This window comes from Pseudomonas sp. LBUM1645 (assembly GCF_059716185.1).
On record NZ_CP166811.1, the window covers coordinates 5,860,657 to 5,918,327 of the forward strand.

53 protein-coding genes (2 of these 53 only partly in view) are annotated in these 57,671 nt (G+C 59.3%); 27 read left to right on the plus strand and 26 right to left on the minus strand.

The genetic code is table 11. The annotated features are described in order from the left end of the window. Window positions 1-1,292, plus strand: the 3' portion of a protein-coding gene (gene mltF / locus ACA079_RS26615) for a membrane-bound lytic murein transglycosylase MltF (RefSeq protein ID WP_415771234.1). It extends 169 nt beyond the left edge of the window; only the last 1,292 of its 1,461 coding nucleotides appear in the window; the start codon falls outside the window, past its left edge; it ends in the stop codon at window positions 1,290-1,292. A gap of 99 nt (window positions 1,293-1,391) precedes the next feature. Here mltF and pdxJ read toward each other — a convergent pair whose 3' ends face one another. The 8 genes from pdxJ to lptF form a co-directional block, all read right to left on the minus strand. Beyond that, complete coding sequence (pdxJ, locus tag ACA079_RS26620) at window positions 1,392-2,138, minus strand: pyridoxine 5'-phosphate synthase (protein ID WP_497701510.1); 747 nt, start codon at window positions 2,136-2,138, stop codon at window positions 1,392-1,394. 49 nt (window positions 2,139-2,187) lie between these two features. After that, on the minus strand, window positions 2,188-2,871 hold the full coding sequence (recO, locus tag ACA079_RS26625) for a DNA repair protein RecO (protein WP_497701511.1): 684 nt from the start codon (window positions 2,869-2,871) through the stop codon (window positions 2,188-2,190). 166 nt (window positions 2,872-3,037) lie between these two features. After that, complete coding sequence (gene era, locus ACA079_RS26630; RefSeq protein ID WP_008151577.1) at window positions 3,038-3,940, minus strand: GTPase Era; 903 nt, start codon at window positions 3,938-3,940, stop codon at window positions 3,038-3,040. Next, window positions 3,933-4,622 carry a ribonuclease III gene (gene rnc, locus ACA079_RS26635; protein ID WP_033053426.1) on the minus strand — a complete coding sequence of 230 codons (690 nt, stop codon included), beginning with the start codon at window positions 4,620-4,622 and terminating at the stop codon, window positions 3,933-3,935. Before rnc ends, era begins: the two co-directional genes overlap by 8 nt. Window positions 4,623-4,806: 184 nt before the next feature. Beyond that, window positions 4,807-5,661, minus strand: coding sequence for a signal peptidase I (gene lepB / locus ACA079_RS26640; protein WP_415771237.1), 855 nt, complete (start codon window positions 5,659-5,661; stop codon window positions 4,807-4,809). A gap of 5 nt (window positions 5,662-5,666) precedes the next feature. Next, the gene (gene lepA, locus ACA079_RS26645) at window positions 5,667-7,466 is read right to left on the minus strand and encodes a translation elongation factor 4 (RefSeq protein ID WP_008151572.1); all 1,800 of its coding nucleotides are present in this window, start codon (window positions 7,464-7,466) and stop codon (window positions 5,667-5,669) included. Window positions 7,467-7,637: 171 nt separating this feature from the next. Beyond that, window positions 7,638-8,699, minus strand: coding sequence for an LPS export ABC transporter permease LptG (lptG, locus tag ACA079_RS26650; protein WP_497701512.1), 1,062 nt, complete (start codon window positions 8,697-8,699; stop codon window positions 7,638-7,640). Beyond that, the gene (gene lptF / locus ACA079_RS26655) at window positions 8,692-9,810 is read right to left on the minus strand and encodes an LPS export ABC transporter permease LptF (RefSeq protein ID WP_497701513.1); all 1,119 of its coding nucleotides are present in this window, start codon (window positions 9,808-9,810) and stop codon (window positions 8,692-8,694) included. The genes lptG and lptF overlap by 8 nt, the downstream gene beginning before the upstream one ends. Before the next feature lie 305 nt (window positions 9,811-10,115). Here lptF and ACA079_RS26660 point away from each other — a divergent pair, with 305 nt between their 5' ends. The 5 genes from ACA079_RS26660 (at window position 10,116) to rlmF (ending at window position 16,867) form a co-directional block, all read left to right on the plus strand. Further along, window positions 10,116-11,606: a leucyl aminopeptidase gene (locus tag ACA079_RS26660; protein ID WP_497701514.1), complete on the plus strand. Its 1,491-nt coding sequence runs from the start codon at window positions 10,116-10,118 to the stop codon at window positions 11,604-11,606. A 60-nt stretch (window positions 11,607-11,666) separates the two neighbouring features. After that, on the plus strand, window positions 11,667-12,095 hold the full coding sequence (locus ACA079_RS26665; RefSeq protein ID WP_046048214.1) for a DNA polymerase III subunit chi: 429 nt from the start codon (window positions 11,667-11,669) through the stop codon (window positions 12,093-12,095). 8 nt (window positions 12,096-12,103) lie between these two features. Beyond that, window positions 12,104-12,499, plus strand: coding sequence for a DNA polymerase III subunit chi (locus ACA079_RS26670; protein ID WP_497701515.1), 396 nt, complete (start codon window positions 12,104-12,106; stop codon window positions 12,497-12,499). 219 nt (window positions 12,500-12,718) lie between these two features. Then, the gene (locus ACA079_RS26675; protein ID WP_497701516.1) at window positions 12,719-15,565 is read left to right on the plus strand and encodes a valine--tRNA ligase; all 2,847 of its coding nucleotides are present in this window, start codon (window positions 12,719-12,721) and stop codon (window positions 15,563-15,565) included. 279 nt (window positions 15,566-15,844) lie between these two features. Continuing rightward, window positions 15,845-16,867 carry a 23S rRNA (adenine(1618)-N(6))-methyltransferase RlmF gene (gene rlmF, locus ACA079_RS26680; RefSeq protein WP_056743581.1) on the plus strand — a complete coding sequence of 341 codons (1,023 nt, stop codon included), beginning with the start codon at window positions 15,845-15,847 and terminating at the stop codon, window positions 16,865-16,867. 187 nt (window positions 16,868-17,054) lie between these two features. Here the strand turns inward: rlmF and ACA079_RS26685 are convergent, their stop codons facing one another. Continuing rightward, window positions 17,055-17,336 (minus strand): HU family DNA-binding protein, encoded by a 282-nt coding sequence (locus ACA079_RS26685; RefSeq protein ID WP_007905514.1) that lies wholly within the window; start codon window positions 17,334-17,336, stop codon window positions 17,055-17,057. 395 nt (window positions 17,337-17,731) lie between these two features. Here ACA079_RS26685 and yejK point away from each other — a divergent pair, with 395 nt between their 5' ends. Both yejK and ACA079_RS26695 read left to right on the plus strand, forming a co-directional pair. Continuing rightward, window positions 17,732-18,736, plus strand: coding sequence for a nucleoid-associated protein YejK (gene yejK, locus ACA079_RS26690; RefSeq protein ID WP_008147593.1), 1,005 nt, complete (start codon window positions 17,732-17,734; stop codon window positions 18,734-18,736). Then, window positions 18,736-19,086 carry a glutaredoxin family protein gene (locus ACA079_RS26695; protein ID WP_497701517.1) on the plus strand — a complete coding sequence of 117 codons (351 nt, stop codon included), beginning with the start codon at window positions 18,736-18,738 and terminating at the stop codon, window positions 19,084-19,086. Before yejK ends, ACA079_RS26695 begins: the two co-directional genes overlap by 1 nt. 113 nt (window positions 19,087-19,199) lie before the next feature. Here the strand turns inward: ACA079_RS26695 and ACA079_RS26700 are convergent, their stop codons facing one another. The 5 genes from ACA079_RS26700 to ACA079_RS26720 all read right to left on the minus strand — a co-directional run bounded on the left by ACA079_RS26700 (window position 19,200) and on the right by ACA079_RS26720 (window position 23,132). Beyond that, a complete protein-coding gene (locus ACA079_RS26700; RefSeq protein WP_497701518.1) occupies window positions 19,200-20,135 on the minus strand; it encodes a glutathione S-transferase family protein in 936 nt (311 codons plus the stop codon). Window positions 20,136-20,223: 88 nt separating this feature from the next. Then, window positions 20,224-20,544, minus strand: a complete 321-nt coding sequence (locus ACA079_RS26705; protein ID WP_429511940.1) for a GIY-YIG nuclease family protein — start codon at window positions 20,542-20,544, stop codon at window positions 20,224-20,226. Window positions 20,545-20,583: 39 nt separating this feature from the next. After that, a complete protein-coding gene (locus tag ACA079_RS26710; RefSeq protein WP_497701519.1) occupies window positions 20,584-21,054 on the minus strand; it encodes a nuclear transport factor 2 family protein in 471 nt (156 codons plus the stop codon). Window positions 21,055-21,166: 112 nt separating this feature from the next. Continuing rightward, on the minus strand, window positions 21,167-22,483 hold the full coding sequence (locus ACA079_RS26715) for a CynX/NimT family MFS transporter (RefSeq protein ID WP_497701520.1): 1,317 nt from the start codon (window positions 22,481-22,483) through the stop codon (window positions 21,167-21,169). After that, window positions 22,473-23,132, minus strand: coding sequence for a FadR/GntR family transcriptional regulator (locus tag ACA079_RS26720; protein WP_129441424.1), 660 nt, complete (start codon window positions 23,130-23,132; stop codon window positions 22,473-22,475). The genes ACA079_RS26715 and ACA079_RS26720 overlap by 11 nt, the downstream gene beginning before the upstream one ends. A 167-nt stretch (window positions 23,133-23,299) precedes the next feature. Here ACA079_RS26720 and ACA079_RS26725 point away from each other — a divergent pair, with 167 nt between their 5' ends. Beyond that, window positions 23,300-23,611, plus strand: coding sequence for a type II toxin-antitoxin system MqsR family toxin (locus ACA079_RS26725; protein ID WP_497701521.1), 312 nt, complete (start codon window positions 23,300-23,302; stop codon window positions 23,609-23,611). Further along, window positions 23,608-24,090, plus strand: coding sequence for a type II toxin-antitoxin system MqsA family antitoxin (locus tag ACA079_RS26730; protein WP_497701522.1), 483 nt, complete (start codon window positions 23,608-23,610; stop codon window positions 24,088-24,090). Before ACA079_RS26725 ends, ACA079_RS26730 begins: the two co-directional genes overlap by 4 nt. Window positions 24,091-24,145: 55 nt before the next feature. Here ACA079_RS26730 and ACA079_RS26735 read toward each other — a convergent pair whose 3' ends face one another. The 4 genes from ACA079_RS26735 to ACA079_RS26750 all read right to left on the minus strand — a co-directional run bounded on the left by ACA079_RS26735 (window position 24,146) and on the right by ACA079_RS26750 (window position 28,304). Continuing rightward, entirely contained in the window at window positions 24,146-24,910 is a 765-nt protein-coding gene (locus tag ACA079_RS26735) for an amino acid ABC transporter ATP-binding protein (RefSeq protein WP_046048226.1), read from the minus strand. A gap of 10 nt (window positions 24,911-24,920) precedes the next feature. Further along, window positions 24,921-26,018: an amino acid ABC transporter permease gene (locus tag ACA079_RS26740; RefSeq protein ID WP_497701523.1), complete on the minus strand. Its 1,098-nt coding sequence runs from the start codon at window positions 26,016-26,018 to the stop codon at window positions 24,921-24,923. Window positions 26,019-26,028: 10 nt separating this feature from the next. Then, complete coding sequence (locus tag ACA079_RS26745) at window positions 26,029-27,210, minus strand: amino acid ABC transporter permease (protein WP_415771261.1); 1,182 nt, start codon at window positions 27,208-27,210, stop codon at window positions 26,029-26,031. 65 nt (window positions 27,211-27,275) lie between these two features. Then, window positions 27,276-28,304, minus strand: a complete 1,029-nt coding sequence (locus ACA079_RS26750; protein ID WP_123365710.1) for an amino acid ABC transporter substrate-binding protein — start codon at window positions 28,302-28,304, stop codon at window positions 27,276-27,278. 467 nt (window positions 28,305-28,771) lie between these two features. Here ACA079_RS26750 and ACA079_RS26755 point away from each other — a divergent pair, with 467 nt between their 5' ends. The 5 genes from ACA079_RS26755 (at window position 28,772) to ACA079_RS26775 (ending at window position 34,133) form a co-directional block, all read left to right on the plus strand. Then, entirely contained in the window at window positions 28,772-29,428 is a 657-nt protein-coding gene (locus ACA079_RS26755; protein WP_461999769.1) for an alpha/beta hydrolase, read from the plus strand. 98 nt (window positions 29,429-29,526) lie between these two features. Then, entirely contained in the window at window positions 29,527-31,014 is a 1,488-nt protein-coding gene (gene rhlB / locus ACA079_RS26760) for an ATP-dependent RNA helicase RhlB (RefSeq protein WP_497701524.1), read from the plus strand. 126 nt (window positions 31,015-31,140) lie between these two features. After that, window positions 31,141-32,088, plus strand: coding sequence for an ornithine cyclodeaminase family protein (locus ACA079_RS26765; protein ID WP_497701525.1), 948 nt, complete (start codon window positions 31,141-31,143; stop codon window positions 32,086-32,088). Between the two features lie 168 nt (window positions 32,089-32,256). After that, window positions 32,257-33,384 (plus strand): NAD(P)/FAD-dependent oxidoreductase, encoded by a 1,128-nt coding sequence (locus ACA079_RS26770; protein WP_497701526.1) that lies wholly within the window; start codon window positions 32,257-32,259, stop codon window positions 33,382-33,384. 92 nt (window positions 33,385-33,476) lie between these two features. Further along, the gene (locus ACA079_RS26775; RefSeq protein WP_497701527.1) at window positions 33,477-34,133 is read left to right on the plus strand and encodes a helix-turn-helix transcriptional regulator; all 657 of its coding nucleotides are present in this window, start codon (window positions 33,477-33,479) and stop codon (window positions 34,131-34,133) included. 94 nt (window positions 34,134-34,227) lie between these two features. On the opposite strand, the gene hmpA is transcribed toward ACA079_RS26775, so the two are convergent. Then, window positions 34,228-35,409, minus strand: a complete 1,182-nt coding sequence (gene hmpA / locus ACA079_RS26780) for an NO-inducible flavohemoprotein (protein ID WP_497701528.1) — start codon at window positions 35,407-35,409, stop codon at window positions 34,228-34,230. A gap of 156 nt (window positions 35,410-35,565) precedes the next feature. Between hmpA and norR the strand changes: the two genes are divergently transcribed. The 5 genes from norR (at window position 35,566) to ACA079_RS26805 (ending at window position 39,896) form a co-directional block, all read left to right on the plus strand. Continuing rightward, window positions 35,566-37,116: a nitric oxide reductase transcriptional regulator NorR gene (norR, locus tag ACA079_RS26785; protein ID WP_497701529.1), complete on the plus strand. Its 1,551-nt coding sequence runs from the start codon at window positions 35,566-35,568 to the stop codon at window positions 37,114-37,116. Window positions 37,117-37,305: 189 nt separating this feature from the next. Next, window positions 37,306-38,208: a chemotaxis protein CheV gene (locus tag ACA079_RS26790; protein ID WP_008147551.1), complete on the plus strand. Its 903-nt coding sequence runs from the start codon at window positions 37,306-37,308 to the stop codon at window positions 38,206-38,208. Between the two features lie 27 nt (window positions 38,209-38,235). Continuing rightward, entirely contained in the window at window positions 38,236-38,694 is a 459-nt protein-coding gene (locus ACA079_RS26795; RefSeq protein WP_497701530.1) for a GNAT family N-acetyltransferase, read from the plus strand. A gap of 42 nt (window positions 38,695-38,736) precedes the next feature. Continuing rightward, a complete protein-coding gene (locus tag ACA079_RS26800) occupies window positions 38,737-39,063 on the plus strand; it encodes a hypothetical protein (RefSeq protein ID WP_497701531.1) in 327 nt (108 codons plus the stop codon). An 83-nt stretch (window positions 39,064-39,146) separates the two neighbouring features. Continuing rightward, window positions 39,147-39,896, plus strand: a complete 750-nt coding sequence (locus ACA079_RS26805) for a YkgJ family cysteine cluster protein (RefSeq protein WP_497701532.1) — start codon at window positions 39,147-39,149, stop codon at window positions 39,894-39,896. 146 nt (window positions 39,897-40,042) lie between these two features. Here the strand turns inward: ACA079_RS26805 and ACA079_RS26810 are convergent, their stop codons facing one another. Continuing rightward, window positions 40,043-40,300, minus strand: coding sequence for a hypothetical protein (locus tag ACA079_RS26810; RefSeq protein WP_008147542.1), 258 nt, complete (start codon window positions 40,298-40,300; stop codon window positions 40,043-40,045). 701 nt (window positions 40,301-41,001) lie between these two features. Between ACA079_RS26810 and ACA079_RS26815 the strand changes: the two genes are divergently transcribed. The 7 genes from ACA079_RS26815 (at window position 41,002) to ACA079_RS26845 (ending at window position 50,983) form a co-directional block, all read left to right on the plus strand. Continuing rightward, entirely contained in the window at window positions 41,002-42,162 is a 1,161-nt protein-coding gene (locus tag ACA079_RS26815; protein ID WP_497701533.1) for an efflux RND transporter periplasmic adaptor subunit, read from the plus strand. Further along, window positions 42,159-45,260 carry a multidrug efflux RND transporter permease subunit gene (locus ACA079_RS26820; protein ID WP_497701534.1) on the plus strand — a complete coding sequence of 1,034 codons (3,102 nt, stop codon included), beginning with the start codon at window positions 42,159-42,161 and terminating at the stop codon, window positions 45,258-45,260. The genes ACA079_RS26815 and ACA079_RS26820 overlap by 4 nt, the downstream gene beginning before the upstream one ends. A gap of 9 nt (window positions 45,261-45,269) precedes the next feature. Beyond that, entirely contained in the window at window positions 45,270-45,947 is a 678-nt protein-coding gene (locus ACA079_RS26825) for a heavy metal response regulator transcription factor (RefSeq protein ID WP_007916978.1), read from the plus strand. Then, window positions 45,937-47,301 carry a heavy metal sensor histidine kinase gene (locus ACA079_RS26830; RefSeq protein WP_497701535.1) on the plus strand — a complete coding sequence of 455 codons (1,365 nt, stop codon included), beginning with the start codon at window positions 45,937-45,939 and terminating at the stop codon, window positions 47,299-47,301. The genes ACA079_RS26825 and ACA079_RS26830 overlap by 11 nt, the downstream gene beginning before the upstream one ends. 298 nt (window positions 47,302-47,599) lie before the next feature. After that, window positions 47,600-47,824 carry a hypothetical protein gene (locus ACA079_RS26835; RefSeq protein ID WP_497701536.1) on the plus strand — a complete coding sequence of 75 codons (225 nt, stop codon included), beginning with the start codon at window positions 47,600-47,602 and terminating at the stop codon, window positions 47,822-47,824. A gap of 195 nt (window positions 47,825-48,019) precedes the next feature. Then, on the plus strand, window positions 48,020-49,339 hold the full coding sequence (locus ACA079_RS26840; protein WP_497701537.1) for an OprD family porin: 1,320 nt from the start codon (window positions 48,020-48,022) through the stop codon (window positions 49,337-49,339). Window positions 49,340-49,486: 147 nt separating this feature from the next. Beyond that, window positions 49,487-50,983, plus strand: a complete 1,497-nt coding sequence (locus tag ACA079_RS26845) for a sensor domain-containing diguanylate cyclase (protein ID WP_497701538.1) — start codon at window positions 49,487-49,489, stop codon at window positions 50,981-50,983. A 159-nt stretch (window positions 50,984-51,142) separates the two neighbouring features. Here ACA079_RS26845 and lpxC read toward each other — a convergent pair whose 3' ends face one another. The 6 genes from lpxC to murC all read right to left on the minus strand — a co-directional run. Further along, a complete protein-coding gene (gene lpxC, locus ACA079_RS26850; protein ID WP_008147525.1) occupies window positions 51,143-52,054 on the minus strand; it encodes a UDP-3-O-acyl-N-acetylglucosamine deacetylase in 912 nt (303 codons plus the stop codon). A gap of 112 nt (window positions 52,055-52,166) precedes the next feature. Next, on the minus strand, window positions 52,167-53,360 hold the full coding sequence (gene ftsZ / locus ACA079_RS26855; RefSeq protein ID WP_134418962.1) for a cell division protein FtsZ: 1,194 nt from the start codon (window positions 53,358-53,360) through the stop codon (window positions 52,167-52,169). Window positions 53,361-53,435: 75 nt separating this feature from the next. Further along, window positions 53,436-54,695: a cell division protein FtsA gene (ftsA, locus tag ACA079_RS26860; RefSeq protein WP_033061341.1), complete on the minus strand. Its 1,260-nt coding sequence runs from the start codon at window positions 54,693-54,695 to the stop codon at window positions 53,436-53,438. Between the two features lie 14 nt (window positions 54,696-54,709). Beyond that, window positions 54,710-55,579 carry a cell division protein FtsQ/DivIB gene (locus tag ACA079_RS26865; RefSeq protein ID WP_123365692.1) on the minus strand — a complete coding sequence of 290 codons (870 nt, stop codon included), beginning with the start codon at window positions 55,577-55,579 and terminating at the stop codon, window positions 54,710-54,712. Window positions 55,580-55,583: 4 nt separating this feature from the next. Then, window positions 55,584-56,540 carry a D-alanine--D-alanine ligase gene (locus tag ACA079_RS26870; RefSeq protein WP_095130490.1) on the minus strand — a complete coding sequence of 319 codons (957 nt, stop codon included), beginning with the start codon at window positions 56,538-56,540 and terminating at the stop codon, window positions 55,584-55,586. Next, on the minus strand, window positions 56,537-57,671 hold the 3' portion of the coding sequence (gene murC, locus ACA079_RS26875; RefSeq protein WP_497701539.1) for a UDP-N-acetylmuramate--L-alanine ligase. It continues 326 nt past the right edge of the window; 1,135 of the gene's 1,461 nt are visible here — the last part of the coding sequence; its start codon lies beyond the right edge, outside the window; the stop codon is at window positions 56,537-56,539. The genes ACA079_RS26870 and murC overlap by 4 nt, the downstream gene beginning before the upstream one ends.

Genomic DNA, 57,671 nt, shown 5'->3' on the forward strand with positions numbered 1-57,671 from the left:
ATCGCAACGGTGAAACCGGCTTCGAATACGAGCTGGTGAAGCGCTTCGCCGACGATCTGGGGGTGGAGCTCAAAATCGAAACCGCCGACAACCTCGACGACCTGTTTAATCAGGTGGGCAAACCCAACGGCCCGGTGATCGCTGCTGCCGGCCTGGTCAGCAGCGAAGCACGCAAAAAGCAGGTGCGGTTTTCCCACTCCTATCTCGAAGTCACCCCGCAGATCATCTATCGCAACGGCCAATCGCGGCCCACCGAAGCGAAGGATCTGGTGGGCAAGAAGATCATGGTGCTCAAGGGCAGCACCCACGCCGAGCAATTGGCGGAGCTGAAAAAGAAATATCCCGGCATTGAATACGAAGAGTCCGACGCGGTTGAAGTCGTCGACTTGCTGCGGATGGTCGATGAAGATCAGATAGACCTGACCCTGGTCGACTCAAACGAAGTCGCGATGAACCAGGTCTACTTCCCCAACGTGCGGGTAGCCTTCGACCTCGGGGACGGCAGCAACCAGAGCTGGGCAGTGGCCGCTGGCGACGACAACAGCTTGCTCAACGAGATCAACGACTACCTCGACAAGGTGAAGAAAAACGGCACCCTGCAACGCCTGAAAGACCGCTATTACGGGCATGTCGATGTACTGGGTTACATGGGCGCCACCACCTTCGCCCAACACTTGCAGCAACGTCTGCCCAAATACGAACAGCACTTCAAGGCATACGCCAAGAAAGAGAAAGTTGATTGGCGCCTGCTCGCCGCGGTCGGCTATCAGGAATCGCTATGGCAAGCGGCCGTCACGTCGAAAACCGGCGTGCGCGGCCTGATGATGCTGACCCAGAACACCGCGCAGGCCATGGGCGTGTCCAATCGACTGGACCCCAAACAAAGCATCATGGGTGGCGCCAAGTACCTGGCCTACATGAAGGACCAGCTGGATGAGTCGATCCAGGAGCCGGATCGCACATGGTTTGCACTGGCGGCCTACAACGTTGGCAGCGGTCACCTGGATGACGCGCGCAAACTGGCGGCCAAGGAAGGACTGAACCCGGACAAGTGGCTGGACGTGAAAAAGATCCTGCCGCGCCTGTCCGAGAAGAAGTGGTTCAGCAAAACCCGTTACGGCTATGCCCGTGGCGGCGAACCCGTTCACTTCGTGGCGAACATCCGCCGCTACTACGACATCCTGACGTGGGTGACGCAGCCGCAGCTGGAAGGCAATCAGGTCGCCGAGGGCAACCTGCATGTGCCGGGGGTCGACAAGACCAAACCGAATCAGGAAACCCCTCAGCTCTGATACCGCGGGGCCGGTGCAAAAAAGATCGCAGCCTTCGGCAGCTCCTACAAGGTTATGTGTACACCTGTAGGAGCTGGCGAAGCCTGCGTTCTTTTGATCTTAGCCTTTCAACGCAGCAGCCAGGATCAGCGCCTTCATCTCCGAAACAGCCGACTTGAACCCGACGAACAACGCATGAGCCACCAGCGCGTGGCCGATGTTCAGTTCGTTGATACCTTTGATCGCCGCGACCGCTTCGACGTTGTGGTAATGCAGACCGTGGCCAGCGTTGACGATCAAACCTTGAGCCAGACCAAACGCCACGCCATCCGCCACACGCTGGAGCTCTTCAGCCACATCGGTCGGCGTCTCGGCATCGGCATAACGACCGGTATGCAGCTCAATAGCCGGCGCACCAACACGACGGGATGCTTCGATCTGCCGCTCGTCAGCGTCGATGAACAGTGACACTTCACAGCCGATTTTCGCCAGACGATCCACTGCCGCCTTGATCCGTGCTTCCTGCCCCGCCACGTCCAGACCACCTTCGGTCGTCAGCTCCTGACGGGTTTCCGGCACCAGGCAAATGTGCGCCGGACGAATGCGTTCGGCGAACACCATCATCTCTTCAGTGACGCCCATTTCGAAGTTCATGCGGGTTTGCAGCACATCCTTGAGCAGCAACACATCGCGCTCTTGAATGTGCCGACGGTCTTCGCGCAGGTGCACGGTAATGCCGTCAGCACCCGCCTCTTCCGCGTCCAGTGCTGCCTTGACCGGATCCGGATAGCGCGTGCCCCGGGCCTGACGCAGGGTGGCAACGTGGTCGATGTTCACGCCAAGAAGAATGCGATTGCTGGTGGTCACGGAAGCGCTCCTGAAAATGGAAAAGTTCGGCGCACAGCATACGGGGTGATCAGGGCTTGCGAAACAACTCGCGACTCACCAAGGGACGACCGCCCAGATGAACGGCCAGTGCCTGACGCATCAAGCGCTTTGCCGCGGACAGTGCGCCGGGCGCAGTCCAGTCTGCATCGGCCATCGCCAGCAGTTCGGTGCCGTTGAACAGACCGGGTTGCAGCAGGTAGACCCGTTCGAGCCCCGCATCCACTTGCAAACGGTAGAGACCGTCCGGCGCGATGGGATCGCCATGGATGTCGGTAGTCAGAGCGAAGCCGTAACCCAAATCGTCAAGCAGTCGCCATTCAAAGGAACGCAACAACGGTTCCAGCGGACGACCTTCGGCAAGTGCGAGCAGGGTCGCAGCGTAGTGATCGAAAACGGCGGGATGGGGATCTTCGGAGGGCAGCAGACGGATCAATAACTCGTTGAGGTAGAGACCGCTGAACAGCGCCTCACCATTGAGCCAGGTGGAGACGCCAGCGCTTTCCATGCGACCGACGTTCTTCAATTCACCACGCCCACGGAACTCGACTTCCAGCGGCACGAATGGCCGCGCCAACGTCCCAGCCTTGCCCCGAGCACTGCGCAACACCGCCCGCAGCCGACCTTGCGGCGTGAGGAAATCCACCAGCGCGCTGTTTTCGCGGTAGGCGCGACTGTGGAGCACGAAGGCGGGTTGGCCGAGGGGTTGGGACATGGAGTTCTCAATGACGGAACGCAGTTTTACAAACAACCCAAACCCAATGTGGGAGCGAGCTTGCTCGCGATGAGGGCATGACATTCAACATCGATGTTGACTGGCAGACCGCTATCGCGAGCAAGCTCGCTCCCACAGGGGTTCTTCGGTGTATCAGGAACCGGTGTTACAGGTCGCCGTAACCCAGCGAACGCAAGGCGCGTTCGTCGTCGGACCAGCCGCCTTTCACCTTGACCCAGAGGTTGAGCATGATCTTGGAGTCGAACAGCAACTCCATGTCCTTGCGCGCCTCGGTGCCGATGCGCTTGATCCGCTCGCCCTTGTCGCCAATGATGATTTTCTTCTGGCCATCGCGCTCGACGAGGATCAAGGCATGGATGTGCAGGGTTTTGCCCTGCTGCTTGAACTCTTCGATTTCGACGGTGATCTGGTACGGCAGCTCGGCGCCCATCTGGCGCATGATTTTCTCGCGTACCAGTTCAGCGGCGAGGAAGCGGCTGCTGCGGTCGGTGATCTGGTCTTCCGGGAAGAAGTGATCGTTTTCCGGCAGGTAACCGGCAATCACGCGCTCCAGCGTTTCGAGGTTATGCCCGTGCTGGGCCGAGATCGGCATGATCTGCGCGTTCGGCAACTGTTCCTGCAACCAGGTCAGGTGCGGCATCAGCTCGGCTTTGTCTTCGATGCGGTCAGTCTTGTTCAGCGCCACGATCAGCGGGCCGGTCACGTATTGAACGCGCTCGAGGACCATCTGGTCTTCGTCGGTCCATTTGGTGCGGTCAACCACGAAGATCACCACGTCGACGTCTTTCAACGCCGCCGAAGCGGTCTTGTTCATGTAGCGGTTCAGGGCTTTCTCGCCACCTTTGTGCATGCCCGGGGTGTCGACGTAGATCGCCTGCACGGCGCCTTCAGTCTTGATGCCGAGCATGTTGTGGCGAGTGGTCTGAGGCTTGCGCGAGGTGATCGCCAGCTTCTGACCGAGGATGTGGTTCAGCAGCGTGGACTTGCCCACGTTGGGACGGCCGACGATGGCGACATAGCCACAGCGAGTTGCAGTTGAATCAGTCATGGCCATTCTCCACGCCCAGGGCAATCAGTGCTGCAGCGGCCGCTACCTGTTCGGCAATACGACGGCTCACACCCTGACCTCGGCTTTTTTCATTCAGTAAGGTGATTTCACATTCGACGAAGAACGTCCGGCAATGCGGCTCACCCTGGATATCCACCACTTCGTAACGTGGCAGTTCACAGCCCCGCGACTGCAGGAACTCTTGCAGGCGGGTTTTTGGATCTTTGTTGGTGTCGACCAGCGTCAGGCCTTCGAACTCCCCGGCCAGCCAGGCCAGCACGCGTTCGCGCGCCATGTCCATGCCGGCATCCAGGTAGATCGCACCAATCAGCGCTTCCAGGGCATCGGCCAGAATCGACTCGCGACGGAACCCGCCGCTTTTCAATTCACCGGAACCCAGGCGCAGGTATTCGCCCAGATCGAAACCGCGAGCCAGTACGGCCAGGGTCTCGCCTTTCACCAGGCGTGCGCGCAAGCGCGACAACTGGCCTTCGCGAGCCAGCGGGAAGCGATCGAACAGCGCCTCGCCAGCAACGAAGTTGAGGATGGCATCACCGAGGAATTCCAGGCGTTCGTTGTTACGCCCGGCAAAGCTGCGGTGAGTCAGGGCCAGGACCATCAGTTCCTGATCCTTGAAGGTGTAGCCGAGCTGACGCTCGAGACGGCTTAAGGAGACGCTCACGGTTTACCCACGCTGAGTTCGTGGTTGGATTCCACCGCCATCGCCGTGATACGGCGCAGGCTTGGGACAATTAACGCTGTGTTCAAAAATAACGTCCTGAATATCATTGTTTTCATGCTTCTGGTGCCGATTATGCCGACTCCAGAAATGCATTCGGCGCTGTGTTCAACAGCGCCGTGTGTGATTACTTGATCAGGCCAACCCGCGAGAAATTCGGCAGGTGACTGAGTTTAGGTTCCGGCCAGCTCATCCAGACTGCGAAGGCCTTGCCGACGATATTCTTGTCGGGAACCATGCCCAGCAGATCCTTGGGAATGCTCGGATCATCCCAAAAGCGACTGTCGTTCGAGTTGTCGCGGTTGTCGCCCATCATGAAGTAGTGCCCGGCAGGCACGGTCCACGAATGGTCCGGCATTGCGCGGTAACGGCTCATTTCCTTGCGGATCAGGTGCTCGGCGACGCCGAGTTTTTCCTTGTAGAGCTCGGCGCTGCCCAACGTGCCCGGCTCGGAGCCGACCAGTTGTTCGGCAATCGACTCGCCGTTGACGAACAGACGCTTGTCGGCGGTGTAACGAATCTGGTCACCCGGCAGGCCCACCACACGTTTAATGTAGTTGACGTTCGGATCGCTCGGGTAGCGGAACACCATCACATCGCCACGCTGTGGATCACCGACTTCGATGACTTTCTTGTCGATCACCGGCAAGCGGATCCCGTAAGAAAACTTGTTCACCAGAATGAAGTCGCCAACGTCCAGGGTCGGTTTCATCGAGCCGGACGGAATCTGGAACGGTTCAACCAGGAACGAACGCAGTACCAGCACGATGAACAACACCGGGAAGAACGACTTGCCGTATTCGACCAGCAGCGGCTCTTTGTTCAGTTTCTCGACCACTACCCCATCAGGCTGGCTGACGCTGCCCTGATAGGAGGCAATGGCGGCACGCCGACGCGGCGCCAGGAAAACCAGATCGAGCAACGCCAACAGGCCGCAGACGAACACGGCGATGACCAGCAACAGCGGGAAATTTAGTGACATAGGACCTAACTATCCAACCTGAGCACTGCAAGGAAGGCTTCTTGTGGAATTTCCACGTTACCGACTTGCTTCATGCGTTTCTTACCGGCCTTTTGCTTTTCAAGCAGTTTCTTCTTACGGCTAACGTCACCGCCGTAGCATTTGGCCAATACGTTCTTTCTGAGTGCCTTGACGGAGGTTCGCGCAATGATCTGCCCGCCAATGGCGGCCTGGATCGCGACGTCGAACATCTGACGTGGAATCAGTTCTTTCATCTTCTCGGTCAACTGGCGACCTTTGTAGTGCGCGTTATCCTTGTGCACGATCAGCGCCAGGGCGTCGACCTTGTCACCGTTGATCAGCACATCCAGTTTCACCAGATTAGCCGATTGATAACGATCGAAATGGTAATCCAGCGAAGCATAGCCACGGCTGGTGGATTTCAGACGATCGAAGAAGTCCAGGACCACTTCGTTCATCGGCAAATCGTAGGTCACTTGAACCTGGGTACCGAGGAACAGCATGTCGTGCTGTACGCCACGCTTCTCGATGCACAGGGTAATGACGTTGCCCAGGTGCTCTTGCGGCACAAGAATATTGGCCCGCACGATCGGTTCACGCATGTCTTCGATCGAGGACAGGTCTGGCAGCTTCGACGGGTTGTCGACGTAAATCGTCTCACCGGTTTTCAGCAGCAGCTCGAAAATTACCGTCGGCGCCGTGGTGATCAGGTCCAGGTCGTACTCGCGCTCCAGGCGCTCCTGGATGATTTCCATGTGCAGCATGCCGAGGAACCCGCAACGGAAGCCGAAGCCCAGGGCGTCGGAGCTTTCCGGGGTGTATTGCAGGGACGAGTCGTTGAGCGTGAGCTTTTGCAGGGCTTCACGGAAATCTTCGAAGTCGTCGGAGCTGACCGGGAACAGGCCTGCGTAGACCTGCGGCTGAATGCGTTTGAAGCCTGGCAGCACGTCGACGTCCGGCGTGGAGCTCAAGGTCAGGGTGTCACCGACCGGTGCACCGTGAATGTCCTTGATGCCGGCGATGATGAAGCCCACTTCGCCGGCCTTCAGGTCAACGGTGGCGGTGTGTTTCGGGTTGAAGACACCGACGCTGTCCACCAGGTGGATCTTGCCGGTGGACTTGACCAGGATCTTGTCGCCCTTCTTCACACGACCATGGCGCACGCGAACCAGGGAAACAACGCCCAGGTAGTTGTCGAACCAGGAGTCGATGATCAACGCTTGCAGCGGATCTTCGTAGTTGCCGGTCGGCGCAGGAATGGTCTTGACCAGACGCTCCAGCACTTCGTCGACGCCCAGACCGGTCTTGGCACTGCACTCGACCGCGTCGGTGGCATCGATGCCGATGATTTTTTCGATTTCTTCTTTCACGCGGTCCGGATCGGCCTGAGGCAGGTCGATCTTGTTCAGGACCGGCATCACTTCCAGGCCCTGCTCAATCGCGGTGTAGCAGTTGGCTACCGACTGCGCTTCAACGCCCTGACCGGCGTCGACCACCAGCAAAGCACCTTCACAGGCCGCCAGCGACCGGCTGACTTCGTAGGTGAAGTCAACGTGGCCCGGGGTATCAATGAAGTTCAGCTGGTACTTGATGCCATCGCGAGCGGTGTAATACAGGGTGACGCTGTGGGCCTTGATGGTGATCCCGCGTTCACGTTCCAGGTCCATGGAGTCCAGAACCTGGGCTTCCATTTCGCGCTCGGCAAGGCCGCCACACATCTGGATGAAGCGATCGGCCAGCGTCGACTTGCCATGGTCAATGTGGGCGATGATGGAGAAATTGCGGATATGACTCAAATCACTCACGGATCAACACTCAAAAAGGCTGCAGGCATAGCCCGCCGAAAAATAGCCGGGAATTGTACCTGATCCACGGCGCAAGCGTCACGTTCGCAGGTCAGACGGCGCCTACAAAAAAGCCCCGGTCTTGCGACAGGGGCGTTTTGAGTGACCTTCAAGGACAGGAGAAACCCTTGATCAACCGGCCCGGCGCAACAACCAGACCCCGGCCAAGGCACAAACACCCGCCGGAACAAGCACCGCAAACAGCGGCGAGAAACCGAAGACCAGGCTTGAAGGACCGAGCAAATCCTGAACGATACGGAAGGTGAAGCCCACCAGCACGCCGGTGAACACTCGCTGACCGAGGGTCACCGAGCGCAATGGACCGAAGATGAAGGAAATCGCCATCAGTACCAGAGCGGCGGTGACCAGCGGTTGCAACACCTTGACCCAAAATGCCAGCCAGTAACGACCATTGTTCAGGCCCTGGTCAGCCAGGTAGTGGATGTAACCCCACAGACCGCTGATCGACAACGTGTCAGGCGACATGACCACCGTACTCAACAGCTGCGGGCTCAAGGCGACATCCCAGCGCTCGACCGGGGCAGTGACCACTTCGGTGCTCTTTTCATGGAACAGCGTGGTGGTGACGTCGCTCAACTGCCAGTGATCCTGATCGAACTTCGCACGTTTGGCGAAGCTGGAAGACAGCATGTGACGCTCATTGTCGAAACGATAACGGGTGACGCCATACAGCAGACCGTTGGGTTGCACAGAGTTGACGTGAATAAACTCATCACCCTGGCGATGCCACAAACCATGCTTGGCGCTTTGCGCATCGCCGCCGCCCTGAGCCAGGGAGCGATTGGCCTGAGCGGTGACTTCGGTGGCCGGCGCGACGTATTCGCCGATCAGCACACCCACCACCATCAGGACCAGCATTGGCTTCATGACCGCCCAGACGATCCGCCCGATCGACACGCCAGCAGCACGCATGATGGTCAGCTCGCTGTGACTGGCCAGACTGCCGAGACCGATCAGGCAACCGATCAGCGCTGCCATCGGCAACATGTCGTAAAGACGGCGCGGCGCGGTCAGCAGGACATAACTCAACACATCGACCAGGGTGTAGGTATCGCTGGCATCCCCCATCTCGTCGATGAACGCAAACAGCGTCGCCAGACCGAGAATGATCCCCAGCACCGCCAGAATTGCCACGAACACGCTGCTACCAATGTAGCGATCGAGCTTATCCACGAGCCACCTCCAGCGCGCTACGGCGACTCGCCAGCTTCAACTGCAAGGTTTCCCAATAGAGCAAGCCCAGGCCAATCGCCAGGAAGATCGCGTGAACCCACCACAACCCCAGAACAGCCGGAATCTTGCCTTTTTCAAGGGCGCCACGAGCGGCAATCAGAATACTCAGGTAAGCCATATAAAGAAGAATCGCCGGCAGCAGCTTGAGGAAACGGCCCTGACGCGGATTGACCCGCGACAGCGGCACCGCCATCAGGGTCACGATAAAGACCAGCAACGGCAGGGATAGACGCCATTGCAGTTCGGTGCGGGAGCGAATGTCATCGCTGCCGATCAGGGAACTGGTGGTCATCGCGTCACGGTCGGTCACTTCGTCGCTGACGTCCGGCTTGGGCAGCAATACGCCGTACTCCTCGTACTTGATCGCCCGGTAGTCGGCCTGACCTGGATTGCCGTCATAGCGATAGCCGTTGTCGAGAATCAGGTAACGGTTACCGTCTGGGCGAATTTCCTGACGGCCCTTCTCGGCCACCAGCACGGAAATCCCGCGATCCTTCTTGTCGGACGAGACGTTCTTTTGCGAAATGAACACACCACCCAGGTTGATGCGGTCATCCGACAGCGTTTCGGTGTAGGTCACCCGCGTCCCGTCGCGCAGCGCCTGGAAACGACCCGGCTCGAGGGTGTCGAACTCGGTCAGGGCATCCTGCTTGTTCAACAGCAACTGGAATTGATTGGCGCCTTGTGGCGCCAGGCTCAGGCTCAGCCATGCCACCACCAGTGCGACCAGGGTGGCTGGAAAAAGGGTCATGGCAAACAGGCGCTGCTGGCTCATGCCGGTGGCAGACAGCACCGTCATTTCGCTTTCAAGGTACAGGCGACCGTAGGCCAGCAGGATTCCGAGAAACAGGCCCAAAGGCAAAATCAACTGCAGGAAACCCGGCAGACGAAAGCCCATGATCAGGAACAGCGAGCCCGGATCCAGGAGGCCAGAGGCCGCCTGGGCGAGGTACTTGATGAAGCGACCGCTCATGATGATGACCAGCAGCACAGCGCTGACGGCGCTCAAGGTCAACAGGACTTCGCGGGATAGATAACGGAAGACGATCAAACCAGACACTCCAGGGTTGTCAGGCTAAGGCGGCCAAACAAGCAAACGCATCAGCCGGCTCGCAGGGCAGAGCCGCCGAAAAAGATGCGCATTATCCTGTGATTGGGTGCGCCTGTCACTGCGCACGCTCAAGCAGGCGGTTAAAGCGTTGAAGATCGTACAACCGAGGGTTGTCAGGCTCGGGGCACGAGGTTCAAACTGCGGCCTTTGTCGCGGGCCGTGACCTGCGTCTTTCTATTTATAAGCAAGCTCGAATGCACGCCGTCGAGCTCTTGCGTGTTGACCATTAATTCAGGGACCCGGACATGGAACTGGTTGTAAAAAGCGTTAGCCCAGAAACGTTGAAAACCGCCACTCTGGTGGTCGCCGTCGGCGAAGGCCGCAAGCTCGGCGCCGTTGCCAAACAACTCGACGAACTGAGCGGTGGCGCCATCAGCGCTGTGCTCAAGCGCGGCGACCTGGCTGGCAAAGTCGGTCAGAGTCTGTTGCTGCACAGCCTGCCGAACCTCAAGGCCGAGCGCGTGCTGCTGGTCGGCGTTGGCAAGGACGAAGAGCTGGGCGACCGCCCGTTCCGCAAAATCATCGCCGGCATCCTCAACACTCTTAAAGGCCTGGGCGGCAGCGATGCGGTGCTGGCCCTGGACGAAGTCGTGGTCAAAGGCCGTGACAGCTACGGCAAAACCCGCCTGTTGGCCGAGACCCTGGTGGACGGCGAATACACCTTCGACCAGTTCAAAAGCCAGAAAGCCGAACCTCGCAGCCTGAAGAAAGTCACTTTGGTGACCATCAAGGCTGCCCAGGCTGAAGTCGAGCGCGCCGTGGCCCACGCCACCGCCATCGCCAACGGCATGGCGTTTACCCGCGACCTGGGTAACCTGCCACCGAACATCTGCCACCCGACGTTCCTCGGTGAGCAAGCGAAGAACCTGGGCAAAGAATTCAAAAGCCTGAAAGTCGAAGTCCTTGATGAGAAGAAGATCAAGGACCTGGGCATGGGCTCGTTCTACGCCGTGGGGCAGGGCAGCGCCCAGCCACCGCGCCTGATCGTCATGCAATACAACGGCGGCAAGAAATCCGAGAAGCCGTTTGCACTGGTGGGCAAAGGCATCACCTTTGACACGGGTGGCATCAGCCTGAAACCGGGCGCCGGCATGGACGAAATGAAGTACGACATGGGCGGCGCTGCCAGCGTATTCGGCACCCTGCGTGCCGTGCTCGAGCTGAAACTGCCGATCAACCTGGTGTGCATCCTGGCCTGCGCCGAGAACATGCCGAGCGGCAATGCTTCGCGTCCTGGCGACATTGTCACCACCATGAGCGGCCAGACCGTGGAAATCCTCAACACCGACGCCGAAGGCCGTCTGGTGCTGTGCGACGCCCTGACCTACTCCGAGCGCTTCAAGCCGCAGGCAGTGATCGACATCGCCACCCTGACCGGTGCTTGCGTCGTTGCTCTGGGTTCCCACACGTCGGGCCTGCTGGGCAACAACGACGAGTTGATCGGCCAACTGCTGAGCGCCGGCCAATCGGCTGACGATCGCGCCTGGCAACTGCCGCTGTTCGATGAGTACCAGGAACAGCTGGACAGCCCGTTCGCCGACATCGCCAACATTGGCGGCCCGAAAGCCGGCACCATCACCGCTGCCTGCTTCCTGTCGCGCTTCACCAAGAACCTCAACTGGGCGCACCTGGACATCGCCGGCACGGCCTGGACCAGCGGCGGCAAGGACAAGGGCGCCACTGGCCGTCCGGTTCCATTGCTGACCCAATACCTGCTGGACCGCGCCAAAGCCTGAAACCGATGACCTTGGGCGGCGTCACTTTCGGGTGACGCCGCCCTTGGCTCAGGAACCGCAATGACCAAAGTCGACTTCTATATCCTGCCCAGCGCCGATCCTTCGGCGCGGCTGGACTTTGCCTGCAAGCTCACCGAAAAAGCCTGGCGCATGGGCCACCGCATCTATCTGCATTGCAGCGATGCCGCCCAACGCGACGATCTCGATGCGCGCCTGTGGGCCTTCAAGGGCGAAAGCTTTGTGCCTCACGGCCCCGCTGAAAATGAGCCGGACGGCTTGATTGTGTTGGGCCTTGGCGATGACTGCGGTCCGCATCAGGACCTGTTGGTCAATCTCGCCCTGAAAGTCCCGGCATTCGCCAACAAGTTCGCCCGCGTGGCGGAAGTGGTGGTGGAAGATCCGACGATTCGTACGGCTGCGCGGGAGAGTTTCCGTTTCTACCGCGAACAGGGCTATCCTCTGCAAGATCACCGTTTACAGCGACTCTGAGCATTCCGATGGACACTCCAAAACCGCTGCAAAAGTCCGCGCACCTGCTGGACGACCTTGAGTCGATCCGCCAATTGCTCGGCGATGACAACCTGCAACCGCCCTTGCTCACCGACACGGTCGAGGAAGGTGATCAGGAACAGATTCCGATGCTGTTCGATACGGTCGGCGCCAACCCGCCAACCCTCGAACCGGCACCACCCGCCCCTGCAGCCCCTGCCGCCCAACCCGCGCCCGCCGCCAGCAAGGGCCCCGACGACCTGCTGCACCTGGATGGCGAACTGCGCGCCGCCGCGCAATTGATCATGCAAGACGTGATCGACGACTTCGCCCCGCACATCGAAACCGAAATCAAACGCCGCCTCAGCGCGCGGATGGAACGGTTGCTCAGCCAATACGAATAACCCCCAATCCCCTCTGTGGTGAGGGGATTTATCCCCGTTCGGCTGCGCAGCAGTCGTCAACCCTGTAAACGCGTATTCCGAATGAAATGCTGGGGGCTGCTTCGCAGCCCAACGGGGATAAATCCCCTCGCCACAGTCTGCCCCTGCTCGCCCTCTGCCCCATGCCCCGCTATACTTGCCGGCTTTTCCTGAATAAATGCCAATAGGGTCCCGCCGCGCATGGATAAGACCTACCAGCCGCACGCCATTGAAACTTCCTGGTACAACACCTGGGAGTCAGAGAATTACTTCGCCCCGCAAGGCGCGGGCGAGTCCTACACCATCATGATCCCGCCGCCGAACGTCACCGGCAGCCTGCACATGGGTCACGGCTTCAACAACGCGATCATGGACGCCCTGATCCGTTTCCGCCGCATGCAGGGTCGTAACACCCTGTGGCAGCCGGGTACCGACCACGCCGGTATCGCCACGCAAATGCTGGTGGAGCGTCAACTCGAAGCCCAGGGCCAGAGTCGTCACGACCTGGGCCGCGAAAAATTCCTTGAGAAAGTCTGGGAATGGAAGGATCAATCCGGCGGCAACATCAGCCGTCAGATCCGCCGTCTCGGCTCGTCCGTGGACTGGGGCCGCGAGCGCTTCACCATGGACGACGGCCTCTCGGAAGCCGTTAAAGAAGCCTTTGTGCGCCTGCACGAAGACGGCCTGATCTACCGCGGCAAGCGCCTGGTCAACTGGGACACCAAGTTGCACACGGCGATTTCCGACCTCGAAGTGGAAAACCACGACGAGAAAGGTTTCCTGTGGAACCTGAAATACCCGCTGGCCGACGGCGCCAAGACCGCTGAAGGCAACGATTACCTGATCGTCGCGACCACTCGCCCGGAAACCATGCTCGGCGACGCCGCCGTAGCGGTTAACCCGAACGATGAACGCTACCAAGCCCTGATCGGCAAATTTGTCGAGCTGCCGCTGGTCGGCCGCCGCATCCCGATCATCGCCGATGATTACTGCGATCCTGAATTCGGCACCGGCTGCGTGAAAATCACCCCGGCCCACGATTTCAACGACTACGAAGTCGGCAAGCGCCACAACCTGCCGCTGCTGAACATCTTCGACAAGAACGCCGCTGTATTGCCGGCCTGTCAGGTGTTCAACCTCGACGGCACCCTGAACGAAAGCATCGACGGCAAGATCCCGGCCGAATACGCCGGTCTGGACCGCTTCGAAGCGCGCAAGCAGATCGTTGCTGCGTTCGACGCTGCCGGCCTCCTGGTCAGCGTCAACGACCACGCCCTGAAAGTACCGAAAGGCGACCGTTCCGGCACCATCATCGAGCCGTGGCTGACCGACCAGTGGTACGTGTCGACCAAGCCATTGGCTGAGCCAGCCATCGCTGCTGTTGAAGACGGCCGCATCGCCTTCGTGCCGAAACAGTACGAAAACATGTACTTCTCGTGGATGCGCGACATCCAGGACTGGTGCATCAGCCGTCAGCTGTGGTGGGGCCACCGGATTCCGGCCTGGTACGACGAGTCGGGCAAGGTCTATGTCGGTCGCGACGAAGCCGAAGTACGTGCCAAGCACAACCTCGGCCCGGACGTGGCGCTGCAACAGGACAACGACGTTCTCGACACCTGGTTCAGTTCGGGTCTGTGGACCTTCTCCACGCTCGGCTGGCCTGAGCAGACCGAATTCCTGAAGAAATTCCACTCCACCGACGTGCTGGTGACCGGTTTCGACATCATTTTCTTCTGGGTTGCCCGGATGATCATGCTCACCATGCACTTGGTGAAGAACGAAGACGGCACGCCGCAGGTTCCGTTCAAGACCGTTTATGTTCACGGTCTGGTGCGTGATGGCCAGGGCCAGAAGATGTCCAAGTCCAAGGGCAACGTCCTGGACCCGCTGGACATCATCGACGGCATCGAGCTCGAAGACCTGGTGCAGAAACGCACCTCGGGCATGATGCAGCCGAAACTGGCGAAGAAGATCGAGAAGCAGACCCGCGACGAGTTCGCCGACGGCATCGCCAGCTACGGCACCGACGCCCTGCGTTTCACCTTCTGCTCGCTGGCGTCCACCGGTCGCGACATCAAGTTCGACATGGGCCGCGTCGAGGGCTATCGCAATTTCTGCAACAAGATCTGGAACGCCGCGCGCTACGTGTTGGACAAAGGCGAAGACTGCGGCCAGAACGGCGAGGCTTACGAGCTGTCGCTGGCGGATCGCTGGATCATTTCGCAGCTGCAACGCACCGAAGCCGAAGTGACCCGTCAACTCGATCAGTTCCGTTTCGACCTGGCCGCACAAGCCTTGTACGAGTTCATCTGGAACCAGTATTGCGACTGGTACCTGGAACTGTCCAAGCCTGTGCTGTGGGACGAAAACGCGCCGGTCGAACGTCAGCGCGGCACCCGCCGCACGCTGGTTCGGGTATTGGAAGTCGCGCTGCGCCTGGCACACCCGTTCATGCCGTTCATCACCGAAGAAATCTGGCAGCGTATCGCGCCGCTGGCCGGTATCGAAGGCAAGACGATCATGTTGCAGCCTTGGCCAGTGGCCAACGAAGAGCGCATCGATCCGGCTGCCGAGAACGATATCGAATGGCTCAAGGGCCTGATGCTCGGCACGCGTAACATCCGTGGCGAAATGAACATCGGTCCAGGCAAGCCGTTGAACCTGTTCCTGAAAAACGTCAGCGCCGAAGATCAGCGTCGTCTCACCGAGAACGAAGCCCTGCTGAAGAAGCTGGCTCGCCTCGAATCGATCACCGTGTTGGCTGCTGGCGAAGAAGCACCGCTGTCCGCCACCGCACTGGTTGGCGAGATGGAAGTGCTGGTGCCGATGGCCGGCCTGATCGACAAAGACGCCGAATTGGCCCGTCTGGACAAGGAAATCCTGCGTCTGCAGGGCGAAGTTCAGCGGGTTGGCGGCAAGCTGTCCAACGCCGGTTTCGTCGACAAGGCCCCGGCCGAAGTCATCGAGAAGGAACGCGCCAAACTGGCTGAAGCTGAACAGGCTTTGGGCAAGTTGGCCGAGCAGCATGCGCGGATTGCCAGCCTGTAACGGCAAATCGCAATGAAAACGGGAGGCCTGCAACGGCCTCCCTTTTTTGTGCCTGCCCCTTTACCCCAAACACTGCAATCCCCTGTGGGAGCGAGCTTGCTCGCGATGAGGCCATAACATTCAACATCAATGTTGGCTGACAGTCCGCCATCGTCGGAATGCCGCCCAGACCAAGCTCGCTCCCACAGGGAATGGTGCTGATCTTCACAATTGGGTTCACAACGGCTGAATGTGGGACAATACCCGCCACTTTTAGCCATACCCGAATCGACCACGCCCATGAACGCCCCCCGCACACCAAGACCTGCGCGCAAAAAGCCTGATTCCGCGACCCCGGCCAAAGCCGTGGAGCCCCGCGAGAAGGCCAGCCTGCATCCGCGCAACCGCCATCAGGGTCGTTACGACTTCCCGGCGCTGATCAAAACCACGCCGGAACTGGCGAAGTTCGTGATCATCAATCCGTACGGCAAGGAAAGTATCGACTTCGCCAGCCCGGACGCAGTGCGGGTGTTCAACCGTGCGTTGCTCAAGTCGTTCTACGGCGTCGCCCATTGGGACATCCCGGCTGACTACCTCTGCCCACCGGTCCCGGGCCGTGCCGATTACGTGCACTTCCTGGCCGACCTGCTGGCCAGCGTCAACGACGGCGAGATCCCTCGCGGCGCGCCGGTCAAGGTGCTCGATATCGGCATGGGCGCCAACTGCGTCTATCCGTTGATCGGCTACAGCGACTACCGTTGGCACTTCCTCGGCTCGGAAATCGACCCGACGGCCGTGGCCGCCGCCAAAGCCATCGTCCAGTCCAACGGGCTGAACAAAGCCATCCAGTTGCGCCAGCAAAGCAATCCCAAGCACATTCTGCTGGGCCTGCTCGAACCCGGCGAACGCTTTGACCTGACCATGTGCAACCCGCCGTTCCATGCCTCGATGGACGAAGCGACCAAGGGCAGCGAGCGTAAATGGCGCGCCCTGGGCCGTGCCGATCCAAAACGCAAACTGCCGGTGCTGAACTTTGGCGGCCAGTCAGCAGAATTGTGGTGTGAAGGTGGCGAAGCACGGTTTGTGACGCAATTGATCGCCGAGAGCGCGCACTTTCAACACAAAGTGCTTTGGTTCAGCACCCTGGTCTCGAAAGCCTCCAACCTGCCGGCGATCCAGACGGCGCTGAAAAAGGCTGGCGTACTGGAAAGCCAGGTCGTGGAAATGTCCCAGGGGCAGAAGCAAAGCCGCTTCGTCGCCTGGACCTTCCAGACCAAATCCGAGCAACAGGTCTGGCGCGAACGCTGGGCTCGCAAGAGCTAACGCAAGTCAACTGTGGGAGCGAGCTTGCTCGCGATGGCGGACTATCAGTCAACATTTCTGCTGAATGTTATGGCCTCATCGCGAGCAAGCTCGCTCCCACATTGGTTTAGCGGTGTTGGTGGCAAATCGCAGACACAAAAAAGCCGTGCCCGGATCACTCCGGAGCACGGCTTTTTTTTACTGCGTCTTACTTGTTAACAGCGTCGGTCAGGCCTTTGGCCACAACCAGCTTGATAACTTTCTTGGCAGCGATTTCGATGGCAGCGCCAGTCGAAGGGTTGCGGCCGGTACGGGCAGGACGCTCAGTCACTTTCAGTTTGCCGATACCTGGCAGAGTGATTTCGCCGCCGTTTTCCAGCTGATCGGCAACGATTTGGCCCAGTTGGTCCAGAGCGTTACGCGCGGTGGTTTTTGGCGCGTCGATAGCTTCAGCGATGTCGGCGATCAGTTGGTCTTTAGTAAGAGCCATGTAGTGTTCCTTCCCTATCAAATTCATATGGATTGCAGAGTGCAGTGTCAGCCATCGAGCCCGATCTTCTGGATCTGGCACCCTCGGCCATAACCGCGACGAGTCGGGGTTATAGATACCGAAATCAGGGTTTGGTTCGACCTGACAAATGCTGAATGCACGCTTAACGCAGTGACTTCGCGTAAGACCGGGCAAAACTAGCACAGAGACGGGGAAATATCCGCCTCTAGCTACCCATTTGGTCAGCTTTATTGCTCTAAAACTGTAAAAAACAGCATAAGCGCCATCGGACACCTGCGAATTGACCTTCGTGCCGCGCCAAAACCAGTGGTTGCGGTACACTTGGCACTTTTTGGGGGAGCACGCCCTCCTCTCTTCAATCAGCCGAGAAGCCCATGCCGATCCGCCATTGCATCGTCCACCTGATCGACAAAAAACCCGACGGCACGCCCGCAGTTCTCCACGCTCGCGACTCCGAACTGGCTGAGTCGAGCGCCATCGAGTACATGCTTGCCGACCTCAATGAGAGCTACAACGCCAAACAAGGCAAGGCCTGGGGTTTCTTCCATGCCGAGTCCGGGGCGCATCCGTTCAGCGGCTGGCTGAAGGAATACCTCGATGGCGGCAAGGATTTCACCGCGTTCAGCCGGGTGGCAGTGGAACATCTGCAAAAACTGATGGAAGAGTCGAACCTCTCTGTGGGCGGCCACGTGCTGTTTGCGCATTATCAGCAAGGCATGACCGACTACCTGGCGATCGCGCTGCTACACCACAGTGAAGGCGTTGCAGTGACCGATCAGCTGGACGTGACCCCGTCCCGGCACCTGGATCTGGGCCAACTGCACCTGGCGGCGCGGATCAACGTGTCCGAGTGGCAGAACAACAAGCAGTCCAAGCAGTACATTTCGTTCATCAAGGGCAAAAACGGCAAAAAGGTTTCGGAGTATTTCCGCGACTTCATCGGTTGCCAGGAAGGCGTCGACGGCCCCGGCGAAACCCGCACCCTGCTCAAGGCCTTCAGTGACTTCGTCGAAAGCGAAGACCTGCCGGAAGAATCCGCCCGCGAGAAAACCAAGACCTTGGTGGATTACGCCAGCAGCCAGGCAAAACTGGGCGAACCCATGGGCCTGGAAGAACTCTCGGAGTTGATCGACGAAGAGCGCCCGAAAGCTTTCTACGACCACATTCGCAACAAGGACTACGGCCTGTCGCCGGAGATTCCGGCAGATAAACGTACCCTCAACCAGTTCCGCCGCTTCACCGGTCGCGCCGAAGGCCTGTCCATCAGCTTCGAAGCGCACCTGCTGGGCTCGAAGATCGAATATGACGAAGAAGCCGGCACGTTGATCATCAAAGGTCTGCCGACCCAACTCACCGATCAGCTCAAGCGACGTAACTGATGCTCGGCGGCGTACTGAAGAAATGCCTGCTGATCCTGCTGGTGGTCGTGGTCTATCAGAACTGGGGCAAGATCGAGCGGGTGTTCCATCCGGCGCAGGTGGTGTCCGAGCAGACTCAGGCCAAGGCCAACGTTGTGCTCTACGCCACTGAATGGTGTGGCTACTGCAAACTGACCCGGCGCTTTCTCGATCAGAAGGGAATTCCGTACAAGGAGTTCGATATCGAGAAGGATACCGAGGCACGCAAGGCCTACGAGGCGTTGGGTGGCGGCGGGATTCCGATCATCGATGTGAACGGGACGTTGATTCGCGGGTATGACCCGGATGCGATTCTCGCTGCCCTGAAATAAACACAAATCCCTGTAGGAGCATGGCTTGCCCGCGATGGCCCCGACTCGGTGCAACCGTCGCACCGTGCAATCGTTCATCGCGGGCAAGCCATGCTCCTACAAAGGAGTGGGGCTCAGCGTTTTTCGATGCGGAAGCCAAAGCGCGGAAAGTGCACATGCACCACACCGCCCCGCTCGTCTTCACGACGCAGAATCAATTCTTCACTGCCCGCAAACAGCAACTCACCCGCCACCGGGTCAACGCCGTAATCGATGGCGGCAATGACCACCTGCTGGCCAGCTTCAAAACCATTCGGCTCGTCGAATTGCTCATCCGGCAATGCGGCCGGTGTGGCATTGCGCGCAACCTCCAGCGCCTCCTCCGAGCTCATCTCGCTGAACGCGCCATGACCGAAGCCCAACACACGCCCCAGCCACGCCGAAACCGCCGGATAAGCATCGACCAACGGTGACGTGACGGGGGTGGCCTTGAGGAACCACAACGGATGGGCCAGGGCAAAGTCGGCAATTGACGGCTCGCCGAACAGGAAGTCGCCCTGCTCGCGCTGAAGTTGTTGCTCCAGACGCGTCATGATGGTCGGCCACTGATGCCGGGCTTGTTCAGCCGACAACCGTGTGGCGCTGCCACCGCTGAACAACTCCGCGCGATCGGCAATGAATGCCTTAATCGCTTCCGGCGGTAAATTGGCGAAGCGCACGGCGATCGATTCCGGTTGAAACACCAAGCTAACCGCGTGCTGGAACACCACCGAATCTGCCCACGCGGCGAAGGTCGCGGCGATCATTTCCTGACCTTCCGGGAAGAACGCCGGCAAGGCTTTTTCCTGTTCCAGACGACGGGCGATCAGCGACGTGTCGCAATAGATATCCGCGCCAATCTGCAATACCGGCGTCTTGCGGTAGCCGCCGGTCAGCGCGGTCAGATCGGGTTTTGGCATCACCGGCGAGATCTTCACCGAGCGCCAGGACAGCCCCTTGAAGCCCAGCAGCAAGCGGGCCTTTTCGGCAAAAAGGGACGTCGGGTAATGATGAAGAATCAACTCGGACATGCTCGGCTCCGCCGCACGGATAAGGAATCCGCAGCTTAGCGCGCATTCCCTGAGCAGCCCAGCCATCTGCCTGATGGGGATTTATCAGTCAGATTGATAAGCCCGCAGCGGCGCTCGCCACCAAGCATTCCTTGGCGCTTTTCTTGAGTTTTTTGATCAGCCGTTCCTGACGCAGCGCTTCGCTTTTATCGCGGCAGGCTTCGGTGTAAACCAATGCCACGGCAGGGCTGGAGAGAAAAAAGCGTGCGCCCTTGCCACTCTGGTGGGTGGCAAAGCGACGTACGGGATCGTCGCTGATCCCGCAGTAGAGCGAACCATTGGCCGCGCGAACGAGGTAGACGAACCAGGGTTTGCTGACAGGCAGCGTTGGTTCGGCGGCAATGACGGAAGATTCGCTGGCGGTGTTCACGTGACGATTAAGGCTTGTAGGAAACAAGCCGCGATCTTATCAGCGACTGGCCTGGAATGCCTTCAGCCCCTTCAAGGCTTGAGTGCGAACTGCGTTCCTCACCGCTGGCGTCCAGCCCCACAACAGCCCCTTGAAACCCAGCGCTTGTCGGGACCAGGCCCACAGATCGAAGCTGTCGTGATGCTCGCAGATTTTGCCGTCGCGAAAAACGAAGCGTGCCTGAATGTCGTTGACCACGGTGTTGCCGGTCTGACTGAACAGGTACGTCGCCACCCAATGGGCGCCGCCCGTGCGCTCATCGCTGCGTACGTTATCGAACGTCAGAGAAAAATCCTTGGCCCGGGTGGTGAGCATGCGCCACATGTCGCCGGCATCGCGGCCGCGCAGTTCGCCGAACGCCGGATCACTGAACACCACGTCATCGGTATAGCAGGCACTCATGGCCTCAGCATCCAGCCGCTGGAAGGCTTGGTAGAACTGGGTGATCAATGCGTTGTGGGCATCACTCATGGACAGGCTCCCTGATGTGCAAAGTGGTTTCAAAAGATTGCCTGCACGATAGTCAACAAAGGCGCGAAACACTATCGGCATTCGCGGGCCGAATACCGACAGTGTGCGGGTGTCAGACCCTTTCGCTTTCGACCTGGACGTACAGCGAACGTCCGGCGCCGAGACCAGCGATGATCGCGCCCAGGCCGATGATGCCGAAAATCCAGCCCAAGGCGTTCCAGCCGCCGGTCCAGTCATGCACGATGCCGACCGCGAACGGCCCCATGGACGCCAGGGTGTAGCCGAAGCCTTGGGCCATGCTCGACAGATTCGCCGCGACATGGGCGTCCCGCGAACGCAGCACGATCAGGGTCAACGCCAGACTGAACGTACCGCCCTGACCCAGACCCAGCAGGATCGCCCAGCCCCACAAGCCTTCGATCGGTGCGTAAAGACAACCGAACAAACCGCCAAGGGTCAGCAGCATGACGATGACGATCGCCAGACGCTGATCCTTGCCACGCGTCGCCAGCCATGGCGCCGCCAGTGAACTCGCCAACTGAACGATGACCGAGCCTGACAGCACCAGACCCGCCTGGGTCGGCGTCAGGCCGCGACCGATCAGGATCGACGGCAACCAGCCGAACACGATGTAGGCCAGAGAAGATTGCAGGCCCATGTAGAGCGTCACTTGCCAGGCCAGCGGATCACGCAACAGACCGCGAACCCGATACGCGACGTTGTGCGCGCCGTGTTTCTGGCCGACTTGTGGCAACCAGAAAATCGCCGCGACCAATGCCGGAACCACCCAGAAGCCGAGGCCCAAGGCCCAGCTCTTGTCGAAATGCTCGCTCAACGGCACGGTCGCGCCCGCAGCCATTGCCGCACCCAGGCAGAGGGCCATGGTGTAGACGCCGGTCATGGTTCCCGCGTGTTTCGCGAAGTCGCGCTTAACGATGCCGGGCAGCAATACGCCGATCACACCGATGCTCGCGCCGGCCAGCACACTGCCAGCAAACAGGCCGATCTCGCCGAATGAACTGCGCAGGATGATCCCGCCGGCCAACATCAAGAGAATGCCAAGCACCACTCGCTCGGCGCCGAAACGTCGCGCCAGCACGGGCGCCAGCGGTGCAAACAAACCTAGGCACAGCACCGGCAACGTCGTCAGCAAACCGGCCTGGGCTGCCGACAAACCAAGGGTTTTCGACACCTCGCTGAGCATCGGCGCCATGCTCGACAGCGCCGGGCGCAGGTTCAGCGCCACCAGAATCAGGCCCAGCAACAGCAGCCACGGCCGCCGCAGGATCGGATGACTTTGCTGGACCTGTTCGTCATCCGCCTCCGCGTCGATCAGCAGCTCTTCGAGCTCCGCCGTGCGCTTGGCTTGGGGGATGCTGCTTTTGTTGACCTGCTGGCTGGACATGGAATTCTCGGTTTCAAGGTTCATTGATCAACTGCCTCGACAGGGCTTTGGCCCGTTCCGGGTCGCGTTGCTCGACAGCATCAAGCAGTTCGATATGGAGGTCGAACACCTCTTGGCGTCGGGGGGAAATGTTCAGGGTCTCGCGCAATTGCGCACCGATGACGCTGGAAAAATAGCGATACAACTCGCTTAGGGTCGGGTTGTGCGCGGCGTCCACCAGTCGACGGTGAAACACCAGATCGCAGGCGATGTAGGTGTCGAGATCGCCGTGATAGTGACTGCCGCTGACGCCCAACGCCTCGCGCAATGCCACCAGGTCTTCGTCGGTACGACGCAACGCAGCCAGGCCGATGGCCTCGACTTCCAGAATGTGCCGAGTTTCCCGGGCCTGTTCATGGGAGCAGCGGGACAACGCCTTCATGGTGTCGAGCGGATCGACCACCGCCCGCAGATAGCTGCCGTCGCCCTGACGGATTTCGATCAACCCGGAAAACGCCAATACGCGCATGGCTTCACGCACGGTATTGCGGCTGATGCCCAGTTCGGCGGACAGCTCTGGCTCGGTGGGTAAACGCTGGCCGACCGTCCAGACGCCTTCGGTGATGCGCAGGCGTAACTGATCCAGTGCCTGGTCGACCAGGGACCGTTTAACTAGCGGAGAAATGTCTGACATAGGATTCGCCCTTTCATCCAATCATAGGATGAATTTTCTGACATGTTAGTCAGCTCCACGTAGGACGGCAACCGCCTACGGTCAGAGAGAGGGAAATGGAGCGGGATTTTCGATTAGTCAAAATTACCCTTTAAGGGTAATTTCAGGGATAGGGTTAGCGGCTTCTTATGGAAAAGAACACACCCCATTACGACTTGGCGGTGATCAAAGCGGATGTCAGGCGACTTGGAGGCAAAGCATTCACCAGCACTGCTAAAAACGGCGGAAGGGTTCTTGGCTTAAACCTCCTGGAGATGCAGGAAGTCATTTTCGAGCTCCAGGGAAAGATGCTGTACAAGTCGATGACCACCTATGACGATCATCGCGTCTGGCAAGACGTTTATCACATCAGCTCATACGGTCTGGAGATTTATATCAAGGTGACGTATCGCCCCGGCGGTGGTCCACCCGTAATCTCCTTCAAGGAGAAGTCCCAATGAAAACCCGGCAGTGTTTTAGCTGTGGAGCCCAGGAAGGAATGCGACATTTCGAGGGTCGCGGCGAAACCATGAGCGTCAAAGGTATGGAGCGCCGCGTAGATGATTTATCTGGCTGGGAATGCCAGATGTGTGGCGAGGTCGAGTTAGATGACAGTTGTTCAGAGCGTCATTCAGACGCGGGCGACGAACTGGTTATCGCAGCGAGGCAGATGATCGGCGACGAGATGAAGCGAATCCGTCGCAAACTGCATCTGACGCAAAAAGAAACTGTGCAACTACTGTCCGGTGGCGGGCACAACGCGCTTTCCCGTTACGAGCGCGGCGAAATACTTCCTCCGAAAACATTGGTGCTGCTGATGCGCCTACTTGACCGCTATCCGCATTTGCTCGCTGATGTGAAATCACTGGGTGAAGGGGCGGATTTGAGGGGTTTCAAGCATACAGAGCACAAAGAGCACGAAACCCTCACTGTTTCCTGAGCACAAAAAACAAACCCGGCGCGAGGCCGGGTTTATTTCTACGAGTCGGCTGGCATCAATGCAAAATCTGGCTCAAGAACAGCTTGGTACGCTCATTCTGCGGATTATCGAAGAAGTCGTTCGGCGCAGCCTGCTCGACGATTTCACCCTTGTCCATGAAGATCACACGGTTGGCCACGGTGCGAGCGAAGCCCATTTCGTGGGTGACGCAGAGCATGGTCATGCCGTCTTCGGCCAGGCCGATCATGGTGTCGAGAACCTCTTTCACCATCTCCGGGTCGAGTGCCGAGGTCGGTTCGTCGAACAGCATGATTTTCGGCTTCATGCACAGCGCACGGGCAATCGCCACACGCTGTTGCTGACCGCCGGACAGTTGCCCCGGGAATTTATGCGCCTGCTCCGGAATGCGGACGCGTTCCAGGTAATGCATGGCGATTTCTTCGGCCTTGCGCTTGGGCATCTTGCGCACCCACATCGGCGCCAGCGTGCAGTTCTGCAGAATGGTCAGGTGCGGGAACAGGTTGAAGTGCTGGAACACCATGCCGACTTCACGGCGAACCGATTCGATCTGCTTGAGGTCATTGGTCAGCTCCACGCCATCGACCACGATGCGGCCCTGCTGGTGTTCTTCCAGACGGTTGAGGCAACGGATGGTGGTGGATTTGCCGGAACCCGACGGGCCACACAGCACGATACGCTCGCCCTGTTTAACGTTCAGGTTGATGTCTTTCAACACGTGGAACTGGCCGTACCACTTGTTCACGCCCTGCATCTGAATAATGCCTTCAGGGCTCGCAGGCTTTTTGATTGCTTCGCTCATTACAGAACTCCTAACGCTTGTGGCCAGTGTCGAGCTTGCGTTCCAGATGCATGGAATAGCGCGACATACCAAAACAGAAAATCCAGAACACCAGGGCCGCGAACACATAGCCTTCGGTGGCCATGCCCAACCATTTCGGGTCGGCGGCGGCTTGTTTGACGCTGTTGAGCAAGTCGAACAGGCCGATGATGATCACCAGGCTCGTGTCCTTGAACAGCGCAATAAAGGTGTTGACGATGCCAGGGATCACCAGCTTCAGGGCTTGCGGCAGAATCACCAGGCCCATGCTACGCCAGTAACCGAGGCCCATCGCTGCAGCCGCTTCGTACTGACCTTTGGGAATCGCTTGCAGACCACCACGCACCACTTCGGCCACGTAGGCCGACTGGAACAGGATCACGCCGATCAGTGCCCGCAGCAATTTGTCGAAGTTCATGCCTTCAGGCAGGAACAACGGCAGCATCACCGAGGACATGAACAGCACCGTGATCAACGGCACGCCGCGCCAGAATTCGATGAAGGTCACGCAGACCACGCGAATCGCCGGCATGTTCGAACGACGGCCCAGCGCCAGGACGATACCCAGCGGCAATGCACCGGCAATACCGACGGTGGCGATCACCAGGGTCAGCATCAGCCCGCCCCACTGGCTGGTCGCCACAGTGCTCAGACCGAAGAGCCCGCCATGCAACAGGAAGTAGGCAATGATCGGGTACAGCACCAGGAAGCTCAGCCCGTACACCGCTTTACGGTGAAAGCGCGAGATAAACAACGGTGCCACGCCAATGACCGCCAACCACACGGTCAGGTCCACGCGCCAGCGCAGGTCTGTCGGGTAGTAGCCGTACATGAACTGGCCGAAGCGCTGTTGGATGAACACCCAGCAGGCGCCCTCCTTCGTGCAGTCGGCGCGCGTGGTGCCGACCCAATTGGCATCGAGGATCGCCCAGCTCAGGATCGGCGGGACCACCAGGTAAATCAGATAGAACGCGAACAGGGTCAGCAAGGTGTTAAGCCAGCTGGAGAACATGTTCGCGCGCATCCACGCCACCACACCGATGCTTCTGTTCGGTGGCGGCATGTCAGGCTTGAAAGTATGAGTCGTCATGCGCTTTTCCTTACCGCTCGATCAGCGCAATGCGCTTGTTGTACCAGTTCATCAGCAGGGAAATGCTGATACTGATCGCCAGGTACACGCTCATGGTGATAGCAATCACCTCGATCGCCTGTCCGGTCTGGTTCAGCACCGTACCGGCAAACAACGAGACCATTTCCGGATAACCGATACCGGCCGCCAGCGAGGAGTTCTTCGCCAGGTTCAGGTATTGGCTGGTCAGCGGTGGAATGATCACGCGCAGGGCTTGCGGGATGATCACCTTGCGCAGGGTCGGACCGTTGCGCAATCCCAACGAGTGCGCCGCTTCCGTCTGGCCGTGGCTGACCGACTTGATGCCCGAACGCACGATCTCGGCGATAAACGCCGCGGTGTACACCGTCAGGGCCAGGGTCAGCGCCAGCAGTTCCGGGATCAGCACCCAGCCACCGACAAAGTTGAAGCCTTGCAGCTTCGGCATTTCCCAGTGCACTGGCGCGCCGAAGATCAATGCGCACAGCGCAGGGATCACCAGGAACAGCGCCAGACCGACCCAGAACTTGTGGAACGGTACGCCGGTCGCTTCGAAGCGTTTTGTCGCCCAGCGGCTCATCAGCACGATGGCGACAATGGCCACGACGATGCTGACCACGAACGGCCAGAAACCGTCCGCCGTCAACGCGGCCGGCATGTTCAGGCCGCGGCTGCTGACGAAGAAGGTGTCGCCGAAGTTATGGCTGTTGCGTGGCCCCGGCATGGTCAGGAACACCGCGAAGTACCAGAACAGGATTTGCAGCAGCGGCGGAATGTTACGGAAAACCTCTACATACACCGTCGCCAGCTTGGCAATGATCCAGTTCTTCGACAGCCGTGACACACCAACGATGAACCCGAGGATCGTCGCCAGGATCACGCCGATGAAGGTCACCAGCAGCGTGTTGAGCAGGCCGATGACAAACACCCGGGCATAGCTGTCCGATTCGGTGTAGTCGATCAGGTGTTGAGCGATGCCGAAACCGGCACTGCGCTCCAGAAAGCTGAAGCCGGAGGTAATGCCCCGGTGTTGAAGGTTGGTCTGTGTGTTATCGAACAGATACCAGCCCATCGAGACCACCGCCACAATGGTGATGATCTGAAATAGCCACGCACGCACTTTTGGATCGCTGAGGCTGAGCCTCTGCTTTGGTGCGCCGATTGAATTTTGCATGAAGTGCCCCGCAAATAATGGAACAGAACATCACCCGGTGGTTGGCCCACCGGGTGATAGAACCATCAGCGCACTGGTGGTGCGTATTGAATGCCGCCGTTGTTCCACAGAGCGTTCAGCCCGCGGTCGATGGCCAGTGGAGTGCCTTTGCCGAGGTTTTTCTCGAACACTTCACCGTAGTTGCCCACTTGCTTGACGATCTGCACGACCCAGTCTTTCTTCACTTTCAGGTCTTTGCCGTATTCACCGTCAGCGCCCAGCAGACGAGCAACGTCCGGGTTCTTGGTGGCTTTGGCTTCAGCTTCAACGTTTTTCTGGGTGATGCCCATTTCTTCAGCGTTGAGCATCGCGAACAGGGTCCACTTGACGATGCTGAACCACTCTTCGTCGCCTTTACGCACGACCGGGCCCAGAGGCTCCTTGGAGATGGTTTCCGGCAGAACGACGTAGTCGGTCGGGGTCGCCAGCTTGCTGCGTTGTGCGTAGAGCTGGGATTTGTCGGAAGTCAGCACGTCGCAACGACCGGATTCCAGCGACTTGGCGCTTTCATCGGAGGTGTCGAAGGTGATCGGGGTGTATTTCAGACCGTTACCGCGGAAGTAGTCGGAAACGTTCAGCTCGGTCGTGGTACCGGCTTGAATGCAGATGGTGGCGCCGTCGAGCTCTTTAGCGCTCTTCACGCCCAGCTTGTTGTTCACCAGGAAGCCGATGCCGTCGTAGTACGTCACGCCAGCAAACACCAGACCCATGCCCGAATCGCGGGAGCTGGTCCAGGTGGTGTTACGCGACAGCACGTCGATTTCGCCGGACTGCAGCGCGGTGAAACGCTCTTTGGCGTTCAACTGGCTGAATTTGACCTTGGTCGCATCGCCGAAAACGGCAGCGGCCACAGCGCGGCAGACGTCAGCATCGATACCGATGATCTTGCCAGTGGAGTCCGGAACCGAGAAACCCGGCAGACCGTCACTTACACCGCACTGTACGAAACCTTTCTTCTGCACTGCATCCAGGGTTGCACCCGCCTGAGCGAACCCACTGACACCGAGTACTGCGGCTGCAGTCACGATAGCCAGGGTGGATTTCAACATCTTCATTCAAACCTCCAGTTTTGCTCTTGTTGTGTCGGAGCTTGAGTCCAGTCGCACCCTTATGAGGCGTTGTTGACCCGTGTTGGCTTTTTTTGGGGTCAACCGACGTAAGACCTGCGCTATGAGTCTAGTAGGAGAAAATCCACATCATGGACAACTCACTTCTCACCAATCGGCCGAACGGGCTGTAGCCCTTTCACGTTCGCGAAGCCCGTAGCGGCCACTGGCGAACATCCATCACCGGATTCTTTGCTATCCCACCGCCAGCAGTACACTGATAGTGTTACCGCAAGGCGCGAGATGGGTTGCACCGTTTCCCCATAGCAAAGCCCGTACCAGACCGCTCGCCGAAGCGATTGCGCGACAGGTCAATAGCAAAACTTGTAGCCTTGCGACATCTTATTAACTGATCAACCAGGCACGCCCTCAGACCTCGCACTCAATGAGAGCGCCTGCACAAATTTGGAGCAACCATGACCGAGCCCTTGATTCTTCAGCCCGTCAAGCCCGCAGACGCCTGCGTTATCTGGCTGCACGGCCTGGGCGCCGATCGCTATGACTTCTTGCCGGTGGCCGAGGCGTTGCAGGAAAGCCTGCTGACCACCCGCTTCGTTCTGCCCCAGGCACCGACCTGCGCCGTGACCATCAATGGTGGTTACGAGATGCCGAGCTGGTACGACATATTGGCCATGAGCCCTGCGCGCGCGATCAACCGCGAGCAGCTGGAAGAGTCGGCGCAGAGGATCGTCAATTTGATCGAAGTGGAGCGCGCCGTCGGAATAGACGCCTCGCGGATATTCCTGGCAGGTTTTTCCCAAGGTGGCGCGGTGGCGTTACACACCGCGTTTCTGAAATGGCAGGGACCGCTGGGTGGCGTACTTGCCCTCTCGACCTATGCACCGACCTTCAGCGATGAACTGGAGCTTTCCGCCAGCCAGCAGCGCATTCCCGTACTGTCTTTACACGGCCAGTACGATGACGTCGTTCAAAACTCCATGGGCCGCACCGCCTACGAGTATTTAAAGCAGCATGGTGTCACCGTGACATGGCAGGAATACCCAATGGGCCACGAAGTGTTACCCGAGGAGATTCGCGACATTGGTGTCTGGCTCGCCGAGCGCTTGCGTTAACTGTTTATGTGAAAAGCAGCCCATTGATCCATCCCACTACGCCGCGCCCGATTCTTGCATTACACTGGCCGGCGTATATTCCTTAATCAATTGATGAGATGACCGTGCTCAAAGCACTCAAGAAAATGTTCGGTAAAAGCGAGACTGAGCAGCTCGCGCCAGTCTCCAGCGCTCCGTCTCACCATCCCAGCCACCGCACCGACGGTAATCAGTCTGGCCGGACCGCAGCCGTAGCGGTACCGAAGCACGAGCCGATGACCACACCGGCCGTCCAACCCGTTGAGGCCCAGGCCTCTGAAGAACCGAGCAGCGAAGCTGCGAAACCTGCCCGACCGCGTCGCGAACCGAAACCAAAAGCACCGGTTATCCCCTGGAAACTTGAAGACTTCGCCGTCGAACCCCTGGAAGGCAAAACCCGTTTTCACGATTTCAAACTCGCCCCCGAACTGATGCACGCCATCCAGGACCTGGGCTTCCCGTATTGCACGCCGATCCAGGCACAAGTCCTCGGCTTCACCCTGGCCGGCAAAGATGCCATTGGCCGCGCCCAGACTGGCACCGGCAAAACTGCAGCGTTCCTGATTTCGATCATCACCCAGTTGTTGGAAACCCCGCCGCCGAAAGAGCGTTATATGGGCGAGCCGCGGGCGCTGATCATTGCACCGACCCGTGAACTGGTGGTGCAGATTGCCAAGGACGCAGCCGACCTGACCAAATACACCGGCCTCAACGTCATGACGTTTGTCGGCGGCATGGACTTCGACAAGCAGCTCAAAAACCTCGAAGCTCGTCATTGCGACATCCTCGTGGCCACCCCGGGCCGTCTGCTGGATTTCAACCAGCGCGGCGACGTGCACCTGGACATGGTCGAAGTCATGGTCCTGGACGAAGCCGACCGGATGCTCGACATGGGTTTCATCCCACAAGTGCGTCAGATCATTCGCCAGACCCCGCCGAAAAACGAGCGCCAGACGCTGCTGTTCTCCGCGACCTTCACCGAAGACGTGATGAACCTGGCCAAGCAATGGACCACCGACCCGTCGATCGTCGAGATCGAGTCGCAGAACGTGGCCAGCGAAAACGTCGAGCAACACATCTACGCCGTCGCCGGTGCCGACAAATACAAACTGCTCTACAACCTGGTCAACGACAACGGTTGGGAGCGGGTGATGGTGTTTGCCAACCGCAAGGATGAAGTGCGACGCATCGAAGAACGTCTGGTGCGTGACGGCGTCAACGCCGCGCAACTGTCCGGCGACGTGCCGCAGCACAAGCGCATCAAGACCCTGGAAGGTTTCCGCGAAGGCAAGATCCGCGTCCTGGTTGCCACCGATGTGGCCGGTCGCGGCATTCACATCGACGGCATCAGCCACGTGATCAACTTCACCCTGCCGGAAGTCCCGGACGATTACGTGCACCGCATCGGCCGTACCGGTCGTGCTGGCGCCGAGGGCGTGTCCATCAGTTTTGCCGGGGAAGACGACTCCTACCAGCTACCGTCCATCGAGGCGCTGCTGGGTCGCAAGATCAGCTGTGAAACGCCACCGACGCATCTGTTGCGGGCGGTTGAGCGCAAGCGCCCGTAACGCGGGTCGCACTAAAAGAGGCGCAGCCGGAAACGGACTGCGCTTTTTTTTCGTCCGGACATTGATCAAGACAACTAAAAGTCCATAATGGACAAATTAGTTTACTTCCAGCTCCCGGAGCCGACCATGTCCAGTACGCCTTACGTGATCACCCAAGCTCAGGCCAGCGAGTTGCTGGCGCAGGTCGACGTGCCGCAGATCCTGCGCAAACTGTTCCGCGACCTGGCCGCCGGGCAAGCTGTGCAACCGGCGCAGCAGCTAGTGGAGTTTCCACAGGGCGCTGGCGACTTCATCAACTACCTGGGCGTGTTGGCCGAAGACGGTGTTTACGGGGTCAAGACCTCGCCGTACATCGTGCGTGAACAAGGCCCGCTGGTGACCGCCTGGACGCTGCTGATGTCGATGCAGACCGGCCAGCCGTTGCTGCTCTGCGATGCCGGTGAACTGACCACGGCACGCACCGCTGCAACAACCGCAGTGGCTGTCGACGCCCTAGCCCCGTTGAAGGCCCAACGTCTCGCGATCATCGGCAGCGGCAAGGTCGCCCAGGCGCACTTGCATTACGTCAAAGGTTTGCGCGAATGGCAGAGCATCAGCCTCTACTCACCGAGCCTGAGCGACAAGAATCCCGAAGTATTGGCACAGCTCCAAAGTCTCGATCCACGGCTGACCATCGTCGACAGTCGTGAAGCAGCGGTTCAAGACGCCGACGTGATCATGCTCTGCACCTCGTCCGCAGGTCCGGTGATCGACCCTTCAAGCTTGAGCAAACCGGCGCTGATCACCTCCATCAGCACCAACGCACCGCGTGCCCACGAAGTGCCGCCGCAGAGCCTCAATGACATGCAGGTATTCTGCGATTATCGTCTGACCACCCCGGGCTCGGCCGGCGAGATGCTGATTGCCGGTGAGCAACATGGCTGGAACAAGGGCGCGATCATCGGCGACCTGCCCGATCTGCTCAGCGAAAAAGTCCAGCGCCCCAACTACGACCGCCATGTGTTCTTCCGCTCCATCGGTCTGGGCCTGGAAGACATTGCACTGGCGAATGCCCTTTACCGCCTACAGCACTAACACCACGTCCCTGTGTAGGAGCTGTCGAGTGAAACGAGGCTGCGATCTTTTGATCTTGCCTTTAAAAGCAGAGTCAAAAGATCGCAGCCTCGTTTCACTCGACAGCTCCTACAGTCCCACAGGGGGATCTCTACAATTTCGGCATTTACGCCCCATCAGGAGACGTTCATGAGCCAGGCAGATTTCATCATCATCGGCGGCGGGATTGCCGGCGCTTCCACCGGTTTCTGGTTGTCGCAGCACGCCCGAGTGATCGTGCTCGAACGCGAGTCCCATCCGGCTTACCACTCCACCGGACGTTCAGCCGCACTGTTCACCGCCGCATACGGCACACCGCAGGTTCGGGCGCTGACCCAAGCCAGCCGCGACTTCTTCGACGCGCCGCCGGCCGGTTTCTGCGAACACCCGCTGCTGACCTCGCGTGGCGAGATGACCGTGGACTTCACCGGCGACCCGGCCGAGCTGAACAATCAATACCTGAGCGCCAAAGCCACGGTGCCGGAGATGCAGCTGCTCAGCGCCGACGAGGCCTGCGTGCGCCTGCCGATCCTGCGCCGGGACAAAGTCCATGGTGCGATTTACGACCCGACCGCCAGCGACATCGACACCGATGCCTTGCACCAGGGCTACCTGCGCGGTATCCGACGCAATAAAGGCGAAGTTCATACCGACAGCGAAGTCATGAGCCTGACCCGTGACGCCGAAGGTGTGTGGCACGTGCAAACCAACGGTCAAACCTTCAGCGCCCCGATCATCATCAACGCGGCAGGCGCGTGGGCCGACAAAATCGGCGAGCTCGCCGGTGCCAAACCACTGGGCCTGCAACCCAAGCGCCGTGCGGCGTTCATCTTCGCCGGCCCCGAGGGCGTGGACATCCACCATTGGCCAATGCTGGTCAGCCTCGACGAATCCTTCTACATGAAACCCGACGCCGGAATGTTCCTCGGCTCGCCAGCCAACGCCGACCCGGTGGAACCGCACGACGTGCAGCCTGAAGAGCTGGACATCGCAATGGGCATCTACCAGATCGAAGAAGCCACTACCCTGACCATCCGCCGTCCGACCCGCACCTGGGCCGGTTTGCGCAGTTTCGTGAGCGACGGTGATTTGCTGTCCGGTTTCGATCCGCAGGTACCGGGGTTATTCTGGGTAGCGGCACAAGGCGGTTATGGCATCCAGACCTCGCCGGCCATGGGCCAGGCCAGCGCTGCACTGGTACGCGGTGAAGCCTTGCCCGAGCAACTGACTCGCTTCGGCCTGAACACCCAGATGCTCTCCCCTTCGCGACTGGGCTGACTTTCGGACGCAGGTGACGTGTCGACACGATTGCGGCAAACTTCCAGCGCCCTTTTTTGACGGGGCGCTGATGCTGTCTGGAGCTCCACTTTATGAACGCCCAAGAACAAGAACCGGCCGGTGATGACTCTGCATTGAAGAGCTCGCCGCTGGACAACTTCCGCGCGATCGCCGATGCCATCGCCACGTTGTTCTTTCCTCACGCCGAGGTGGTGCTGCACGATCTGCGCACACAGAAGGTCGACTACATCGCCAACAACCTGTCCAAACGGGAAATCGGTGACGACTCGGCGCTGGAGGACATGCTCAGCGACGATATCAGCGAACGAAACATCGGGCCGTACGAAAAGCTCAATTGGGATGGCCAGAAGATTCGCAGCCTGAGCAGCGTGTTGCTCGACAGCGAAGGTCACCCGCTGGCGATGCTGTGCATCAATCTGAATATTTCGTTGTTCGAAAATGCCAAGGCCGCGCTGGACCTGTTCCTGTCGCCGAGCAAGTTGATTCCGCAACCGGACTCGCTGTTTCGCGATGACTGGCAGGAGCGCATCAACACCTTCCTCCACACCTGGCTGCGCGAACGTCAGCTGAGCCTGAACCTGCTGACCCGTGACCATAAACGCGAACTGGTGCTGGCGCTGCACGCCGAGGGCGCCTTCAAAGGCAAAAGCGCCTCCAACTATGTGGCGAACGTGCTGAACATGGGGCGGGCAACGGTGTACAAACATTTGAAGGAATTGAAGGGCTGAAAGACCGACACGCACTCGTAGGAGCACGGCTTGCCGGCGAAGGCGTCCTCAAGATCGCCTTCGCCGGCAAGCCGTGCTCCTACAGGATCAGCGGTTATTCCAGCGCCGAAGCCGGCCCGAAGAATTCGTAACGGCTTTGCTTCTCCGGCACACCCAACGCTTTCAGGTGACGCTTGACCGCCGCCATGAAGCCTTTAGGTCCGAGGAAGTAGGCGTCCAGATCGCGCTGCTGCGGCAACCACTCGCCCAGTTGCTCCTGGCTCAACAACCCAACCTTGTCCGCCGCCGGGCTCACGCCATCATCTTCGTCGTAGCAATAAAAGCGCTTGAGTTGCGGATGACGCTCGGCCAAGCCATCGATCCAGTCGCGGAAAGCATGAACGCTACCGTTACGCGCACAGTGGATAAAGTGCACCGGCCGTTCGGTCGCCAGCGCCGCTTCGAGCATCGCCAACGTCGGAGTGATGCCGACGCCGCCGCTGATCAGCACCAACGGTTTGTCGCTTTCGGTCAGAGTGAATTCACCCGATGGCGGGAACAGCTGGATGCTGGAGCCCACATGCAATTGATCGTGAAGATGGTTGGAGGCGCGGCCACCGGTTTCACGTTTGACGCTGATCCGGTATTGGCCCTTGTTGGCCAGGGCCGACAGCGAATAGTTACGACGAATCTCTTCGCCATCAAGAATCAGTTTCATGCCGATGTACTGGCCGGGTTCTGCCGCCAGAATCGGGCCTTTGTCGGCCGGTTCGAAGTAGAACGAGGTGATTTCCGCGCTTTCCTCGACCTTGGCCACTACGATGAATTCCCGCGCCCCGCGCCAGCCGCCGGGTGCCTGCTCCTTCTGGTCGTAGATGCTGGTTTCGGCGCCGATCAGGATGTCGGCCAATTGACCGTAAGCAGCCCCCCAGGCAGCCATCACTTCAGGTGTGGCGATCTCGTCGCCCAGCACTTCGGAGATGGCTCGCAGCAGGCAGGCGCCGACAATAGGGTAATGTTCCGGGAGGATTTGCAGGGCCACGTGCTTGTTGATGATCTTGGCCACCAGGTCGCCCAACTGGTCGAGCTGGTCGATGTGTCGCGCATACATCAAGACACCATTGGCCAAAGCGCGCGGCTGATCACCGCTAGCCTGGTGAGCCTGGTTGAACAGCGGGCGGACTTCCGGGTACTCGGACAGCATCATGCGGTAGAAATGAGTGATCAATGCTTCGCCACCGCTTTCCAGCAAGGGCACGGTGGATTTGACGATTGCACGGTCTTGAACGCTAAGCATAAGGCGACTCCTGATCTACTTGGATTACTAACTGATTGCCTTATACCCATCAGTTTCCATGCCAGAAAATAAAACCTTATAAATCAATACTTTAAATTCTTTATAGTCATATCGACACACACTGACTTATAGTCATACCGACTACATGGAGTCACTATGACTGCAAAAGGCTTGCTAACCACCCTGCTGCCACTGGTCGCCGACCTGTCCCGCGAACTCCCCGAAGGCGAGCGTTATCGACGCTTGCTTGAAGCCATGCGCGCCTTGCTCCCGTGCGATGCCGCCGCCCTGCTGCGCCTTGATGGCGAATGGCTGGTGCCACTGGCCGTCGACGGGTTGAGCACCGACACCCTCGGCCGACGCTTTAAAGTCAGCGAACACCCGCGTTTCGAAGCGCTGCTCAGCAGCCCCGGCCCGACTCGTTTCGCCGCCGACAGCGAATTGCCCGACCCTTACGACGGCCTGGTCGATGGCCTCGACGATCATCTGGAAGTCCACGACTGCATGGGCTGCCCGCTGTTTATCGACGAACGTCCGTGGGGCTTGCTGACCCTCGACGCACTCGATCCGGAGCGCTTCGAACCGATCGAACTGGACGCCCTGGAAGCCTTCGCCAGCCTCGCCGCTGCCACGGTCAACGCCGCCGAGCGCATCGAACGCCTGGCCAATCGTGTCGAAGACGAACATCAACGTGCCGAGGTTTACCGACAAGCCAGCGGCCAGCAGAACCGCGAGATGATTGGCCAGAGCAAGGCCCACAAACGGCTGGTGGAAGAAATCAATCTGGTGGGCGGCAGCGATCTGACCGTGCTGATCACCGGCGAAACCGGGGTCGGCAAGGAACTGGTCGCCCAAGCCATCCACGCCGCATCGCCCCGGGCCGACAAGCCGATCATCAGCCTCAACTGCGCCGCGTTGCCGGACACGCTGGTGGAGAGCGAATTGTTCGGCCACGTCCGCGGCGCCTTCACCGGCGCGATGAACGATCGACGCGGCAAGTTTGAACTGGCCAATGGCGGCACGCTGTTTCTCGATGAAGTCGGTGAGCTGTCCCTGACCGTCCAGGCCAAATTGCTGCGAGTCCTGCAAAGCGGTCAATTGCAGCGATTGGGGTCGGATAAAGAACATCAGGTGGACGTACGCCTGATCGCCGCGACCAACCGCGACCTGGCAGAAGAAGTGCGCAGCGGCCGTTACCGTGCCGACTTTTATCACCGCCTAAGCGTTTATCCGTTGCTGGTGCCAGCATTGCGTGATCGTGGGCGGGATGTGCTGCTGCTCAGCGGCTATTTCCTCGAGCAGAACCGTTCACGCATGGGCCTCAACAGCCTGCGCCTGAACAGCGATGCCCAAGCTGCATTGCTGGCGTATGCATGGCCAGGAAATGTGCGAGAGCTGGAGCACTTGATTGGCCGCAGCGCCTTGAAAGCGCTGGGTAACTGCAAGGAGCGGCCGAAGATTCTCAGCTTGAGCGCGGCGGATCTGGATTTGCCCAATGGCAGCGTTGAGCTTGCAACCGAGCCAGTCCCTGCCAGCCCTGCTGCTTTGGTCTCGGGAGACTTGCGGGCGGCGACCGAGGATTATCAGCGTCGACTGATCAACGCCTGTCTGGAACGGCACCATAACAATTGGGCGAGCGCGGCGCGTGAGCTAGGCTTGGATCGGGCGAATCTTGGAAGAATGGCCAAACGATTGGGCATGAAGTGAAGGCCCCATCGCGAGCAAGCTCGCTCCCACAGGGGAATGCATTCCAATGTGGGAGCGAGCTTGCTCGCGAAGGCGTCATACCATTCACCCGAATTGCTAAAGCCTGCCCGCAACAAGTCGATAACCCGGCATCGATAGCTGTTGGCGATCCTCGCGGTCGCCCATCACCTTTTTCCACAGAAGGTTTTTATGTCTTCCAACAAAGCCCGCGCAGATTCACTTTCGCTTCTGCTGTTTACCTTGCGCAGCGGCAAGCTGATGGCGATCAACCTGCTGAAAGTCAGTGAAATCATTCCCTGCCCGCCGCTGACCAAGCTGCCGGAGTCGCATCCCCACGTCAAAGGCATCGCCACCCTGCGCGGTGCCTCGTTGTCGGTGATCGACCTCAGCCGTGCCATCGGCGAACGACCGCTGGAAGACCCGAACGGTGGCTGCCTGATCGTCACTGACGTCAGCCGCTCCAAGCAGGGTTTGCACGTTCAAGCCGTGAGCAAGATCGTCCACTGCCTGACCACCGACATCCGTCCGCCGCCCTTTGGCTCTGGCGGCGTGCGTTCGTACATCACTGGCGTGACCTCGGTCGACGGCACGTTGGTACAGGTGCTGGACATCGAAAAAGTGATCCATGGCATCGCCCCGGCACAGATCGAAACGGCCCCGACCGAACTGAGCATGGAAGACGCCGAAGTACTCGGCAACGCACGGATCCTGGTGGTCGATGACAGCCAGGTGGCGTTGCAGCAATCGGTGCACACCCTGCGCAACCTCGGCCTGCAATGCCATACCGCCCGCAGCGCCAAGGAAGCCATCGACTGCCTGCTGGACCTGCAAGGCACGGCCCAGCAGATCAACCTGATCGTCTCGGACATCGAAATGTCGGAGATGGACGGCTACGCCTTCACCCGCACCTTGCGCGAAACCCCGGACTTCTCGCATCTCTATGTATTGCTCCACACCTCTTTGGACAGCGCGATGAACAGTGAAAAGGCCCGTCTTGCCGGCGCGAACGCGGTGTTGACCAAGTTCTCCTCGCCAGAACTGACCAAGTGCCTGATCGAAGCGGCCAAGGCTGTCGCTGAACAAGGTCATTGAGTCTTGGCCGAGGAATTCTGCTTTCTAATGCGGCGCAACCTCGCTGAAGTTGTGCCTGCGATCACTTGGCCTCAGGGAATTGTCCTCAGCGAATACCGCCCCGAACTGGCAGAGGCCGTTCATCGTTTGATGGAACTGGGTTATCAACAAGGTGGCGGTCGCGTGCCGGCACTGGATGTCTGGCAACAGCGTTTTGAAACCGATCCTGAATACGATCCGAGCCTGTGCTTCATCGCTCTGGATGCCGAAGGTATTGTCGGCGTGTGCCAGTGCTGGACCAGCGCCTATATCAAGAACCTGGTGGTGCATCCGCGGGCTCAAGGGCGGGGTTTGGGCCGTGCATTGTTACTGCATGCTTTCAAAGTGTTTCAGCAACGACGCGAAGGTTTTGTGGATCTGAAGGTGCTGGAAGACAACCTTCGGGCGCAGCGTTTGTATGAAAGCGCCGGGATGCGCGTGGTCCGCCGGGAACCTGTTCCAGCCTGACATACTCAGACCTTGGTCAATACCCGCCCAAGGATGCCGAACATGAAAGCCTCGACCCTGACCCTCCTCTGCCTCACCGCTCTCGCCTCCCAGGCTCACGCTTCCAGCCCCGACGCCTGGGCCGCCTATGACAAAGCCGTGCTCGCCAGTTGCACCAAGGCCAGCGGCTTGACGAATGCCAAACCCGTGGGCAACGCCGCGCAGTTCGATGACCGGGTTGGCTACACCGCACTGCTGTTGCAAGGCCAATACCCGCAAAAACACATGAAAGGCCAGCAAGGCACCGAACTGTGTCTCTACAACAAGAAAAGCAAAACCGCTTACGTCACCGAATGGGACTCCATCCGCCCAACCGCCAAGGCGCAGTGACTGGCGCATAACTTGCTTCGACAGTGGCCTTTGCGGCGGCATTCTGTCGCCGTTTCATGCCCTGATAGGCGACTAAACGCTCAATGAATACGACGTTTTCCTGCGTAGGCTGTGGCAAATGCTGCAATGACCACCACGTGCCCCTGACCTTGACCGAAGCCCGGATGTGGGCGGCCGATGGCGGTCAGGTGATCGTGTTGGTGGAAGGTTTCCTGGGCAATGGCCTGGGCCTGCCAGTGCAGCAACGCGAACACGCCGAACGCCGTTCTGTGCGGGTTCAAAGCGGCGCATCCGAGGCATACATAGCCATCACCTTTGCCGCCTACAACGTCGGTCCTTGCCGGAATCTTGACGAAGACAACCTCTGCCGCATCTACGAACGTCGGCCGCTGGTGTGCCGCATCTACCCGATGGAAATCAATCCGCACATTCCCCTGAACACTGCTGCAAAGGAATGTCCGCCCGAGTCGTGGGAAACGGGACCGGATCTGATTGTGGGTGGTGAATTGGTGGATCAGGAACTGGTCGGATTAATCCAGCGCTCACGTCAGGCCGATCGCGATGACATTCGAACCAAGGAGGCGATTTGCGCGCTGTTGGGGATTCGGACTACAGCGTTGAAGGGTGATGGGTTTACCGCTTATCTGCCGGACATGACTGCGTTTGCGAGGGTCATCGACCATGTTGCCGCGCAGCCATTGGCTGAGTCAGGCGCTGACTGGTTGTTTCATGTGTCGGGCGAGGACATTGCCGGGCAAGTGCAGGCGGCGGGTGCGCAAGTGGCGACGGATACGCCAGTGAACTATGCGTTTATTTCGTTGCGGGCGGCTTGATCCAGAGGGTGTATGGCCTTTGATGGCCCCTTCGCGAGCAAGCTCGGCTCCTACAGTGGATTTAAAATCTGTATCTCACAGAGATCAACTGTAGGAGCCGAGCTTGCTCGCGAAGGCAATAGATCAGGCACTACAGAGTTTAAAACTCAGCGCTTACCCATCGAACGACGAGTACCGGGAGGCGCTGCGCCCGGGGTCTTGGTATGACCGTTCTTGGCGCCGTTCTTGTACCAGGGCTGGCTGGCGTTCTTCGCTGCGGCCAGGTCGCCCGGCTTGAACGGGAACTTGAACGCCGGGATCTCGGCTTTGGTTTCGCTGTCTGCGCTGGAGTCGACGCTGTCTGGCAGGTCTGCCTGGTCGTCGCTCAAAGCGTCGGCAACCGGCGGTTGTGTCGGGGAAGTCATGAAAGCTCCGGGTGATGCAATAGAGTCGGGCCCGGTCAGCGAGCCGCGAAAGGACGGCAGTATACCTGTGTCGGGAGCCGCAAGCTTCAAGCAGCAAGCGAGTCCGTCGGGTTTTGTATTGACTGACCTGACGCCTTCGCGGGCAAGTCGGGTCGCCGCATCGCTCGCTCCTACAAGGATTCGACGTACATCCGCCGCCCTCCACCACTCAACAGGCCGAGCGTTAGCTCGCCTGCAGCTCTTGATCTTGATCCACCCGCCCCTTCGGGAGGCTGAGTGGAGGTGTTCATCCGGGGAGTGGCGCGCAGCGCCGTTCGACGCAGTCGAACACGCTGCATGTAGGTCGTCGCGCAGCAGACCGGAGGGCAGTGTCCCCGGATGGATACCGGAGCAAAGGAACGCCGAGCCTAAGCGAGGGGCCGGACGCTCGGGGCGAAGACCTTTGCTTCCTTTGGGGCGTTTGCCAAAGGGAGTCGCTGTAAGAGCGAAACCATAAGTGGCCATAACCGCAGGAATGGATATGTACACCTGAAAGAGACTGGCCGGCTGTCAGGCCGCCAAGGTCAAAAGATCACGGCCCACCAAGCCCAAACTGACAGCGCCGTCAGTTAGCAGTCACCTTCCTGACCGGCGAACAGGTTTATAAAGGAAGGTATAAATCTGAAAAAACTCCGACCACCCAGCCCCGGCGCCCCACTCGCATGCGAATTCAGAAAAAACCCGCCCTGCTCGCAGCCCTTCTGATCGTTCTGGCAGCGCTGGGCCTGTGGTACGCCATCAAGCCCACTACCACCAAACTGACCGCGCCCTCTGCGATCCCCGTTCGGGTAGTGAACGTCGTCGAAAAAGACGTCCCCCGCTACGTCAGCGGCATCGGCTCGGTGCTGTCCCTGCACAGCGTGGTAGTGCGCCCGCAAATCGACGGCATCCTCACCAAAATCCTGGTCAAGGAAGGCCAACTGGTGAACAAAGGCGACCTGCTCGCCACCATCGACGACCGCTCGATCCGCGCCAGCCTCGATCAGGCCCGGGCGCAACTCGGCGAAAGCCAGGCGCAACTGCAAGTCGCCATGGTCAACCTAAAACGCTACAAGCTACTGAGCGTGGACGACGGCGTATCCAAACAGACTTATGACCAGCAACAGGCGTTGGTCAACCAACTCAAAGCCACCGCCCAAGGTAACCAGGCCTCGATCGACGCCGCTCAAGTGCAGCTCTCCTACACACAGATTCGCTCCCCGGTGACCGGTCGCGTCGGTATTCGCACGGTGGACGAAGGCAACTTCCTGCGCATGACCGACGCTCAAGGCCTGTTCACGGTGACCCAGATCGACCCGATCGCCGTGGAGTTCTCCCTGCCACAGCAAATGCTGCCCACCCTGCAAGGCCTGATCGGCGATCCACAACGTGCACAAGTGAAGGCCTACATCGGCGCCGACACCGATGGCGAAACCGGCAACCTGCTGGGCGAAGGGCACCTGACCCTGATCGACAACCAGATCAACGCCAACACCGGGACCATTCGCGCCAAGGCTGAATTCAACAACGCCGGGCAGAAACTCTGGCCGGGTCTGCTGGTGACGGTAAAAATTCAGACAGCGCTGGATAAAGATGCGCTGGTGGTGCCGCCCACGGTCGTACAACGCGGTCTCGATCAACATTTCGTGTACCGGGTCAACGGCGACAAGGTCGAAACCGTCACCGTACAAATGGTCTATCAAGGCAGTGGTCAGGACATCATCAAAGGCGTTAAACCGGGCGACGTGCTGGTCAGCGACGGCCAGTCGCGGCTCAAACCCGGCTCGACCGTGCAGGTGCTGACCGAGCCGCCGCAAGTGGTGCAATCGGAGCCGAAACCATGAAGGGCCATGGCTCGGTCTCTGCTTGGTGCATCGACCATCCGGTTGCGACGATTCTGCTGACCTTTGCGCTGGTGCTGCTCGGTGTCATCGCCTTCCCGCGCCTGCCCATCGCGCCGTTGCCGGAAGCCGAATTTCCGACCATCCAGGTCGCTGCGCAATTGCCCGGCGCCAGCCCGGAAACCATGGCTTCGTCGGTGGCCACGCCGCTTGAAGTGCAATTCAGCGCCATCCCCGGCGTGACTCAGATGACGTCGAGTAGCGCCTTGGGCTCGACCAACCTGACCCTGCAATTCACCCTCGACAAAAGCATCGACACCGCTGCTCAGGAAGTGCAGGCCGCGATCAACACCGCCGCCGGCAAACTACCGAAAGACATGCCGACCTTGCCGACGTGGCGGAAGGTCAACCCGGCCGACAGCCCGGTACTGATCCTCAGCGTCAACTCGACCCAAATGCCCGGCACCGAACTCAGCGACTTGGTGGAAACCTTGCTCTCCCGTCAGATCAGTCAGATCGACGGTGTAGGCCAAATCAACATCACCGGTCAGCAACGTCCGGCGATCCGCGTACAGGCCTCGGCCGACAAACTCGCGGCCATCGGCCTGACGCTGGCGGACATTCGTCTGGCGATCCAGAACACCAGCCTCAACCTGGCCAAAGGTGCGTTGTATGGCGAGTCGAGCATTTCGACGCTGTCGACCAACGACCAGTTGTTCCACCCTGAGGAGTACAGCCAACTCATCGTTTCCTACAAGGACGGCGCCCCGGTTCACCTCAAGGATGTCGCCAAAGTCGTCAACGGTTCGGAAGATGCCTACGTGCAAGCCTGGGCCGGTGACAAGCCTGGGGTGAACCTGGTGATTTCCCGGCAACCGGGCGCCAACATCGTTGAAACCGTGGATCGCATTCAGGCCGCCCTGCCCGGCCTCGAAGCCATGCTGCCGGCGTCAGTGCAGGTCAAAGTGCTGGTCGACCGCACCCAGACCATCCGCGCCTCGCTGCACGAAGTGGAAGTCACCCTGCTGATCGCGATCATGCTGGTGGTGGCGGTGATGGCGCTGTTCCTGCGCCAATGGTCGGCGACCCTGATCGTGTCCGCCGTGTTGGGTGTTTCGCTGATCGCCAGTTTCGCCCTGATGTACATCATGGGTTTCAGCCTGAACAACCTGACGCTGGTGGCGATCGTGGTGGCCGTGGGGTTTGTGGTCGACGATGCGATTGTGGTGGTGGAGAACATTCACCGTCACCTGGAGGCTGGCGACGGCATGCGCGAGGCGGCGATCAAAGGTGCCGGCGAGATTGGTTTCACCGTGGTCTCCATCAGCTTTTCGCTGGTGGCGGCGTTTATTCCGTTGCTGTTCATGGGCGGCGTGGTCGGGCGACTGTTCAAGGAATTCGCCCTGACCGCCACTTCGACGATCATGATTTCGGTGGTGGTCTCACTGACATTGGCGCCGACGCTTGCCGCGCTGTTCATGCGCGCGCCGGTGCATCACGCCCATAGCAAACCCACGTTTGGCGAACGCTTGCTGGCAGGCTATGAAAAACTTCTGCGGCGCGCCCTCGCCCACCAGAAGCTGATGATTGGCGTGTTCTGCCTGTCCCTCGGTCTGGCCATCGCCGGCTACATCTTTATCCCCAAGGGCTTCTTCCCGGTGCAGGACACCGGGTTTGTCCTCGGCACCACCGAAGCTGCCGCCGACATTTCCTACGGCGACATGGTGAAAAAACATCTGGCGATGGCCGAAATCGTCGCGGCGGATCCGGCAGTCGCGGCGTTTTCCCACTCCGTGGGTGTCTCGGGCAGCAACCAGACCATCGCCAACGGTCGCTTCTGGATCTCCCTGAAAAAGCGCGGCGACCGCGACGTCTCCGCCAGCCAGTTCATTGACCGGATTCGTCCGCAACTGATGAAAGTCCCGGGCATCGTGCTGTACCTGCGCGCCGGCCAGGACATCAACCTCAGCTCCGGCCCGAGCCGCGCGCAGTACCAATACGTGCTCAAGAGCAACGACGGCGCGACCCTCAGCACCTGGACCCAGCGCCTCACGGAAAAACTGCGCGCCAACCCGGCGTTCCGCGACATTTCCAACGACCTGCAACTGGGCGGCAGCATCACCCACATCAGCATCGACCGCAGCGCCGCCGCGCGTTTCGGCCTGACTGCCAGCGATGTCGATGAAGCGCTGTACGACGCCTTCGGCCAGCGGCAGATCAACGAATTCCAGACTCAGATCAACCAGTACAACGTGATTCTGGAGCTGGACACCAAGCAGCGCGGCAAGGCCGAAAGCCTCAACTATTTCTACCTGCGCTCGCCCCTGAGCGGGGAAATGGTGCCACTGTCGGCCCTGGCGAAATTCGATGCGCCGACGGTCGGCCCGCTGTCCATCGCCCATGATGGCATGTTCCCGGCTGCCAACCTGTCGTTCAACCTGGCGCCTGGTGTGGCGTTGGGCGATGCGGTGATCATGCTCAACCAGGCCAAGGCTGACATCGGCATGCCGGCCGCCATGAGCGGCAACTTCCAGGGCGCGGCCCAGGCGTTCCAGAGTTCACTGGCCAGCCAACCGTGGCTGATCCTGGCGGCGCTGGTCGCGGTGTACATCATTCTCGGCGTGCTGTACGAGAGCTTCGTCCATCCGCTGACCATCATCTCGACGCTGCCGTCGGCGGGTCTCGGCGCGGTGATCATGTTGTGGATTTGCGGGCAGGACTTTTCGATCATGGCGCTGATCGGGCTGGTTTTGCTGATCGGGATCGTGAAGAAGAACGGCATCCTGATGATCGACTTCGCCCTCGAAGCGCAGCGCAAAGGCGGGCTGCCGCCGGAAGAAGCGATCTACCAGGCCTGTATCACGCGGTTCCGGCCAATCATCATGACCACCCTCGCCGCCCTGCTCGGCGCGTTGCCATTGATGCTCGGCTACGGCACCGGCGCCGAACTGCGCCAGCCATTGGGGATCGCGGTGGTCGGCGGCTTGCTGGTGAGCCAGGCGCTGACGCTGTTCACCACGCCGGTCATATACTTGTGGCTTGAGCGGCTATTCCATCGGCCAAAACCAGCAGCGTTGCCCGCGCTGGCGACCACAGACTGAGGCGGGGTCATGCGCGTTCTGATTATCGAAGACGAGGAAAAAACCGCGGATTATCTGCACCGCGGTCTGACGGAACAGGGTTACACCGTGGACCTGGCGCGTGACGGCGTTGAAGGCCTGCACCTGGCGCTGGAAAGCGACTACGCGGTGATCGTCCTCGACGTCATGCTGCCGGGCCTCGACGGCTTCGGCGTACTGCGCGCATTACGTGCGCGCAAACAAACCCCGGTGATCATGCTCACCGCCCGCGAGCGTGTGGAAGACCGGATCAAAGGCCTGCGCGACGGTGCCGACGATTACCTCGGCAAACCGTTTTCCTTCCTCGAACTGGTGGCGCGCCTACAAGCGCTGACACGTCGCAGCGGCGGTCACGAACCGGTGCAAGTGAGCATCGCCGACCTGTGGATAGATTTGATCAGCCGCAAAGCCACCCGCGCCGGCACGCGCCTGGACCTGACCGCCAAGGAGTTCTCGCTGCTGAGCGTACTGGCCCGCCGTCAGGGTGAAATTCTGTCGAAAACCGCCATCGCCGAAATGGTCTGGGACATCAATTTCGACAGCGACGCCAACGTTGTCGAAGTCGCGATCAAACGCTTGCGAGCGAAGCTCGACGGGCCATTCGACGAGAAACTGCTGCACACGATTCGTGGCATGGGTTATGTGCTGGAGAGCCGTGGTGTCCAGTAATTCTATTGCGCTGCGCCTGAGCGGGATGTTCACGCTGGTGGCGCTGCTGGTGTTTCTGTTGATTGGCTGGGCGCTGTATCAACAGGTCGATAAAGGTCTGGGTTTGTTGCCCGAGGCTGAACTGGACGCGCGTTACAGCGTGCTCGAATCCACGGTCGGCCGTTATGGCACGCCTGAGCATTGGGTGAAGATCAACAACAAGCTCAAGCTGCTCGGTGAGGAAGACAAACGCATCAGTTTCTGGATCATCAGCGGTGATCCGCACTACGAATACGGCAACCTGACGCCGCAGATCCGCGCCTTTGCCGAAGGGCCGCTGGGCATGCGCGACTTGAATCTGCCGGATCAGCCATATCCGCTGAAAGTGCTGGTCAGTCAGTTCCCGGCCAAGGATCAACGCCCACCGCTGCGCTTCATGATCGGCATCGACACCGAGACGTTTCTGCAGACTCAACATCATCTGCTGATTGCCCTGATCAGCCTGGCGATCATCGGCGTGTTGCTGGCCTCGGCCCTTGGTTATTGGGTGGCGCGGATCGGCCTCAAGCCGCTGATCAAATTGTCCCAGGAAGCCCAGCGGTTGGCACCGCCGTTGTTGTCCGGTCGCCTGCAATTGTCGCCGCTGCCGCCGGAACTGAATCAGTTCGTCAATTCGTTTAACTCGACACTGGAGCGGGTCGAACAGGCTTACTCGCGCCTTGAGTCGTTCAACGCGGACGTGGCCCATGAACTGCGCTCGCCACTGACCAACCTGATTGGCCAGACCCAAGTCGCGCTGACCCGTGGGCGATCCGCCGAACACTACTTTGAAGTGCTGCAATCGAACCTTGAAGAGCTTGAGCGGCTGCGCTCGATCATCAACGACATGCTGTTCCTCGCCAGCGCGGATCAGGGCAGCAAAGCTACCAAACTGACGTCAACCTCGTTGGCCGATGAAGTAGCGACGACGCTGGAGTATCTGGATTTCATCCTTGAAGACGCGCAGGTTCAGGTGCAGGTCAGTGGTGACGCGCAGGTGCGGATCGAGATCGCTCATCTGCGTCGGGCGTTGATCAACTTGCTCAGTAACGCAGTGCAACACACTGAGCCCGGGCAGGTGATTCAGGTGCGGATCGAAGTTGAGGAGCATCAGGTCAGCATCGGGGTTGCGAACCCTGGGTCGCCGATTGCCAGCGAGCATTTGTCGCGGCTGTTTGAGCGTTTTTATCGGGTGGATGCATCGCGCAGCAACAGTGGGAACAACCATGGGTTGGGGCTGGCGATCGTCAAGGCGATTGCGTTGATGCATGGCGGGGATGTGTTTGTGCGCAGTGATCACGGCATGAATACGTTCGGTATCCATCTCCCCGTTTAACCCCAATACGACGCCCGAGCTGCACCCGGCCCTGTAGCAGCTGGCGAAGCCTGCGTTCGGCTGCGAAGCAGTCGCGAGATCAGGCGCTACGGTCTGTCAGATAGATCGCGTGTGCAGGGTTTACGACTGCTACGCAGCCGAACGCAGGCTTCGCCAGCTGCTACAGGTTTGGGCGTCGGCCTGCCAACTGTTGCCTTAAGCGCAACAGTCCTTTCATGAATCCGCTCTTTTTCCCCTCTCCAATCCCCCTTATCTTTGTCCCACCAAACAGCACTTGCCAAGCAAGAAGGTTTTAAAGATGTCCAACACTATGGGTATTGCCAGCGCTTTCGTTTTGTCCTCTTTGTTTCTGTCTCCGTTCGCCATCGCTGAAGAGTCGCAGACGTTCGTCGCGAAAAATTCCGCACGCGCTGCTGCATACGAACAGTATCAGAGCGAAATGACGGCCAAGGCTCAGGAAGCTGCGCAAACCCCTCAAGCGTCGACCACTCAAGCCCAACCACAGGTTGAGAAAGACAGCTGACTGTTAAATATCGCTCTGTTTCCCTCGACACTTTTCATCGGCTCTTCCCTTTGAAAAGTTGTCTTCAAAGCCGCTGCTATCAGCGGTTTTTTTTCGTTGTGGTTTTAAACAGCTTCAGTTCGTCTCCCCTAACAAGAAACATTTTGAGTCTCAATACAATGAGGCTCTAAGTTGACCCAAGGAGCTTTACTGCTAGTGCGTTTCCCTCTTAGATTCAACCCGTTGTTCATTGCAATCGCTGTAACGGTGACACCTGCTGCTCACGCCGCAGACGACTCAAACGCCGAAGGTTTCGTTGAAGGATCGAGCCTCAACCTCAACGCCCGTAACTACTACATGAACCGCAACCGCCTGCAGCAGACGGACGACAACATTGAATGGGGCCAGGGTTTCCTCGGCCTCTTCGAATCGGGTTACACCCAAGGCACCGTCGGTTTCGGTGTTGATGCCCACGCCATGCTCGGGCTCAAGCTCGACGGCGGTGGCGGTACCGACGGGTCGAGCATCCTGCCGGTCAGCGATGGCAACGGCAAAGCGCCGGGCTCGTTCTCGACGGCGGGTGGCACGCTGAAAATGCGTGCCTTCGATACCGAACTGAAGGCCGGTGATTTGTTTCTCACCAATCCGGTGATCGCCGGCGGCGAAACCCGCATGCTGCCCCAGACCTTTCGCGGCGTCAGTCTGGCTAACAACAGTTTTGACGGCTGGATGATTGAAGGTGGTCAGGCAAGTTTCACCAAGCCTTACAACCAGAGCGGACACACCCGCATCGGCACGTCCTATGGCAGCCTGGCCGACGGTGACGAAAGCCGGCACCTGAACTGGGCTGGTGTCGCCTGGAGCGGACTGCCAGGGCTGACCAGCAGTCTCTATGCTTCCGAGCTCAAGGACATCTGGAACCAGTATTACTACGATCTGGACTACACCTACGCGCTGAATGATCTGGTCAGCCTCAACCCGGGTCTGCACGCCTATCACACGCAAGACACCGGCAATGCGCTGCTGGGCAACATCGACAACAACACGTACAGCCTGCATTTCACCGTCGGTGTGGGCAATCACAGCGTTACTGCGGCCTATCAGCGGGTCAATGGCAACACGCCGTTCGACTACATCAGCCAGGGCGACAGCGTTTACCTCGACAACTCCCAGCAGTATTCGGACTTCAACGGCCCGAACGAACGCTCATGGAAACTCAAGTACGCCTACGACTTTGTAGGGCTCGGCCTGCCCGGCCTGACCTCCGCGGTCTCTTACTCCCGAGGTGAGCTGGACCTGACCAAGGTCGATCCGGACAGTCCCGGTTATGCCTCGTGGTACAGCGCTGACGGCAAAAATGCCAAGCACTGGGAACGCGACATTGATCTCAAGTATGTGGTTCAGGGCGGCAAGGCAAAAAACCTGGCGCTGCGTCTGCAATGGGCGACCAACCGTGGCGGCAACGGCTACGGTGCGCTGGATCAGGACACCGATGAATACCGGGTGATCGTCGACTACCCGCTCAATGTCTTCTAAGCTTCAATAAGTAAAAGGCCAGCATGTTTTGCTGGCCTTTTTTTTATCCGGGATTTATACAGGCGCTCCGAACGCAAACGGTTTCTGGGATTCTGCCTGAGTCTTGTAAAACACTTTCATAACGCCTCATTAGCAGAAGTCAGAACCATGAGTGTGAGCAGTGCAACATCTCACCATCCGATCCGGTCGACGCGATCGGAGCGGCTTCTGGTTCTCGGCAGTTTGCTGCTGGTGATTGCGATATTGAGCATCGTGGCGTTCCTGCTCATTCGCGAACGCGCCAATGCTGAACAGTCTGCCACTCGTGCAGCAACCAACATCGTGCAGTTGATCGACGCCGACGTGCTGCGCAATGTCGAACTCTATGACCTGTCCTTGCTTGGTTTGATCGCTGCCTCGCAGCGTGAAGACCTCAAGAACGTTTCCCCTACCATCCGCCATCTGGCCTTGTTTGACCGTGCCACTGCCGCGCCTTACAAGGGCGACATTTTGCTGCTGGACAACAAAGGCGACGTGATCGCCGACTCGGCCTCGGTAGAACCCAGAAAGGGCAATTTTGCTGACCGCGAATACTTTCAATCGCACGTGAACAATCGCGACCCGAGCATGCTCATCAGTCGTCCCTTCCGTTCCAGACAACCTGAACATGAATGGCGAATCAGCTTCAGTCGCCGGGTCAGCGGCTCACAGGGTGAATTTCTTGGCGTGGCCGAAGCCGCCATGCGCTTGAGTTATTTCGATCAACTGTTCAACAGCTTGAGCATCGGTCGTGACAGCTCGGTCAACCTGATCAGCTCGGACGGGATTCTTCTGGCTCAGGAACCCCGCCTGGCCGAAGAGCTTATTGGCAAGGACTTCAGCAGCCGTCCCAACTTTCAGCGCATCGTCAAAGAAGGCAACGGCAGCTTCACCGGTGTTTCAAGCCGCTATCAGGACAAACGCCTGTACACGTTCTCCAAGGTGGGCAACTTGCCGTTGATCGTCATCGTTGCACTGTCCAGTGATGAAGTGTTTGCGTCGTGGAAGCGCACGACGGTAGTGGTCAGCGTTGCGACTATTGCGCTGTGCATCGGCTTGCTCTGGCTGACTTGGCTGCTCAGCCGGGAACTGCGCCTGCGCCACAACGCCGAACAGGAACTGGCGCAACTGGCGGCCACCGATGCCTTGACCGGCCTGGCCAACCGCCGAACGCTGGATCAGGTCCTGCGTCATGAGTGGTTCCGCGCTCAACGTTCCGGCCAGCCGTTATCACTGCTGATGGTTGATGCCGACCACTTCAAGGCCTTCAACGATCGTCATGGCCATCAGGCTGGCGATGATGCGTTGCGCTCGGTGGCCAAGGTGATCTCCGACAATGTGCGGCGACCTGCGGATCTGGTCGCCCGTTACGGCGGTGAGGAGTTTTCGGTGATTCTCGCGGAAACCGACAGCCAGGGTGCGCAACAGATTGCCGAACACATCCGAGCGACAGTGGAGCAATTGCCGCTGGTGGCAGGTGCCGAGTCGCCGATTACTGTCAGTATCGGTATCAGTACCTGGACCACCTCCGCCGAGATCAGCCTGGAACAGCTATTGTTTGCAGCGGACAAGGCGCTGTATCAGGCCAAGGAAAGTGGGCGTAATCGGGTGGTTAGCACGGCTTGAAAACAAGATCAAAAGATCGCAGCCTTCGGCAGCTCCTACAGGGGAACGCATTCCAAATGTAGGAGCTGCCGAAGGCTGCGATCTTTTGATCTTTTGGTTCTTGGGCATAAAAAAAGGCCACCCGAAGGTAGCCTTTAAAAAACTAGAGAGGTTTTTTACTTACACGGCCGCAACTGGACGCATGTAAGAGATCGGTGCAGTGCTGGCGTCTTCGAAAGTCACGACTTCCCAAGCATCTGTCTGCTCAATCAACTTGCGCAGCAGCTGGTTGTTCAATGCATGTCCGGACTTGAAGCCCTTGAACTCACCAATCAGGCTATTGCCCAGCAGGTAGAGGTCACCAATTGCATCGAGGATCTTGTGCTTCACGAATTCGTCTTCATAGCGAAGGCCGTCTTCGTTCAGTACACCATCCGCGTCGACCACAATAGCGTTTTCAACGCTGCCGCCGAGTGCGAGGTTGTGCTTGCGCAGGTACTCGATATCACTCATGAAACCAAAGGTACGGGCGCGGCTGACTTCTTTTACAAACGAAGTGCTGGAAAAATCCACGCTTGCACTTTGTGTGCGGTTACGGAAAACCGGGTGATCGAAATCGATCTCGAAACTCACCTTGAAGCCTTCGAAAGGGACGAAAGTGGCGCGCTTGTCGCCGTCTTCCACTGTCACTTCCCGCAGGATCCGGATGAACTTCTTCGGTGCGTCCTGTTCTTCCAGGCCGGCCGATTGAATCAGGAATACGAAAGGTCCAGCGCTACCATCCATGATCGGAACTTCAGACGCGGAGAGCTCGACGTAGGCGTTATCGATGCCCAGGCCAGCCATGGCCGAGAGCAAGTGCTCCACCGTATCCACTTTGGTGTCACCACTGACCAATGTGGTCGACATCGTGGTTTCACCAACGTTTTCCGCGCGGGCAGGAATCTGCACCACAGGGTCGAGATCGGCACGAACAAACACAATGCCGGTGTCGATAGGTGCGGGCTTGAGGGTCAGGTATACCTTCTCCCCGGAGTGCAGGCCTACACCTGTAGCACGGATAATATTTTTCAGTGTGCGTTGTTTAATCATGGCTTGGGCCGCTTCAGCGCAAATTGCGAACTGGTATCAACAAAGGCTGGCGATGATAGCAGACCAGACCTTTGCTGAACACCAATCACCTTCATAGCCCTGATACATTCCATTAATCGGCCTGACGACGCAGGAAAGCCGGGATGTCCAGATAGTCTAGATCATCTTGCGGATTCATCTTCGCGGCAGTCGCAGCACCGGCCTGAGCCTGGTTGCGCATGACGGTCGGACGGTCCAGGTCACGGTAGTTCACAGCAGGCGCTTCCTGACGAGCAGAGGCTTGTTGCTGCGGCTGCGATGCCACGGACGTGTGCATGGTGTTGTCGATAACCTTCACAGGCTTCTCGATTTTCGCGCCCAGACCAGTGGCAACCACGGTCACGTGCAGCTCGTCGCGCATGTCCGGATCGATAACGGTACCGACCTTGACCATCGCGTGCTCGGAAGCAAAGGCTTCGATGATGCTACCCACGTCGGAGTACTCACCCAGGGACAGGTCAGGACCGGCGGTGATGTTCACCAGGATGCCGCGTGCACCTTGCAGGTTCACGTCTTCCAGCAGTGGGTTGCGAATGGCCGCTTCGGTGGCCTCACGTGCACGGTTCGGACCGCTGGCGCAGCCAGTGCCCATCATCGCCATGCCCATTTCGCTCATCACGGTACGAACGTCGGCAAAGTCGACGTTGATCATGCCCGGACGCTTGATGATGTCGGAGATACCGCGAACGGCACCGGCCAGTACATCGTCGGCCTTGGCGAATGCGGACAGCAGGCTTGCGTCCTTGCCAAGGATGGTCAGCAGCTTCTCGTTGGGAATGGTGATCAACGAGTCGACGCTTTCAGACAGCAGACGGATACCTTCGTCGGCGATCTGCATGCGCTTGCGGCCTTCGAACGGGAACGGACGAGTCACCACCGCAACGGTGAGAATCCCCATTTCCTTGGCCACTTCAGCAATGATCGGCGCAGCACCGGTACCGGTACCACCGCCCATGCCAGTGGTGATGAACACCATATTGGTGCCCTGCAGGACTTCGGCAATGCGCTCACGATCTTCGAGAGCGGCCTGACGACCTACTTCAGGGTTGGCGCCAGCGCCGAGACCTTTGGTCACGCCGGTGCCCAGTTGCAGGATGGTCCGCGCGCCGATGGATTTCAGCGCCTGGGCATCAGTGTTGGCGCAGATGAATTCAACGCCTTCAATGTTGCTCTTGACCATGTGGTTGACGGCGTTGCCGCCGCCTCCGCCAACACCGATAACTTTAATAACCGGGCTTGCGGGGATGTTGTCTACGAGTTCGAACATTTTCCCTCTCCTTACATTCTCTAGTTTTTTCGCCTACTGCTTTTTGCTGCGGTGCTGCGGTGCTGCGGTAAATCTTTAGAAGTTGCCTTGTACCCAGCTCTTGAAGCGATCGAGCAAGGCGACTTTCGGTTCTTCATTGCTGTAGCTGTCGCGGCTGCTGATGCCCGAGAACGAAATCCCGTCGGACTGCTTTTGCAGGCCGTACATCAACAGGCCAACGCCAGTGGAATAAATCGGGTTACGAACCACGTCGTCCAGGCCCTTGACGCCATGCGGTACGCCCAGGCGGACCGGCATGTGGAAGATTTCTTCGGCCAGTTCGACCGCGCCTTCCATTTTGGACGTACCACCGGTCAGCACGATGCCGGCCGGGATCAGGTCTTCGTAGCCACTGCGACGCAGCTCGGCCTGGATCAGGGTGAACAGCTCGTCGTAACGCGGCTCGACCACTTCGGCCAGGGCCTGACGGGACAGCTCGCGCGGTGGACGGTCGCCGACGCTTGGGACCTTGATGGTTTCACCGGCACCGGCCAGTTTGGCCAGGGCGCAGGCGTAGCGAATCTTGATTTCTTCGGCGTACTGGGTCGGAGTGCGCAACGCCATGGCGATGTCGTTGGTCACCTGATCGCCCGCAATCGGGATCACCGCGGTGTGACGGATCGCGCCTTCGGTGAAGATCGCGATGTCGGTGGTGCCGCCGCCGATGTCCACCAGGCACACGCCCAGCTCTTTCTCGTCGTCGGTCAGGACCGAGTAGGCCGAAGCCAGTTGCTCGAGAATGATGTCGTCGATTTCCAGGCCGCAGCGACGCACGCATTTTTCAATGTTCTGTGCGGCGTTGACGGCGCAGGTGACCACGTGAACCTTGGCTTCCAGACGTACGCCCGACATGCCCAGAGGCTCGCGAACGCCTTCCTGGTTATCGATCACGTAATCCTGCGGCAGGGTGTGCAGCACGCGCTGGTCAGCCGGGATTGCCACGGCTTGGGCAGCGTCGAGAACGCGCTCGAGGTCGGCGGAGCTGACTTCGCGATCACGAATCGCCACGATGCCGTGAGAGTTCAGGCTGCGGATATGATTGCCAGCCACACCGACGAACGCCGAGTGAATGCGGCAACCAGCCATCAGCTGCGCCTCTTCGATCGCACGCTGGATCGATTGCACGGTGGACTCGATGTTCACCACCACGCCTTTCTTCAGGCCACGGGACGGATGGGTACCGATCCCGACGATTTCCAGCGTGCCGTCGTCCGAGACCTCACCGACCAGCGCCACCACCTTGGAGGTGCCGATATCGAGACCGACGATCATTTTGCCGCTTTGCACGTTTGCCATGGTCCTGCCTCTTCTCAATTCTTCGCGACAGCGGGTTGGGCTGCCGTGGGCGCTACAGGTTCCCGCCAGCCAACAGCGAGGCCGTTGGCGTAGCGCAGATCGATGCGCGCAATGTTCGTAATCTGTTCTTTAAGCGTCTTGTCATAGATAGCAATGAAGCGGCGCATCTTTTCCAGCAGGTTGCCGCGTCCCAGCAGCAGTTCGATTCCCGGGCCTGCGCTGCCGGCGCCGGTGGTCAGGAACCAGCTGCCTCGGTCACGCAACTCCAGGCGCGCAATCGAGAAGCCCAACGGCCTGAGCATCTGGCTCAGCACCTGGTATTGCTGCATCACTTGCTGTTGGGCCCGTTGTGGGCCGAACAGCTGTGGCAAGTGTTCGTAGTTCGCCAGCTCTCGCGGAGTGAACGCCTGACCCTGGTTGTTCAACAGCGACTCATCGCCCCAACGGGCCACCGGCAGTTGTTCTTCCAGGCGGATCACCACTTGATCCGGCCACACCCGACGCACTTCGGCGTGGGCAATCCATGGCATCGTTTCAAGCTCGGTACGCATGCTCTCCAGGTCGATGGTGAAGAAGCTCGACGCCACGTATGGGGCGATCCGCTGCTGCACCGCTTGCTGGCTGATGTAACTCAAGTCGCCCTGCACGTTGATCTTGGTGATCGGCCGGTCGGCGTACGGCAGCAAACGCTGTGCGCCTTCGTAAGTACCGAAACCCAGTGCGACCAACAGCACAGGCCAGAACAGGCTTTTCAGAAAACCAAAATTGGCTTTCGGCAGGCGCGCAGACATCGGCTCTTTGGCCACCATTCGGCTGGCACCCCGCGGTACCGGCTTGCGGCCGGGTGGTGCGGAGGGCTGATGTCTCAGCTGTGCGCCTTGCATGGTCTTAACCTCGCGGCTCGATACTTGCGGCCAGAATCGCCAGAACCAGTTGCTGGAAATCCAGACCGGCAGCACGAGCCGCCATCGGCACCAGACTGTGATCGGTCATGCCCGGTGCGGTATTGACTTCCAGGAACCAGAACTGCCCGTCGGCGTCCTGCATCACGTCAGCCCTGCCCCAACCGGCGATACCCAGCGCCTCACAGGCTTTCGCCGTGAGGTCCATCAGTTCTTTTTCTTTGTTGCTGTCCAGGCCACACGGGATCCGGTACTGGGTATCGGAAGCCACGTACTTGGCGTCGTAGTCGTAGAAGCTGTGCGTCGTGCCCAGTGCAATCGGTGGCAACACCTGGTCACGCAGGGTGGCGATGGTGAACTCCGGACCCTGAATCCATTGCTCGACCAACACTTGCGAATCGTAGGTACTGGCCGCTTTCCACGCGTCGATCAACTCCGACGCGGAGGTCACTTTGGCCATCCCGATACTTGAACCTTCATGGGCCGGTTTGACGATCAAAGGGAAGCCCAGTTCCGTCGCCGCCGAAATACAATCGGCCTCGGAGCTCAGCACGGCATGGCGTGGCGTCGGAATACCGAGGCTGTGCCAGACCTGTTTGGTCCGCAGCTTGTCCATGGCCAGCGCGGAAGCAAGAATGCCGCTGCCGGTGTACGGAATACCCAGGCATTCCAGCAGGCCCTGCATGCTGCCGTCTTCACCACCACGACCGTGGAGAATGATGAAGGCGCGATCGATTTTTTCGTTCAGCAGACGCTGCAAAAGGTCATCGCCCACGTCGAGACCAAACGCGTCCACACCGGCGCTTAGCAGCGCGTCGAGAACCGCGTTACCCGACTTCAGGGAAACCTCACGCTCGGCACTCTTGCCACCGAAGAGCACGGCGACGCGGCCGAAATCTTTCGGCGCAATAGTGGAGACGAGGTTGGCGTAAGCAGCAGTCATTTCAACTTCCCCACACTCGGCGCAGCAACGGCGCCTGCGAACAACGGACTTTTCAACAGTTTTGGAGCAAGACCACCAATGTCACCGGCGCCCTGGCACAGCAGGATGTCGCCGGCACGCAGCAGCGGCTTGACGATGGGCGCGAGGTCAACACCGCGCTCGATGTAGATTGGGTCGAGCTGACCGCGCTGACGGATGCTGTTGCACAGCTTGCGGCTGTCGGCGCCCGGGATCGGCTCTTCACCGGCCGGGTAGACTTCCATCAGCAGCAGCACGTTGGCGTCGGCCAATACATTGACGAAATCGTCGTACAGGTCGCGGGTCCGGCTGTAACGGTGCGGCTGGTAGACCATCACCAGACGGCGTTCCGGCCAACCACCGCGCACGGCTTTGATCACGGCAGCGACTTCGGTCGGGTGGTGACCGTAGTCGTCGACCAGCATCACGTTGCCGCCTTCCACCGGCAGTTCGCCGTAGACCTGGAAGCGTCGGCCGACACCCTGGAACCCGGACAGGCCCTGGACGATGGCTTCATCGCTGACGCCTTCATCGCTGGCGATGCAGATGGTTGCCAGTGCGTTCAATACGTTGTGGTTGCCCGGCATGTTCACCGAGACATCCAGCGGATCGCGATCAGGACGCAGCACGGTGAAGAAGGTCTGCATGCCCTGCTGACGCACATTGATCGCGCGCACGTCGCAGTCGTCGCCGAAGCCATAAGTGACGGTCGGACGTTTCACCTGCGGCAGGATTTCACGCACCACCGGATCGTCCAGGCACACCACCGCCAGACCGTAGAACGGCAGGTTGTGGAGAAATTCGACGAAGGTTTTCTTCAGTTTGTTGAAGTCACCGTCGTAGGTCGCCATGTGGTCGGCGTCGATGTTGGTGACCACGGCCACCAGCGGCTGCAAGTGCAGGAAGCTGGCGTCGCTTTCGTCAGCTTCAGCGATCAGGTAACGGCTGGTGCCAAGCTGGGCATTGGTGCCCGCGGCATTCAGACGGCCACCGATTACGAATGTCGGGTCCAGGCCACCGGCGGCAAACACCGAAGCGATCAGGCTGGTGGTCGTGGTTTTGCCATGGGTACCGGCGACGGCGATGCCGTGGCGGTAGCGCATCAGCTCAGCC

Coding starts and splice junctions, on each gene's coding strand:
- recO (WP_497701511.1), bottom strand. CDS start 2,871: ATGTCCCAACCCCTCGGCCAACCCGCCTTCGTGCTCCACAGTCGCGCC.
- era (WP_008151577.1), bottom strand. CDS start 3,940: ATGACTGATTCAACTGCAACTCGCTGTGGCTATGTCGCCATCGTCGGC.
- lepB (WP_415771237.1), bottom strand. CDS start 5,661: ATGTCACTAAATTTCCCGCTGTTGCTGGTCATCGCCGTGTTCGTCTGC.
- ACA079_RS26660 (WP_497701514.1), top strand. CDS start 10,116: ATGGAACTGGTTGTAAAAAGCGTTAGCCCAGAAACGTTGAAAACCGCC.
- ACA079_RS26665 (WP_046048214.1), top strand. CDS start 11,667: ATGACCAAAGTCGACTTCTATATCCTGCCCAGCGCCGATCCTTCGGCG.
- ACA079_RS26670 (WP_497701515.1), top strand. CDS start 12,104: ATGGACACTCCAAAACCGCTGCAAAAGTCCGCGCACCTGCTGGACGAC.
- ACA079_RS26675 (WP_497701516.1), top strand. CDS start 12,719: ATGGATAAGACCTACCAGCCGCACGCCATTGAAACTTCCTGGTACAAC.
- rlmF (WP_056743581.1), top strand. CDS start 15,845: ATGAACGCCCCCCGCACACCAAGACCTGCGCGCAAAAAGCCTGATTCC.
- ACA079_RS26685 (WP_007905514.1), bottom strand. CDS start 17,336: ATGGCTCTTACTAAAGACCAACTGATCGCCGACATCGCTGAAGCTATC.
- yejK (WP_008147593.1), top strand. CDS start 17,732: ATGCCGATCCGCCATTGCATCGTCCACCTGATCGACAAAAAACCCGAC.
- ACA079_RS26695 (WP_497701517.1), top strand. CDS start 18,736: ATGCTCGGCGGCGTACTGAAGAAATGCCTGCTGATCCTGCTGGTGGTC.
- ACA079_RS26700 (WP_497701518.1), bottom strand. CDS start 20,135: ATGTCCGAGTTGATTCTTCATCATTACCCGACGTCCCTTTTTGCCGAA.
- ACA079_RS26710 (WP_497701519.1), bottom strand. CDS start 21,054: ATGAGTGATGCCCACAACGCATTGATCACCCAGTTCTACCAAGCCTTC.
- ACA079_RS26715 (WP_497701520.1), bottom strand. CDS start 22,483: ATGAACCTTGAAACCGAGAATTCCATGTCCAGCCAGCAGGTCAACAAA.
- ACA079_RS26720 (WP_129441424.1), bottom strand. CDS start 23,132: ATGTCAGACATTTCTCCGCTAGTTAAACGGTCCCTGGTCGACCAGGCA.
- ACA079_RS26725 (WP_497701521.1), top strand. CDS start 23,300: ATGGAAAAGAACACACCCCATTACGACTTGGCGGTGATCAAAGCGGAT.
- ACA079_RS26730 (WP_497701522.1), top strand. CDS start 23,608: ATGAAAACCCGGCAGTGTTTTAGCTGTGGAGCCCAGGAAGGAATGCGA.
- ACA079_RS26735 (WP_046048226.1), bottom strand. CDS start 24,910: ATGAGCGAAGCAATCAAAAAGCCTGCGAGCCCTGAAGGCATTATTCAG.
- ACA079_RS26740 (WP_497701523.1), bottom strand. CDS start 26,018: ATGACGACTCATACTTTCAAGCCTGACATGCCGCCACCGAACAGAAGC.
- ACA079_RS26745 (WP_415771261.1), bottom strand. CDS start 27,210: ATGCAAAATTCAATCGGCGCACCAAAGCAGAGGCTCAGCCTCAGCGAT.
- ACA079_RS26750 (WP_123365710.1), bottom strand. CDS start 28,304: ATGAAGATGTTGAAATCCACCCTGGCTATCGTGACTGCAGCCGCAGTA.
- ACA079_RS26755 (WP_461999769.1), top strand. CDS start 28,772: ATGACCGAGCCCTTGATTCTTCAGCCCGTCAAGCCCGCAGACGCCTGC.
- rhlB (WP_497701524.1), top strand. CDS start 29,527: ATGACCGTGCTCAAAGCACTCAAGAAAATGTTCGGTAAAAGCGAGACT.
- ACA079_RS26765 (WP_497701525.1), top strand. CDS start 31,141: ATGTCCAGTACGCCTTACGTGATCACCCAAGCTCAGGCCAGCGAGTTG.
- ACA079_RS26770 (WP_497701526.1), top strand. CDS start 32,257: ATGAGCCAGGCAGATTTCATCATCATCGGCGGCGGGATTGCCGGCGCT.
- ACA079_RS26775 (WP_497701527.1), top strand. CDS start 33,477: ATGAACGCCCAAGAACAAGAACCGGCCGGTGATGACTCTGCATTGAAG.
- hmpA (WP_497701528.1), bottom strand. CDS start 35,409: ATGCTTAGCGTTCAAGACCGTGCAATCGTCAAATCCACCGTGCCCTTG.
- norR (WP_497701529.1), top strand. CDS start 35,566: ATGACTGCAAAAGGCTTGCTAACCACCCTGCTGCCACTGGTCGCCGAC.
- ACA079_RS26790 (WP_008147551.1), top strand. CDS start 37,306: ATGTCTTCCAACAAAGCCCGCGCAGATTCACTTTCGCTTCTGCTGTTT.
- ACA079_RS26795 (WP_497701530.1), top strand. CDS start 38,236: ATGCGGCGCAACCTCGCTGAAGTTGTGCCTGCGATCACTTGGCCTCAG.
- ACA079_RS26800 (WP_497701531.1), top strand. CDS start 38,737: ATGAAAGCCTCGACCCTGACCCTCCTCTGCCTCACCGCTCTCGCCTCC.
- ACA079_RS26805 (WP_497701532.1), top strand. CDS start 39,147: ATGAATACGACGTTTTCCTGCGTAGGCTGTGGCAAATGCTGCAATGAC.
- ACA079_RS26810 (WP_008147542.1), bottom strand. CDS start 40,300: ATGACTTCCCCGACACAACCGCCGGTTGCCGACGCTTTGAGCGACGAC.
- ACA079_RS26815 (WP_497701533.1), top strand. CDS start 41,002: ATGCGAATTCAGAAAAAACCCGCCCTGCTCGCAGCCCTTCTGATCGTT.
- ACA079_RS26820 (WP_497701534.1), top strand. CDS start 42,159: ATGAAGGGCCATGGCTCGGTCTCTGCTTGGTGCATCGACCATCCGGTT.
- ACA079_RS26825 (WP_007916978.1), top strand. CDS start 45,270: ATGCGCGTTCTGATTATCGAAGACGAGGAAAAAACCGCGGATTATCTG.
- ACA079_RS26835 (WP_497701536.1), top strand. CDS start 47,600: ATGTCCAACACTATGGGTATTGCCAGCGCTTTCGTTTTGTCCTCTTTG.
- ACA079_RS26845 (WP_497701538.1), top strand. CDS start 49,487: ATGAGTGTGAGCAGTGCAACATCTCACCATCCGATCCGGTCGACGCGA.
- lpxC (WP_008147525.1), bottom strand. CDS start 52,054: ATGATTAAACAACGCACACTGAAAAATATTATCCGTGCTACAGGTGTA.
- ftsZ (WP_134418962.1), bottom strand. CDS start 53,360: ATGTTCGAACTCGTAGACAACATCCCCGCAAGCCCGGTTATTAAAGTT.
- ftsA (WP_033061341.1), bottom strand. CDS start 54,695: ATGGCAAACGTGCAAAGCGGCAAAATGATCGTCGGTCTCGATATCGGC.
- ACA079_RS26865 (WP_123365692.1), bottom strand. CDS start 55,579: ATGCAAGGCGCACAGCTGAGACATCAGCCCTCCGCACCACCCGGCCGC.
- ACA079_RS26870 (WP_095130490.1), bottom strand. CDS start 56,540: ATGACTGCTGCTTACGCCAACCTCGTCTCCACTATTGCGCCGAAAGAT.